The 57,671-nt window shown below is 61.5% G+C and carries 43 protein-coding genes (1 of these 43 running past the window's edge); 8 read left to right on the forward strand and 35 right to left on the reverse strand.

What is annotated here, in order from left to right; genetic code table 11:
* Positions 1-330 precede the first annotated feature (330 nt).
* The 4 genes from ACP7BZ_RS14425 to ACP7BZ_RS14440 are packed head-to-tail and all read right to left on the reverse strand — an operon-like array spanning position 331 to position 17,930.
* Positions 331-606: a DUF6966 domain-containing protein gene (locus tag ACP7BZ_RS14425; RefSeq protein ID WP_426114287.1), complete on the reverse strand. Its 276-nt coding sequence runs from the start codon at positions 604-606 to the stop codon at positions 331-333.
* On the reverse strand, positions 603-9,479 hold the full coding sequence (locus ACP7BZ_RS14430) for a hemagglutinin repeat-containing protein (RefSeq protein WP_426114289.1): 8,877 nt from the start codon (positions 9,477-9,479) through the stop codon (positions 603-605). The genes ACP7BZ_RS14425 and ACP7BZ_RS14430 overlap by 4 nt, the downstream gene beginning before the upstream one ends.
* A 60-nt stretch (positions 9,480-9,539) precedes the next feature.
* Positions 9,540-16,232: a filamentous hemagglutinin N-terminal domain-containing protein gene (locus ACP7BZ_RS14435; protein ID WP_426114291.1), complete on the reverse strand. Its 6,693-nt coding sequence runs from the start codon at positions 16,230-16,232 to the stop codon at positions 9,540-9,542.
* A 6-nt stretch (positions 16,233-16,238) separates the two neighbouring features.
* Positions 16,239-17,930 carry a ShlB/FhaC/HecB family hemolysin secretion/activation protein gene (locus ACP7BZ_RS14440; RefSeq protein WP_426114292.1) on the reverse strand — a complete coding sequence of 564 codons (1,692 nt, stop codon included), beginning with the start codon at positions 17,928-17,930 and terminating at the stop codon, positions 16,239-16,241.
* 187 nt (positions 17,931-18,117) lie between these two features.
* Here ACP7BZ_RS14440 and ACP7BZ_RS14445 point away from each other — a divergent pair, with 187 nt between their 5' ends.
* Positions 18,118-18,501 (forward strand): transposase, encoded by a 384-nt coding sequence (locus ACP7BZ_RS14445; RefSeq protein ID WP_426114293.1) that lies wholly within the window; start codon positions 18,118-18,120, stop codon positions 18,499-18,501.
* A gap of 430 nt (positions 18,502-18,931) precedes the next feature.
* Here the strand turns inward: ACP7BZ_RS14445 and guaA are convergent, their stop codons facing one another.
* Positions 18,932-20,542, reverse strand: coding sequence for a glutamine-hydrolyzing GMP synthase (gene guaA / locus ACP7BZ_RS14450; RefSeq protein ID WP_426114294.1), 1,611 nt, complete (start codon positions 20,540-20,542; stop codon positions 18,932-18,934).
* A gap of 89 nt (positions 20,543-20,631) precedes the next feature.
* Positions 20,632-22,095, reverse strand: a complete 1,464-nt coding sequence (guaB, locus tag ACP7BZ_RS14455) for an IMP dehydrogenase (protein ID WP_426114295.1) — start codon at positions 22,093-22,095, stop codon at positions 20,632-20,634.
* Between the two features lie 201 nt (positions 22,096-22,296).
* On the opposite strand from guaB, the gene ACP7BZ_RS14460 reads away from it, so the two are divergent.
* Entirely contained in the window at positions 22,297-22,857 is a 561-nt protein-coding gene (locus ACP7BZ_RS14460; protein ID WP_426114298.1) for a DUF4124 domain-containing protein, read from the forward strand.
* A gap of 15 nt (positions 22,858-22,872) precedes the next feature.
* On the opposite strand, the gene ACP7BZ_RS14465 is transcribed toward ACP7BZ_RS14460, so the two are convergent.
* Positions 22,873-23,250, reverse strand: a complete 378-nt coding sequence (locus tag ACP7BZ_RS14465) for an RnfH family protein (RefSeq protein WP_426114749.1) — start codon at positions 23,248-23,250, stop codon at positions 22,873-22,875.
* Between the two features lie 7 nt (positions 23,251-23,257).
* Positions 23,258-23,692 carry a type II toxin-antitoxin system RatA family toxin gene (locus tag ACP7BZ_RS14470; protein WP_426114300.1) on the reverse strand — a complete coding sequence of 145 codons (435 nt, stop codon included), beginning with the start codon at positions 23,690-23,692 and terminating at the stop codon, positions 23,258-23,260.
* An 88-nt stretch (positions 23,693-23,780) separates the two neighbouring features.
* Here ACP7BZ_RS14470 and smpB point away from each other — a divergent pair, with 88 nt between their 5' ends.
* Positions 23,781-24,230 carry an SsrA-binding protein SmpB gene (gene smpB, locus ACP7BZ_RS14475; protein WP_426114302.1) on the forward strand — a complete coding sequence of 150 codons (450 nt, stop codon included), beginning with the start codon at positions 23,781-23,783 and terminating at the stop codon, positions 24,228-24,230.
* A gap of 567 nt (positions 24,231-24,797) precedes the next feature.
* Positions 24,798-25,364: a PEP-CTERM sorting domain-containing protein gene (locus ACP7BZ_RS14480; protein WP_426114304.1), complete on the forward strand. Its 567-nt coding sequence runs from the start codon at positions 24,798-24,800 to the stop codon at positions 25,362-25,364.
* Positions 25,365-25,448: 84 nt separating this feature from the next.
* On the opposite strand, the gene ACP7BZ_RS14485 is transcribed toward ACP7BZ_RS14480, so the two are convergent.
* From ACP7BZ_RS14485 to ppsA, 5 genes are all read right to left on the reverse strand, one after another.
* Positions 25,449-26,621 carry a multidrug effflux MFS transporter gene (locus ACP7BZ_RS14485; protein WP_426114306.1) on the reverse strand — a complete coding sequence of 391 codons (1,173 nt, stop codon included), beginning with the start codon at positions 26,619-26,621 and terminating at the stop codon, positions 25,449-25,451.
* 109 nt (positions 26,622-26,730) lie between these two features.
* Complete coding sequence (gene lepB, locus ACP7BZ_RS14490; RefSeq protein WP_426114308.1) at positions 26,731-27,402, reverse strand: signal peptidase I; 672 nt, start codon at positions 27,400-27,402, stop codon at positions 26,731-26,733.
* Positions 27,403-27,469: 67 nt separating this feature from the next.
* On the reverse strand, positions 27,470-28,390 hold the full coding sequence (locus ACP7BZ_RS14495; protein WP_426114310.1) for an SPFH domain-containing protein: 921 nt from the start codon (positions 28,388-28,390) through the stop codon (positions 27,470-27,472).
* A gap of 36 nt (positions 28,391-28,426) precedes the next feature.
* Entirely contained in the window at positions 28,427-28,849 is a 423-nt protein-coding gene (locus ACP7BZ_RS14500) for an NfeD family protein (protein ID WP_426114312.1), read from the reverse strand.
* A gap of 216 nt (positions 28,850-29,065) precedes the next feature.
* Positions 29,066-31,498, reverse strand: a complete 2,433-nt coding sequence (gene ppsA, locus ACP7BZ_RS14505; RefSeq protein WP_426114314.1) for a phosphoenolpyruvate synthase — start codon at positions 31,496-31,498, stop codon at positions 29,066-29,068.
* 197 nt (positions 31,499-31,695) lie between these two features.
* Between ppsA and ppsR the strand changes: the two genes are divergently transcribed.
* Positions 31,696-32,544: a posphoenolpyruvate synthetase regulatory kinase/phosphorylase PpsR gene (gene ppsR, locus ACP7BZ_RS14510; protein WP_426114316.1), complete on the forward strand. Its 849-nt coding sequence runs from the start codon at positions 31,696-31,698 to the stop codon at positions 32,542-32,544.
* A 367-nt stretch (positions 32,545-32,911) separates the two neighbouring features.
* Here ppsR and ACP7BZ_RS14515 read toward each other — a convergent pair whose 3' ends face one another.
* From ACP7BZ_RS14515 to rpsB, 18 genes are all read right to left on the reverse strand, one after another.
* Complete coding sequence (locus ACP7BZ_RS14515; protein ID WP_426114318.1) at positions 32,912-34,114, reverse strand: EAL domain-containing response regulator; 1,203 nt, start codon at positions 34,112-34,114, stop codon at positions 32,912-32,914.
* Positions 34,115-34,159: 45 nt separating this feature from the next.
* Positions 34,160-34,963, reverse strand: coding sequence for a TrmH family RNA methyltransferase (locus ACP7BZ_RS14520; protein WP_426114320.1), 804 nt, complete (start codon positions 34,961-34,963; stop codon positions 34,160-34,162).
* Complete coding sequence (rnhB, locus tag ACP7BZ_RS14525) at positions 34,960-35,622, reverse strand: ribonuclease HII (RefSeq protein WP_426114322.1); 663 nt, start codon at positions 35,620-35,622, stop codon at positions 34,960-34,962. Before rnhB ends, ACP7BZ_RS14520 begins: the two co-directional genes overlap by 4 nt.
* Positions 35,619-36,776: a lipid-A-disaccharide synthase gene (gene lpxB, locus ACP7BZ_RS14530; protein WP_426114324.1), complete on the reverse strand. Its 1,158-nt coding sequence runs from the start codon at positions 36,774-36,776 to the stop codon at positions 35,619-35,621. Before lpxB ends, rnhB begins: the two co-directional genes overlap by 4 nt.
* A complete protein-coding gene (lpxA, locus tag ACP7BZ_RS14535; protein ID WP_426114326.1) occupies positions 36,760-37,545 on the reverse strand; it encodes an acyl-ACP--UDP-N-acetylglucosamine O-acyltransferase in 786 nt (261 codons plus the stop codon). The genes lpxB and lpxA overlap by 17 nt, the downstream gene beginning before the upstream one ends.
* A 23-nt stretch (positions 37,546-37,568) precedes the next feature.
* Positions 37,569-38,051: a 3-hydroxyacyl-ACP dehydratase FabZ gene (fabZ, locus tag ACP7BZ_RS14540; RefSeq protein ID WP_426114328.1), complete on the reverse strand. Its 483-nt coding sequence runs from the start codon at positions 38,049-38,051 to the stop codon at positions 37,569-37,571.
* Positions 38,048-39,097: a UDP-3-O-(3-hydroxymyristoyl)glucosamine N-acyltransferase gene (gene lpxD / locus ACP7BZ_RS14545; RefSeq protein WP_426114330.1), complete on the reverse strand. Its 1,050-nt coding sequence runs from the start codon at positions 39,095-39,097 to the stop codon at positions 38,048-38,050. Before lpxD ends, fabZ begins: the two co-directional genes overlap by 4 nt.
* Before the next feature lie 22 nt (positions 39,098-39,119).
* Complete coding sequence (locus ACP7BZ_RS14550) at positions 39,120-39,674, reverse strand: OmpH family outer membrane protein (protein WP_426114332.1); 555 nt, start codon at positions 39,672-39,674, stop codon at positions 39,120-39,122.
* Positions 39,675-40,205, reverse strand: coding sequence for an OmpH family outer membrane protein (locus ACP7BZ_RS14555; protein WP_426114334.1), 531 nt, complete (start codon positions 40,203-40,205; stop codon positions 39,675-39,677).
* A 65-nt stretch (positions 40,206-40,270) separates the two neighbouring features.
* Complete coding sequence (gene bamA / locus ACP7BZ_RS14560) at positions 40,271-42,619, reverse strand: outer membrane protein assembly factor BamA (RefSeq protein ID WP_426114336.1); 2,349 nt, start codon at positions 42,617-42,619, stop codon at positions 40,271-40,273.
* A gap of 83 nt (positions 42,620-42,702) precedes the next feature.
* A complete protein-coding gene (rseP, locus tag ACP7BZ_RS14565) occupies positions 42,703-44,040 on the reverse strand; it encodes an RIP metalloprotease RseP (RefSeq protein WP_426114338.1) in 1,338 nt (445 codons plus the stop codon).
* Positions 44,037-45,212: a 1-deoxy-D-xylulose-5-phosphate reductoisomerase gene (gene ispC, locus ACP7BZ_RS14570; protein WP_426114340.1), complete on the reverse strand. Its 1,176-nt coding sequence runs from the start codon at positions 45,210-45,212 to the stop codon at positions 44,037-44,039. The genes rseP and ispC overlap by 4 nt, the downstream gene beginning before the upstream one ends.
* A gap of 32 nt (positions 45,213-45,244) precedes the next feature.
* The gene (locus ACP7BZ_RS14575; protein ID WP_426114342.1) at positions 45,245-46,075 is read right to left on the reverse strand and encodes a phosphatidate cytidylyltransferase; all 831 of its coding nucleotides are present in this window, start codon (positions 46,073-46,075) and stop codon (positions 45,245-45,247) included.
* Between the two features lie 3 nt (positions 46,076-46,078).
* Entirely contained in the window at positions 46,079-46,828 is a 750-nt protein-coding gene (uppS, locus tag ACP7BZ_RS14580) for a polyprenyl diphosphate synthase (protein ID WP_426114344.1), read from the reverse strand.
* A 34-nt stretch (positions 46,829-46,862) separates the two neighbouring features.
* On the reverse strand, positions 46,863-47,423 hold the full coding sequence (frr, locus tag ACP7BZ_RS14585) for a ribosome recycling factor (RefSeq protein ID WP_426114346.1): 561 nt from the start codon (positions 47,421-47,423) through the stop codon (positions 46,863-46,865).
* Positions 47,424-47,532: 109 nt separating this feature from the next.
* Positions 47,533-48,249 (reverse strand): UMP kinase, encoded by a 717-nt coding sequence (gene pyrH / locus ACP7BZ_RS14590; RefSeq protein WP_426114348.1) that lies wholly within the window; start codon positions 48,247-48,249, stop codon positions 47,533-47,535.
* Between the two features lie 144 nt (positions 48,250-48,393).
* Positions 48,394-49,302 (reverse strand): translation elongation factor Ts, encoded by a 909-nt coding sequence (gene tsf / locus ACP7BZ_RS14595; protein ID WP_426114350.1) that lies wholly within the window; start codon positions 49,300-49,302, stop codon positions 48,394-48,396.
* A 168-nt stretch (positions 49,303-49,470) separates the two neighbouring features.
* Positions 49,471-50,223, reverse strand: a complete 753-nt coding sequence (gene rpsB / locus ACP7BZ_RS14600; RefSeq protein ID WP_426114352.1) for a 30S ribosomal protein S2 — start codon at positions 50,221-50,223, stop codon at positions 49,471-49,473.
* A 325-nt stretch (positions 50,224-50,548) separates the two neighbouring features.
* Here rpsB and map point away from each other — a divergent pair, with 325 nt between their 5' ends.
* Genes map through ACP7BZ_RS14615 form a run of 3 tightly spaced genes read left to right on the forward strand, consistent with a single transcriptional unit; the run spans position 50,549 to position 54,729 of the window.
* A complete protein-coding gene (gene map, locus ACP7BZ_RS14605; protein ID WP_426114354.1) occupies positions 50,549-51,376 on the forward strand; it encodes a type I methionyl aminopeptidase in 828 nt (275 codons plus the stop codon).
* A 3-nt stretch (positions 51,377-51,379) separates the two neighbouring features.
* Positions 51,380-53,965, forward strand: a complete 2,586-nt coding sequence (locus ACP7BZ_RS14610) for a [protein-PII] uridylyltransferase (RefSeq protein ID WP_426114751.1) — start codon at positions 51,380-51,382, stop codon at positions 53,963-53,965.
* Positions 53,966-53,982: 17 nt separating this feature from the next.
* Positions 53,983-54,729 (forward strand): pseudouridine synthase, encoded by a 747-nt coding sequence (locus ACP7BZ_RS14615; protein WP_426114356.1) that lies wholly within the window; start codon positions 53,983-53,985, stop codon positions 54,727-54,729.
* A 21-nt stretch (positions 54,730-54,750) separates the two neighbouring features.
* On the opposite strand, the gene ACP7BZ_RS14620 is transcribed toward ACP7BZ_RS14615, so the two are convergent.
* The 4 genes in view from ACP7BZ_RS14620 to ligA are tightly spaced (at most 31 nt apart) and all read right to left on the reverse strand, a layout consistent with a single transcriptional unit that may run on beyond the window.
* A complete protein-coding gene (locus tag ACP7BZ_RS14620) occupies positions 54,751-55,248 on the reverse strand; it encodes a hypothetical protein (protein WP_426114358.1) in 498 nt (165 codons plus the stop codon).
* The gene (gene def / locus ACP7BZ_RS14625; RefSeq protein WP_426114360.1) at positions 55,245-55,781 is read right to left on the reverse strand and encodes a peptide deformylase; all 537 of its coding nucleotides are present in this window, start codon (positions 55,779-55,781) and stop codon (positions 55,245-55,247) included. The genes ACP7BZ_RS14620 and def overlap by 4 nt, the downstream gene beginning before the upstream one ends.
* Positions 55,778-56,671: a UTP--glucose-1-phosphate uridylyltransferase GalU gene (galU, locus tag ACP7BZ_RS14630; protein WP_426114362.1), complete on the reverse strand. Its 894-nt coding sequence runs from the start codon at positions 56,669-56,671 to the stop codon at positions 55,778-55,780. The genes def and galU overlap by 4 nt, the downstream gene beginning before the upstream one ends.
* Positions 56,672-56,702: 31 nt before the next feature.
* Positions 56,703-57,671: the end of an NAD-dependent DNA ligase LigA gene (ligA, locus tag ACP7BZ_RS14635; protein ID WP_426114752.1), read on the reverse strand. The gene runs 1,104 nt beyond the window's last position; the window shows 969 of its 2,073 coding nt (coding positions 1,105-2,073); its start codon lies off the right edge, out of view; the stop codon is at positions 56,703-56,705.

Below are 57,671 nucleotides of genomic sequence, written 5' to 3' on the forward strand. Positions count from 1 at the left end.
CAGTGGAATCAAAAATTCACACTGCCGGCCGCGCTTCTAAATTGATGTCAAGTGTTTTTGTGTCTATCTTGAAAATAAACCATCTAACTGCACATTAAACTGCTAACTTGGGTGGATTGAGTCAAACCCGCCCGGCAATCATGATGACGCTTTCGGAAGAGATCTTGGCGGCCACGTCATTGAAGGAAGGCGAAGGCCTACTGCCCGACACTGCCTCTTGCTTTTGCGGTCGTCGTCGCCGACGATGGTCGAGCCGTTTTCATTGAGAGCCGCATACGAAAAACAGGTTATTCCAAGTGAGGCAAAATATTATTTATAGAATTCAAAAAATTACGCTTCGCGGCAAAGAAGATACAATTTCGACCTTAACTCGTCAAGCTCGTTATTCTCATTAATTAGCGGCTGACCGTTAATATATAGAATAATATCATTTAACGATCCAACGCCTCCAAATAAACTTATAATTTGGGACCGTGTTAATTGAGGATTTGTTTTCACTTCTTTTGCGAATTTTATAAAAACCTCATGCCAATTGTTAAGTTGGGCAGTTCGAAATAACTCGGAAATACGCAAAATTACGGTTTGCATTTCTTCACAATGTGTCATGGCAGTTTACCTGAATTAATTACTTTAACCCCCGGAATGGTCCATGGTCTAAGTACCACGATTTGTTGAGCTCCTCCGACATAGAAGCCGCCTTGGGCACCTATTTCGCCCACGTAAACGTGCGTACCTGCGGGGATTGTAACAGCAAACCACGTGTCTAATGGGGATGTGCCTCCTCCAGGCCAAATAGGCAAAACCGCCTGATCTATTCGTGTCTGTAAAATACTAGTTGGTGCAGAGGTACTGAAAAACTGACCGAGCGGTTGGCCGACGGTACCAGCGCGGTACAACGTCGTATCTTGACTGAGCTGAATAATACCGTATCGCCCACCGGCAAAAGTTCCTGCAATGTTATCAGGTAACGGACCGGGATCAACAGCGGTATGTTGACCTAACTGCTTTCCCAAGCTCGCACTGTACGATGCACCTGTACTTTTAACGATGGACTCTTCTGACCGTGTAGCAACATTTGTTGCATTAAGTAAAGATTTTGCTTTAATTTCAATTTTAGCAATAATTTCAGCTGCTGATTTAAGAGTTGTTCCAGCAGAGGAACCAATCAATAGACATTCAGGGCATATGGTTTCCGCTGAACCGTTAACTACTTGCAGCATTGTGAGTCGCTCTTGCTCACGTGCGGTGCGTGCGATTATCTCTTGTCTAGGAACGATTACGTTTGCACTCGAGTTCTCACTTACACGTCGGTCGTAACTACCGGGATTCACAGCATACAGAGCATGGTCTAAACGTTGTGCAAGTGAACCGCTGAAATAGGTCAATTCTTCTCCGTCGGCAATAATGGGTTTGCCATCGGTACCCACGATCTCCGCGCCGCGCAACTCTTCGAGGGTAGAACGAGCAATTTGTGTATTTCGCAAATATTCAGCTGCTTGCCCACTGATTTGGCCTTGCAGTCCATCGACGAGCCCCGTCGCTGCGATTTGTTTGAGGTAAGCCTGCCTTTGTGCAGCAAGCTTGGTATCGACAGTTGCTTCTGCCTCAGCAGTTAGTAAATCTCCCCAGTACCGTTCCACTCGCATATTGCATTGTAGATCCGCCAACTTGCATGTTTGAGCTGTTAACTCCTTGGCTTTTTCATTTATAAATTTCAGTTCTTTTGGATGTAACAGCCTGTTGTTCGCATCCGTATTCAGCCCCGCCGCCGCCCCGGTACCACCTCCGGCGGCGCCACCAAGAACCATGGCCGTGCTTGCAGCAATCAGCTTCGCCGCAGCGCCGGCCGCACCATTGCCAAGACCGGCTTTTGTCAGCTCACCCTGCATGGCGTTTTGGATACTGTCCAGCGTCGGTGCCGCTAACGCCGCGGCAGTCGCACCCACCGCACCACCCACTCCGCCACCAAACGCGCCCAGCGCCGTGTGCGCCGCCACCCGATAAATCCCCCCTTCAGCCCACTTGGCTGCTTCTTCCGGCTTGCCCTGCAGCTTCAATTCCGCCTGCTTGATTTCCGCGTAATCACCGATTTCTTTGGCCAGGCGCGGCATGCCCGCACTGGTGATCTGCATCTGTGCGCCGACGTTGTCCAGCGCCTGCGCGCCCGTCCACGATTTATCCAGCGCAGCAGTCGTATTCTTGCCGGTGACAACGTCCCGGTTAAGGCCTGCCAACGCCTGGGCAGCGTCCGGCTTTTCTACAGTTACGCTGCCGCCGCTCACGGCGCTCACGGTCATACTGCCAGCGCTTTCGCGCACCTGACCCATGCCTGGCGCCAAACTCGGAGAGAAGGTGTCGCCGCTCTGGTTCTTGCCCACGTTGGCGCCAAGACTGATACCGCTGGCCTGACTGGCATCGCGATTCTGCACATCGGCGAACGACAACGTGGCCGTCGTCAAACTGTTGCGGCCAGCATCGATCGCCGCCTGCGTGCTGCTGATGACACCGCCTTTCAGATCCGTATTGCTGCCAACCTTGAGCTGAAAGCCGCCGTCGCCGGCACGGATACCACTTTGCTCCCGCACGCTGGCGTAATCGTTGTGGACCGTGCTGTTACTGGCGTTGGCGCTGATGCCGGCACCCGCGCCCAGCGTGCCAGAGGCACTCGCACTCTGGCGTTTGCCGTCGAGCGTCGCGCTGTCCTGCAGGCTCTCGATGTTCAGGTTGCCGCCAATGTCGGCCAGCACCTCGCGGCCACTGGCCACCGCCCCCTTGATGTTGGTGTCGCCGCCACTGACGATGGTCAAGCCGTCGCCGGCGATGACGTGGCTGTTGACTTGGGTGACGCCGCTACCGTCGACCTTGCCCCGGCTGGCACTGGCGCTGGCGGTCACGCCAAACTGTGCACCTTTTTTGCTCAGTTCAATACCGACGCCAAAGGCCGTACTCGAACTGCTGCTCTTGCTGTGCTGGCTTTCGGTGTCCTGCGCGGCCAGCAGGTTGACCTCGTTGTCGGCCACCAGCTTGATCTTGCCGGCGGCGCGCACGTCGCTGCCGAGGATGTCGATATTGCTGGCCCGGCCGCCACCGGTCGCGCTGATGATGAGGTCTTTGCCGACGGTGATCAAACTGCCGCCATGGGTACTGCTGGCATTGACTTCCTCACTGGCGCTTTCCGAGTGGCCCATTGTCAGGCTCACCTTCGCACTCGGGCCATTGGCCGCGATGTCCTTGACGGTGTCCTTGGCCGTCATCGCTGCTGCCGCCGCTGCCAGGGCGGTCAGTCGGCCACTCGACGCCTGCGCCGCCGCCGCTGCCATGCCCTGTCCTGTTTGAATGGCGTTGACGACGCTGCCGCCCAGTGAGAGTGTCAAGCCGTCCTGCATCGTGCGGGTGGCAAAGCGGGTGTTGAGATCGTCCTGGCCAGGTTCCACAGTTACACTCTTGCCGTGTAGGACCATGTTCTCGCCGGCAGTCAAGTCGCTGCCGCGCACATTGACTGCTTCGCCCGCGTTGATGACGAGCGTGCCGCCGATCGAACCGACCAGGCTGCGCGACTGCCCACTTTGCGTTGTTGCGTCGCGACTCTGGTCGGTCGTCGTGGTGCGCGTGCCGTAACTGATGCCAAAGCCGCCGCCGCTCAGGAATCCACTCTCCTTGACCTCGGTATGATGCTGCTCTGTCAGCGTGCTGGTGGAAGCACCGATCGAAATATTGCCGGCGGCGACCAGGTTGACGTCACCCTCTCCCGCGATGGCGCTGCCCAGCACCGTGATGTCCTTGCCAGCATTCAGATTGACTGTCTTGCCCGACAGCGCACTGCCAATGGCGTCGCTGCGCGCGATGTAATCGGTCTGCGCCTTCGTCTCGCTGTGCAACAGTCCGCCGGAACTGTGGGTCGAGGCGGTATCCGCCAGATGCTGTTCCTGCGCCGAGACGATGTTGATGCTGTCGCTGGCAGTGAGCTTGAGCGCTTCGCCTGCAGCGACCGAACTGGCGTTGACGTTGATGGCGCCGCTCTCCAGTATGCCGGCGCTGACCGTCAGGTTACCGGTAGCAACCACACCCGCCCCTGCCACGCTGGCATTGGCGTGCACCTGCTTGTCGTACTGCTTGTTGGCCGGGCTATTTTGTACCGAAGTATTGATCTCATTGGTGACCGCAGCGACCTGAATATTTCGGCCAGCGAGTAACTGGCCATTGCCGCTGCCACCGGAACCCACCGACACTTGCGTGCCGATCAGATTCAGGTCGCGCGTGGCAGCAATCTTCAGGTCGCCGACAGTACTCACCTGGCCCACCTGGTGCTTGACGGTGCTATCGTTCTCCTGGTAGCCGCTGATCTGCGACTGGTAGGCGCTGCCGGTGCTCAAGGTGGTCGAGTTGACGTCCCGCCCGGCAGTGATGATGGCGCTGTCGGCGGAGATCTTGCCTGCTACGTCGTTCAGGTCGCGTCCCGCCCGGATATCGAGCGCGCCGCTGGTGGCGATGACGCCCTGGTTCGACAGCGTCGTGTAACTGCCGCCGTTCTGCCCGAAATCATACTTCTGCGTCACTGCAAGCGTTTCGTTTCGAATGTCCCGGTCCGCCTGCAGCGCCATCGAGGCGCCCTTGATGGTGCCGCCCTGGTTGACAATGTCGAGGCCTGCCAACAGCACCGTGCGACCGGCGCCGCCATCAATCACGCCACCCCGGTTGACGATGGTGTCCAGCGTGGCGATCGTCACCTCCTTGCCCGTCACCAGCGCGCCGCCCGCCTTCAAAGAGTGCTCGCCAACGTGGGCCAGGTAGACCTTGGGCACCAGCACGATCTCGACGCTGCCGTCGGCCAGCATGACAGGCTCACTTTCCAGCCAGGCGACGTCGCTGGTCAAGCGTGCAACCTGTTCGCTACTCAAGGCGATCCCGGGACGCAGTCCGAATTGCTTGGCGGCGCTGACTGCATTCGTCAGCAGTTCGCTATAGATGCTGTCGTCGCTGGCGCCGCTGTAGGACTGGTGACCGGTCAGCTCGGCCAGCTGTTCACGTACCAGCCGTTGCTCATAAAAACCATCGCCCAGGCGTTTTTGCGTGGTGGCCGGGTCATATTCGAGCTGCTTGAGCAGGAAGTCGCTGCTCGCCCAAAGCTGCTGATTGGCAAACTGCGGCCGGGTTTCGAAAAGATAACGACCGCTGGAATCGGGATTACGAATAAACAAGCCGCTGGGTGTTACTTTCATCATGCCGGCCATTGCTGTTTGCTGCGGGCCGCCCGACTCGCGGACCACAAGCGCGCCGCCCCTGACGTCCATGTCGCCCCGGCCAGTGACGTTCCGGTCCACCTTGAGCGCACTGGCCAGGCGTTCGCTGCTGGCGGCGCTGCCTTGTCGTACGGTGCCGTCTGCGACCAAATCGTTGCCAACGCCGCTACCGCCGAAAGCGACGCCGCCGGCAATGACATCGGCAAAACCAGTACCGACAACGTGGCTGGCGGCCCGGGCGTGATTGGCCAGACCACTTGCGACGGCTGCTTGAGCGCCGATCCCGCTGCCATTGCCGGTGGTCGCTATTGCCCCTGCCGAACCAGCTTGCGCGCCGATGTGGCTACTAGACAGCTGACCGCCGTCGGTCGCCGCAATGCCCGCGCCCACTACAACGGGCGTGTTCGTCATGTCGCCCGCGCCGGGACCGGCGACGACGGGCCCTGCCACTGCACCGCCGGCGTTGCCCGCTACCCCGACATGCGCGCCTGCACCGCCTGCGCCGCCAACGCCGCTGCCGATGACATTGACTGCATCGCGAATATTTCCTACCGTACCAGCCGTGACGTCAACATTGTTGAAGCCGCGTGCGGTGATGCTCACACCCTGGGCGCCATCGATCACCCCGGTGACGTATCCCGCCACCACCGATTGCGAGGGCTCCTGGTACGCCACGGTCTGCCCCCCGTACGTTTGCCAAGTGCCATCGAAGCTGTGCGTGCGGTACAAGGTCGCACCGACGTTGGTTGCAGTAACGCCGTCGACCGTCAGAAAACCCCTGGCTTTGATGTCACTGAAGCGGTTTTCGAATGTATCGGATACCGTCAGGTGCATGTTGCCACCGGAGAGAATCTGGGCGACAGCACCCGCACCGGGCGCCAGTTGATCTTCCATCGCGACGTGATGGGCCTCGCGCGAGACCTCAAGTTGCGCCTTCACGGGCGCCAGCGCGCGCTGGGTATCGCGTAGTATCGTCGTGCGAGGATCGTTGTAGTCGGGCTGGGTCACCAGCCGCACGCAAGCGCTACTGCAGCTGCCGTAGTCGCTGGAGAAGTCGACGGTGGAGCTCCAGTCGGTGACGGTGTCCGCACCAACGATGATATTGCTGGCAGGTGCGCCCTGGTCCGGATTGGCCACCGTCGCGCTTTCCGTGTAATAAATGACCCGGGTGCCGTCCGACAGCATCAAGCGCGACTGCGCCCCGTAAGCAGTCGATAAACCGGAGGCGGCGACCGCGAACGCTGAATCGTTGGCGTGTGTGCGAATCAGCGCGCGGTGGATGGTATTGCCGTCAGGCGTTACATAGGCCTGGTCTTCGAGGATATCCGCGGGATCGACGAAATACACCTCGTGAGGCCGGTAGTTGGCGGCGCCTGTCTCGAAGGCATGATGGTTTTCGCCGAACTGGTACCAGCTGGGCAGCTCCATATGGACCGTCTCGTCAACCGTTTTTACCTGCACAATTTGCACGTTCTCGCGCACGTTGCTCAAGGTCGCCGCTTCAATGAAAAGGTTGCCACCTGCTTCGATGGTTGAAGAACGATTGTTGACGACGGTGGTACCGCCGCCGCCCGGTCTGCCAATGGCCAGGTCGCCACTGCTGTAGAGCGTGGCCCCACCTGTGTTGTTCAGAGAAGCGCTGATTCCCAGACCGAGCGCGCCGCTGGCACCGATCAAGGCGGAGGCGCCCGTGTTGCTCACCTGATCAGCAAGTACGGCGACATCGCCGCCCACAATGGCGCCGCTGTTGCCAATGCTGGTCGCGATCAGCTGCAGCGTATTGACGCCGTTGATTTCGCCCGCATTGTCGAGGTTGCCGTTCGCCGCCATGATCACGTTGGCGCCCCCTATCGTCGCGGACGCGGTGTTGACGATCTGCTGGCCGGACAAAATCAATCTTCCGGCGGTGGCGATGCTGGACGTATTGGTAAGCGTGCCGCCGATAGCCAGCGTCAGATCCCGATTCGCGCGCAGTTGCTGCGCGCCGCTTTGGGTAAAATCGCCATCCATCGCCACAGCCAGGTCGCGCCCGCCGAACAGCTCGCCGGTCGAGCTGAATTCGTGGCTATTGATCAGCAGATCCCTATCGGTCGCGATGCGCCCACCCTGGTTGCTCACTTGTTGGGCGGTCACTGCCAAATCGGCACCGGAACCGCTCGCGGTACCCAGGCGCCCGCCGCTGTTATCGACCACCCTGGCGTTGAGGATGGCGTTGGCGCCGGACAGCACTTCGCCGCTGTTGAAGAAATCGGCACCACGTTGATCGAAGGTCAAGGTGCCGTTGCTATTGATCTTGCCGTGATTTTCCAGCCGGTCTGTTGCGGCCAGCGTCAGGTTGCCACCCGAGGCAATCATGGCACCGGCCTGATTGAGCAAAGTGGTAGCCGACAGCAGTACCCTGCCCATCCCCGCGATGGCGCCACTGTTGACGATCCCCGCGTGGCTTGACAGGCGGGTGTCGCCGCCGCCGGCGTTGCTCACTGTGCCGTTGCCGTTATCAATACTGGCCGCGTCGACGGTCAAACTGCTGCCGGCACCGGACGACTCGATGAAACCGGCGCCATTGCGAAGCGCGCCTGCGGCGCTGAGCACCAGGTCGCCGCCCGAATGCAATACGCCCTGCGCATTGTCGACCATGCCGCCAATGCCCAGCGCGAGGTTGTGTTCGGCCACGATCGCGCCACCCTGGTTATCCAGAGAGGCGGCGGTTATGGCGATGTCCTTGCCGGACGCGACGACCGTCGACATGCGCCCACCCCTGTTGTCGAACGACGCCGCCCTCACGCGCAGGTCGCCAGCGGCGCTAATCAGACCACTGTTGGAAAACGCGGCGCCGGCCTGATCGAAAGCGAGCGCTGCGCCGCTGCTGATGGTACCGGCATTGTTGAGCTGCTGGTGAACGTCAAGCTGCAGTTCACCGGCAGCAGTGAGTTGTCCGCTGGCGCTGTTCTGCAATGATGCCGCGTGCACATCAAGCGCACCGTTGCCCGCAAGCGTGCCGCTGTTGACGATGCTGTTAATGGAGGCAATCGAAGTCTTCTGCGCCCCGGCGTTGCCAATGCGCCCCCCATTTTCAATCGAAGCCGCAGCGAGGTTCATGGCGCCGCCGGATAATTCGATCGCGCCGCGGCTATTGTCCAGCGCGCCGCCAGCCGTGATGGCCATCGCCGTTCCAGCATGCAGCAACCCGGCATCATTGGCGATGCCGTCGTCCGTCTGCACGTTCAGGCTGCCGTCAGCGTAGAGGACGCCATTCGTATTGTCGAAGCGGCCCGTTTGCAGATGGATCGCGGCGCCCGAGTTGTTCACCGTGTAGATCTGGCCGTGGTTGCTGATTCGGGCATTGCCAATGTCGATTTCCGCTCCTGCACCCAGGCGGCCGGTATTGAGCAGGCTGGCGCCCGCCTGTTCAAAACGCAAGGTCCCCTGGCTGGTCAGGACGCCCGCGTTGGACACCTGATCGCGCACGGCAAGGTCGAGCGTGGCACCGGCACCGATCGTGCCACCGCCGGTGTTGTCCAGTGTTTCCGCAGAGAGCGTCAACACACCGTTGGCGACGATGGTACCAGCGTTGGCGATGCCCGTCGTGCTAGTGATCACCATTGGGCCGGCACCCGCGCTGACGAGACGACCGCTGCTGTCGATCTGCATCGCGCGCACTACCATCTGCCCTGCGGCCGACTCGATCGTGCCGCTGCCATTCGCCAGCACTGCGCCCACGTCAAGCGCTGTGCCGGCGCCGCCGTGCAAGGAACCGGCGCCGTTGGCTAGCCTTCCTTCCACAGTGATCTGCAACGCTCCGGCAGCGGCTACCTGGCCACCACTGTTGTCCAGGGAACGCGCGTGCAGTTCGATTGCGGCGGCGGAATCGGCCACCGTCACCAACTGGCCGCCAGCATTGTCGATTGCCGCAGCTTCGATATCAATCGGTCCGCCAGCGCCGATACGTCCGCTGTTGGTCAACAGTGCACCCGTATTCTGGAAATGCAGAGATTGCGCACTGGTGATGTCGCCAGCATTGACCAGGCTGTTGGCTACCTGCAGATCAAGCTCACCTGCGGCCGAAATGGTGGCGCCGCGCGCATTGTTCACACTTAGCGACGAGAGCGTCAGCGCGCCATTGCCGGCGTTGACGATGCTGCCACTGCTATCGAGCGACGCCGCCTTCAGTGCCAGAGTACCGGCCGCCGCTTCAATGGTGCCGCTGCCATTATTAAACGCCGTGCCCGACTCCAGCATGACACCCGTCCCGCCATGCAAGACGCCACCGCTGTTTTGCACGCCACCTTCGATGTACGCCTACAACAGCGCATCGGCGGCGACAATTCCGCCCGCGTTGTCGAGGCGATTGGCGCGGATGGTGATGGCAGCGCCCGAACCGCTTGCCGTGTACAGGCGACCTGCCAGGTTGTCCAACCGGTCGACGTTGATGTCGATGGCGCCACCGGCGCCGATGGTGCCCGTATTGCTCAAGCTTGCGGTGGCATGGTCGAAGTGCACACCACCATGGCTGTTGATGGTGCCGGCGTTGATGAGTTCATGAGCGACTGCGAGCTCGAGTCCACTGCCGGCCTCAATGACACCTGAGCTGGCGTTGCTTAACGTTGCTGCGGAAACCGTCAAGGCGCCGTTGACAGCGATCGTGCCACCATTGAGAAGATCGGCCGAACTGGCAACCGTGGTGTCACCGAGGCCGACATTGACGATCCTGCCTGCCGTGTTATCGACTGTTGCCCCCTGCAGTGCGAGAACGCTGGCGCTGCCCACCGCTTCCATTACGCCACCGGCGTTGTTGAGGTCACCACCAGAGGTCACCTGCAGCCGTCCCGGCGTCTGCACCTGCCCGTGATTGTTGTCGTAATCGCCCCGCGTGCTGACCGTCAGATTACCGGCAGAAACGATCACGCCGCCCCGATTGCTCAGCGATGATTCGCTGCTTAATACGACCGCATTGTCGGCGCCGCCGCTGCTGCCGATATGGCCGCCGTCATTGCTGATAGAGGCCCCATGCAAAGTGATGCCGTCGGAAGCAACCATCTTGCCGCTATTGGCGATGTGCGCCGTGGCCTCATCCATGGTGAGCGCGCCAGCGGCACTGATGATGCCCTTGTTGTTCAGTGCCTGACCGACATGCAGGTCCAGCGCACGAGCACTGGAGATCGAGCCGGATTCTCCATTGTCGATGGTGGCAGCGTGCAGCGCTACACTCCCATTGCCGGCCAAGGTACCGTCATTGACAATGCCCTCAACCGCGCTGATCCTGGTGGTGCCAGTACCGACATTGACCAGGCGTCCCGCAGTATTGTCGATGGCGGCGGCGTTCAAGCGCAGGCCGGCGTCGGCGCCGGTCACCTCGATCACGCCATCACGGTTGAGCACGTCACCCGCAGCATCGACCGACATCGCCGTGTTGGCCCGCAACTGGCCATGCCGGTTATCGAGCATGGCCGCCGAGACAATCTGCAGGGCGCCATCAGCGGACAGGCTTCCATCGCCGTTGACGATCTGCCCGGCGTGCAGCACGACGTCGCCGTGCCCGCCTGCCGCGCTGCCCAACTGGCCGCCACTGTTATCAATCAATGCCGCATCGACCAAGGCGCTGGCACCGCTGATGATATGCCCGCTGTTACGCAGCGCCCCGCCTCTGACATTGACATTGACCAGCATTCCATCACCGCTGCTGATCTCTCCCGCATTGGCAATCGTGCCGCTCGCGAAAAGGCCGAGCGTCGTGCCGGCCGCAAGGCTTGCCCCAGCCTGGTTGTCCAGCTCAGCTGCCGTCAAGCTAACGCCGCCATTTCCAGCAATTACACCACTGCTGCTGGCCTTTTCGGCGACCACTATTGTCGTGTTACCAGCACCGACATTCACGATACGACCATTGCCATTGTCGAGCGCGGATGCGCGCAGCGCCAATGCGGCATTGGGAGCGAGCGTTTCGACCACGCCGCCGCCATTGCTGACGACGCCGGCAACTGCAAGGTCCATCGATGCCGCCGACTGTAAAGTGCCGTGCGTGTTATCGAAGCGACCCGAGCTTCGCACCTGCGCGAGAGCATCGGAGACGATGACGCCAGCGCGATTGCTGATCGCCGCCGCATCGAGCACAAGATTGGCATGCGAGCCTTCGGCCGTCGCCAGTTGGCCATGGTCGTTGTTCAACAGGGCGCTGGTGAGAGTCATCAATCCACCTGATGCAATCAGCCCGGCATTGCGTACATCGGCAGCCTGTGCAGCAATGTCCAGCGCAGCGCCGCTCTGGATCGTGCCCCCATTGTCGAGCCCCTTGAAGACATCCACCGTCATGGCACCAAGCGAGGCCAACGTTCCTCCCGCTTGGTTGTCCAGCTGCGCCGCGTGAAGCGCCAGCGCACCATTTCCCGCGATGATTCCACTACTTTCTATCGTTGTGGCTGCCTGCAAGCGCGTTACGCCGTCGCCGACGTTGACAATCCTGCCCTCGCGACTGCGTATCGCGCCTGCTTGCAGAACCAGGTTGGCGCCCGCGCCGCTTGCCTCGATCGAGCCACCGTCATTGATAACGTCCCCGCCAGAGCGTACCTGCAAGCTGCCCCCCGCCCGCAGTTTCCCGGCGGTGTTGTCCAGCGATTCGAGCACATCCACCGTCAGCGCGCCTTCTGCTGCGATGGCGCCGCTGCGGTTCGACAAGCTCTCGCCCTTCAGATCAACGCCGGCGCCAGATCCGGATGTGGTCGCCAGCGTGCCATTGGCGTTGTCGATGGACACAACACGAACGCTGATGTCGCCGGTAGCAACCATGGTGCCGTGGTTGCTCAGCGTCGCCGCCGCTTCGTCGAACGTCAGCGCCGCGCCGCTGCTAATTGCACCCGCATTGACCATCGCTGCGTGCACACGCAATGCCAGCGCGTCGCCTGCGGCAATCACGCCTGTTGAATCATTCGCCATCGACTGCGCGGCCAACTCCACGGCGCCGTGGCCGGCGATCTGGCCACTGTTCGTCAACCTGGTGGCAGCTTGTACGACGGTGTCGCCACGCCCCGCATTGACAATGCGCCCGCCATCATTGAGAACTGCGCTGGCGTCCAGTCGCAGCGTGCTGCCATCAGACATGGTCTCGATGCTACCCGCACCAGTGTCAACCGATCCTGCCGCAACAATCGCCAAGCCTTGCTTCGCCTGCACCACACCGGCCCGGTTATCGATGTTGTTGCTGATACTGATGCGTGCATCGCGGTCGCTGACGACGGTACCGCCGACGTTGGCAAGGTCCTGTGCGTAAAGGCGCACGTCGGCATTCGAATCATGCCCAGTAGCGATCCGTCCGCCAGCGTTGTCGATCGACTTCACCGTCAGATCCATACCACTGCCGGCGACCATGGTACCGCTGTTGCGCAAGCTTGCGCCGGCCTGATCCATGTGCATGCCTTTGACCGCGCTGATGATGCCGCCGTTTGTCAGAAATTGGCTAACCGCCAGCTCGAGGTCACTGCCAGAGCTGAAGGTTCCTGCATTGCTCAACGTTGCCGCAGCCAGGTTCAGCGCCCCATTGCCGGCAATTAAACCTGTGCTTTCAACATGATCGACTGCCGTCACGCTGGTTACACCATCACCGGCATTGACGACGCGTCCAGCCGTGTTGTCGATTGTGCTCGCGCTGACGGCCAGCCTGCCGTGCGCTGCCGCCGCTTCAATCACGCCTGCCTGGTTGTGCAAGATGCCACCCGCGCTGATATCGAGCGAGCCGGCGGCCTGCGCGCGGCCGCCAGTATTGTCGATGGTTCCTTGCGCACGCACGGCGATATCCGCACCAGCGATCAGCTTGCCGCCGCGATTGCTCAGGGAATTGACGTCCATGACAACCGAGCCATCTTGCAGGGTGCTGACGACGCCGCCGTCGTTGTTGATGTCGTCAACGGACAGGCGCACTCCCGCGCCAGAAATCAGGGTGCCACTATTGACAATCTGCGCCGTCGCGCGGTCAACCGTAATAATGCCTGCCGCGCTGATGGTACCGCCGCCGTTTATCAATTTATTGCTGACATCGAAGCTGAGATCAGCGCCAACGCTGACCGTACCGGCGCCGTTGTCGAACTGGTCGGCCCTCACTGCCAACGCACCGTTGCTACTGACGACGCCACCGTTGTCGATCGCGCGATCGGCGTCGATCAACATCGGCTGCGCACTCGCGCTGACGATTTTTCCGCCGTGATTGGCAATATCGCCGGAATGCAGGCGCAGCTGGCCCGACGTATCGATGGCACCACTGTCATTGCCGATGGTAGTGCCGGCACTGAGAGCAAGATCACGACCAGCGCGAATGTGCCCGCCCTGGTTGTCAACCTGTTCTGCGGACGTGATGCTTGCCCGCCCATCGACATCGATCAGGCCACCCTGGTTGCGCAAGCTGGCAGCCTGCAAATGCAAGTCGGCGCCAAGGCCGGCTGCGGTGGCAATGGTACCGGCGCGGTTGTCGACGGCGTCGACTGCGATGTTGATGTCGCCCGCCGCCACCAGCGTGCCACTGTTTTGCAGAAGCGCCCCAGCTTGCCGCATTTGGATCAGGCCACCGGCGTCGATACGGCCGGCGTTCTCCAGCGCAGTATCTACCGCCAATTCAATACTCTGCTGCGATCGAATGGTCGCATTGGCGCCGTTGGTGAGGGCGTGGGCCGCAATCTCGATCCCACCATTGCCACCAATGAGGCCGTCATTGCGAACCGTGACAGACTCGACTAACAACTTGCCAGCACCGGCGTTGATAATCTGCCCATTACCATTGTCGATGGCTGCCGCGCTCAAGCGCAGCGTGCTGTCATCGGCCAAGGCCTCGATGCGGCCGCCCTGGTTGACGATCTTGCCGCTGGTGTCCAGGGTGAGTTTGCGACTGGCTTGAAGCAGGCCTGCACTGTTGTCGACGACGCCTCCAGCAACAACGTTGATATCTCTTGCCGCAATGGTGCCAGCGCTGTTGTCGAGCGCCGTGGCGCGCACATTGGCATCGCCACCGACGATCCATCGGCCGTGGGCACTGCTGGTGATTCCACTGACGAGGTCAAGGTCGCCAGTCACGTCAAGAGTGCTACCGCTGCCGCTGATTGCCCCTGCACGCAGGCGCATGCTGCCCGCGGCCTCCAGTGCGCCACCTTCCAGCGACAGTTCGCCACCCACGCCTATATCGGCAATCGCGCCGCCAAGCTGACGCAGAATGCCGCCGCTGTTATCCAGCGTGCCGGTGACATCAATTGACATCTGACCTGCCTGCAGCAAGCCCTGGCGATTGCTGAAAGCGCCGGCGGCACCATTGAAGGCAGCGCCTACCAGCAGCTTGCCCTGATCATTGATGAATGTGCCAGCGCGGGCATCGAATCCATGCAGTACTGTCAGCAGTCCCCCCGTGTTGTCCACCTGCGGGCCGTCCACGGACAAATTACTCACGTAAGTGTTGCCGCCACGATTATTCAAGGTCACTGTCTTGAGTGTTACTTCGCCGTTTGATGCAATCACGCCAGCGCTGTTATCGAACAACTTGCTGCTGATTCGACCCGCTTCTGGCACCGGCGGCTGCGCCGTGGCACCTGCGGGAGTTTGCCCCGTGGTTGGTGATGGGGTCCCGGCTTGCGATGGTGTCCCAGACTGAGCTGTTTCAGCGGGCTTGGCGCCGCCAGCATCAGCGCTTGCCGACGCGCTTGAATGGCCCAGGGTGCCTGCCTCGTTGATGGTTTTTTCAGCGCTGATTGCCAGCGGGGCGGGTCCGCTCTGGACTATACTGCCCTGCAAGTTGAGCAACGCGGCACTCTGCAGATCAACACGTGCCGCCTCGATCTGGCCATGAGAGTTATCGATGGTTCCCTGGATATTGAGCAAGGCTTCGACAGATTTCAACTTGCCTGCATTGGCGAGCTTGTCGGCCACAATATCGAGCGCGCCGCGCGCTTGCATGTCGCCACGGTTGTCGACACTGGCCGCGCGCACCTGCACGCGCTCGTTCGCCGTCATCGAGCCACTGTTCTCGAGCCGCCCATCGGCGGTCACAACCAGGCTGCCAACGGCCGCGCCGATGTCGCCGGCGTTGCGCACACCCACACCCGCTTCGGTGCCGACGAGATAAATATGGTTGGCATACATGCCTCCCAATTGCGCGACGTCCACTGCAAACAGCGGCTTGCCGTCGGTGCTCTGGCCGCCCGCGGTCACTTTGGCCTCGGTCGCCGCCTCGATCTCATTGATCCCGGTAATGACATGCAGTTTTTGCGCCCATAAACCAGCGTTGACTTGCACCGAACGGGCAATGACGGCCGTGTAGTCGGTCTTGCTGGCGTCGAACCCTGCCCCACCGAACACAATCTGACCCCGCTGCACCGAATAGCCGCGCAGACCGCCGTCCTCGACGATGGGTGTGCCAGTGGTCAGCGTGGCGCGGCTGACATTAATGAAGCCACCACCTTCGACCACGATACCGGCAGGGTTCGCAATGATGGCCTCGGCGCGGTCGCCCGCCACTTCAATCATGCCTTGCAGGCGGCTTGGACTGCTTGAATTGACTTCATTTAAGATGACCCTGGCCGTTCCCTTTGCCAGCCATGGGTTGCCCTGCACCCAGCCGCCGATTTGCGTCTGCACATTGGTGCGTGAATTGTTTAATACGATGCCGTTCTTCGCCACGTCGAACTGCGAATAGACGTTGCGCGAGACGCCGGCAGCGCTAGCGGTCTGAATGTTGACTTGAGTAACGCCATTTGCCGTCTCCACCACCGTTGCCCGCTGCTGTCCAGGGACCCTGACGTCTGCGATGATTTGCGCCGCTACATTGCAAGCGAACAGCATTCCACCCAAAACGCCAGCCAGCAACACCGCAACGCGATGCAACGCCGGCAAGTGCGACAACGGTTGCCTGCGGCCCGTAGACCTGGTGTGGCCAGGCGCCTTGGCACGGGCGCGCGCAGTTTCCGCCACGGCCATCCACAGGCCGCGGGTCTGATTGAATACGATGCGATAGCAAAGCTTGTTCATGGCGTCTTAGAATTCCAGGTTGAGGTTGAAGCCCGTGGTAACGGACGCGGTGCGAAAGCCTGTCGGCTTGCGTAAAGGCTTGCCGGCGAACAGTTCTCCCTGCAGATGGCCCCACTGCCCGCGCCAACCGAGCGCGATTCCCGTCAGGCGTGTGCCGATCAAGCGCTGCGCACCAGGCCCGGATACCACGCCGTGATCGAGCGCCACGTACAGTTGTTGCGTCGTTGCAGGCACCGTCCAAACGAGGTCGTTGCGCAGCAGCCAGCCACGCTCCGACGACAGGCTCGATTCCCCATCAAATCCGCGCACCGTGTAGCGGCCACCGATGGCAAAGCGGTCTTGGGGAACCAGCGCGGTGCGGTTCCACTGCGCGCGCCAGCCCCCCTGATAGACGATCGAACGTCCAAGCGGGACATTCAGATTGATATCGGCGTTGAACAGCCGCGGGCGCGCCGTGCCCTCGCCGTATTGCTCTTCCGGTGCCGGCATGGTGCCAAAAGCGGCGGTGCCTACTTTCCAGGTGACGCCGGCCTCGACGGTGCTGTTACCAATGAATTCCTTGTGTTGAAAGCCGCCCGCAAAGCCCCCCATCCGGCGACGCTGCACCTCGACCTCGGTGTCATCGATATAGTTGCGGCTGCTGCGCTGATACGCACGCAGCGACACCGTCGTCTTGCGCGCGGCATCCCGATACAGCAGGCGTGCCAGTTTCACTTCAGCTGTCGTGCTCGTGCCACGATAGATGTAATCCTGGTTGGCACCGGCCACCGTCTGGTAGTAGCGGTAGTCGTTGATTTGAATGCTGGCCAGCCAAAACCCATAGGGAATCGAATAATGCAGGGCCGCGTTGTTGGTGCCGTGCGCGCCTCGGGGACTGTCGCCAGGCAGATTGCGGTTCAAGGTGACGTAAGCCAGATCATGCAAGCCAAACAGATTGTCGGCAGAGAGCGTGAGGCCGCCTTGATAGGTACCGGTAGCCCGGCTGCCGCTGTCGTCGGCGGAGAGGTTGATACGAAAGCGACGGCCGGCGGTCCACTGGATCAGCAGGTCGCTCTCGCCGGGCTGTTCGCCGGGGTTGATTTGTATATCGGCCTGCGTGCCGGGCACACGTTTGAAGTTTTCCAGTCCCTGTTCGATCGTGCGCAGGTTGAGAACTTCGCCGGGACGCGCTGGCAGCGCAGTGAGGTAACCGCCGCGCGGCGCTGCATCGACAAATCGAATGGCACGAATGCGGCCAGGAACAAGCAACAGGTGCAGTTCTCCAGAGAGCAGGTCTTGTGGCGCCGCCAGAACCCGCGTGGTCACGAAGCCGCCCTCGATTAGCGCGTTCTGGATATTGGACACGACGGCGTTCAAGCCCTTGCTGCCAAGGCACTGTCCCAGCGCAGAGGAGGCCGCGCCGAGGGCCCACTCAAAGCGCCTCGCCTGCTCACCTTCGAGCTTGACCTGGCGAATGACGAAACACGGCTTCTCGCCGGAGGGATACCCAGTTGAGCCAGGCACGGTCGGCGACGGCAGTCGAACATCCGGCGTCGCCTCGTCCTGGCGCCGTCGGGCCTCGTCCCGTTGTTGCTGGCGCTGCAATTCGACGTCAGCGAGCTCGCCGCTCACTTGGGCTATCGCGGGAAGGAAAAGGATGCTGCCTAAAAATCCGATGCATTGATTTCGAACAAGCGGAAGGCGGGGCAATATGCGCATGGGATGACGCTCCTGATTGTTGTCGCTGGCAACAGATCAGATTATTTGCCCAATTTCTGCGTGGAAATATATTCCAGATCAAGCTTTTACTGAAAGTCTAAAAACTGCCGAATCGATGTGGCAGTCCCCCATCTTGACGGACACTTTCGACAGGTATGAGGTCCTTATCTGCGCTAGCACATGGCACGTGAAGCCGTTGTTTGCTGAAGAATTTAAACGCGAGGCGGTCAAGCTGGTTTTCCAGCCTGGCGCCAGCAAAGCTGGAATTTCCCGTGACCTCGGCGTCGGCATCCGCGTCGGCGCTAGTTTGCTGGGACGATGGTGCCGCGAAGCGAGCGGTGAGAGCCACGTAGGCGGCGCAATCGACAAGGTTTCGAGCCAAGAGTACGAGCGTACGCGGCAAGAGCTGGCGAAGGTCAAGACGCAGCGCGACATATTTAAAAAGGCGCTCGGTTCGCGGCCGACCTCAAGTGAAGTATGGCTTCATCGCCAAATAGTAAAATATCTGGGCTACCCGAACGATGTGTCGGGTAATGGGTGTGTCGCCCAGCGGCTTCTACGATTGGATTGAGGGACCGGTAAGCCCGCTAGAACTTGCAACTTCTGCTGGCCATCAAGCTCAGCCATGTGGCAAGCGATGGGACGTACGGTTTACTACGCGTCTTCCGCGGACTTGCCGATGCCGGTTTGGCGTCCGGTGAGAACCGGAATCGCCACGACTTTTATCGACACGCTTCAGTATCAATCTTTGACGTTCTTTTGCCGTTATCAAGCTAACGGAATAACTCGACAATCCGAACAGCCCGTCCCTATCTCAGCGCGCGCGGGGCCTAACGTCGAGCCCATGCATCGAAACCTCGCGCGGCTTCAATAATTCAACAATGAGTATGCTGCAATCTGCAAGTTTGAGAGACCGCAGTGACTGAGGTGGCGCAAACGGTATGGTCACCTAGGCGATTGTTAAAAGCTGCGTAAAACACAGCTGTTGCCGCTTGGCAAATCTACTCCCACTCAATCGTCGCCGGTGGTTTCCCCGAAATATCATAAACCACCCGGTTGATCCCACGCACCTCATTGATAATGCGGTTCGACACTTTACCAAGCAACTCATGCGGCAAGTGCGCCCACTGTGCCGTCATGAAGTCCAGCGTCTGCACCGCGCGCAGCGCCACCACCCATTCATAGGTGCGGCCATCGCCCATCACGCCCACCGATTTAACGGGCAGGAAGACGGCAAAAGCCTGGCTGGTTGCTTCATACCAGTTGGTCGGCGTTTCGCCAGCGTCGATGGCGGCCAGAGGCGGCAAGTGGCACGGCGTAGCGCGCAATTCTTCAATAAAAATGGCGTCGGCGCGGCGCAGCAACTCGGCATACTCTTGCTTGACTTCACCGAGGATGCGCACCCCCAGGCCCGGGCCCGGGAAAGGATGACGGTACACCATGTCGTGCGGCAGGCCAAGGGCCACGCCCAGTTTGCGCACTTCATCCTTGAACAGTTCGCGCAAGGGTTCGAGCAGCTTCAGATTCAGGGTTTCCGGCAAGCCGCCGACGTTGTGGTGGCTCTTGATGGTCTGGCCTTTTTTGCCTTTACCAGCGCTTTCAATGACGTCCGGATAAATCGTGCCCTGCGCCAGCCACTTCGCTGCTGGCAGCCTGGCCGCTTCCGCCTGGAACACCTCGACGAACTCGCGGCCAATGATCTTGCGCTTGGCTTCCGGATCGGTAACGCCAGCGAGGTGGCCGAGAAACTGCGCTTCGGCATCGACCCTGATGACTTTGACGCCCAAGTTGTTGGCAAACATCGCCATCACCATCTTGCCCTCGTCCAGCCGCAGCAAGCCGTGGTCGACGAACACGCAGGTGAGCTGGTCGCCAATGGCGCGATGGATCAGCGCTGCCGCGACGCTCGAATCGACGCCGCCCGACAGGCCGAGGATAACTTCATCGGTACCCACCTGCTGGCGGATTTTTTCAACCGCTTCCGCAATGTAGTCGGGCATATTCCAGTCCGACTTGCAGCCGCAAATGTCGTGGACGAAGCGGCCCAGCATGGCCTTGCCCTGGACCGTGTGGGTCACTTCAGGGTGGAATTGCAGGCCATAAAAACGACGCTCTTCATCGGCCATGGCGGCTATCGGGCAGCTTGGGGTGTTGCCCATCAGTTTGAAGCCGGGCGGCATGGCGAGCACCTTGTCGCCATGGCTCATCCAGACTTTCAGCATGCCGTGGCCTTCGTCGGTGACAAAATCATTGATGCCATCGAGCAGCGCGGTATGGCCACGCGCGCGCACTTCGGCGTAACCGAATTCGCGCACGCTGCCGTTTTCGACCTTGCCACCGAGTTGTTGCGCCATGGTTTGCATGCCGTAGCAAATGCCCAGCACCGGCACCCCGAGCTCAAACACCGCTTGCGGCGCGCGCGGCGACTCGCCTTCGAGCGTCGAGCTGTGGCTGCCCGACAAAATCACGCCGGCAGCGCCATAGTTGCGAACGAATTCGTCGCTGACGTCGCACGGGAACACTTCGGAGAAAACGCCGGCATCGCGCACACGGCGGGCGATCAGCTGGGTTACTTGCGAACCGAAATCGAGGATGAGGATCTTTGCATGCATGGGGCGGTGTCTCTAAAATAAAACAACAAACAAGGGGGCCGCAGGAGGCCAATACAAAAACGCGGCGAACAAGTCGCCGCGTCGGGGAGTTAGTCGCCGGACCGGTAGTTCGGCGCTTCCTTGGTGATTTGCACGTCGTGGACGTGCGATTCCTTCATGCCGGCCGAGGTGATTTCGACAAATTCCGCCTTCTCGCGCAATTCGTCGATCGAGGCACAGCCGCAATAACCCATCGATTGGCGCACGCCGCCGACCAGCTGATAAATGATCGCCAGCACGCTACCCTTGTACGCAACGCGCCCTTCGATGCCTTCGGGAACGAACTTGTCGGCCTTGATGGACGCATCCTGGAAATAACGGTCGGCCGAGCCGTCCGCCATCGCGCCCAGGCTGCCCATGCCGCGGTACGATTTGTAACTGCGGCCCTGGTACAGGATCACTTCGCCCGGCGCTTCTTCGGTGCCGGCGAACATCGAGCCCATCATGACGGTCGAGGCGCCCGCTGCAAGTGCTTTCGAAATGTCACCCGAAAAACGGATGCCGCCATCGGCAATGCACGGCACCCCGGTGCCCTTCAAGGCGTCAGAGACATTCGAGATAGCAGTGATCTGCGGCACGCCGACACCGGCGACGATGCGGGTGGTGCAGATCGAGCCGGGGCCGATGCCGACCTTGACCGCATCGGCGCCATATTCCACCAGCGCCAGCGCAGCAGCGGCGGTGGCGATATTGCCGCCAATGACGTCGACCTGCGGGTACTTGGCCTTGATCCAGCGCACACGGTCGAGAATGCCCTGCGAGTGGCCGTGGGCGGTGTCGACCACCAGCACGTCGACACCGGCAGCGACCAGCAGGTCGATGCGCTCTTCATCGCGGGCGGAGACGCCAACGGCGGCGCCTACCAGCAGTTTGCCCTGCGCATCCTTGGAGGCGAACGGGTGCTCGTGCGACTTTTGGATATCCTTGACGGTGATCAGGCCACGCAATTCAAAATTGTCATCGACCACCAGCACGCGCTCGAGGCGGTGCTTGTTCATCAGGCGCTTGGCTTCGGCCGGATCGGCGTCTTCCTTGACGTAGACCAGCTTGTCGCGCGGGGTCATCTTGGCGCGTGCCTCAGCGTCGAGCTCTTCTTCAAAACGCAGGTCGCGGTTGGTAATGATGCCGACCACGGTCTTGCCTTCAACGACGGGGAAACCGCTGATGCCGTACTGCTCGGTGAGGGCGATGACGTCGCGGATTTTCATGTCCGGCGGAATGGTGATGGGATCGCGCAGCACCCCTGCTTCGAAACGCTTGACCTTGGCAACTTCACGTGCCTGGTCCTTCGGGCTGAGGTTCTTGTGGATGATGCCGATGCCCCCCTCCTGCGCCATGGCGATGGCCAGGCGGCCTTCGGTGACGGTATCCATGGCGGCCGACAGCAGCGGGATATTCAAAGTGATGTTGCGCGTCAGCTTGGTCTTCAGAGAAGTGTCAGCAGGCAAAACGTTGGAATAGGCGGGGACGAGCAGCACATCATCGAACGTGAGTGCTTTCTGAAGAAGACGCATAGTAATTTTCCTATAGGCGCAAAAGCAGATTATACAGAAAGAACGCGGTCGCCGTCCGACCTTCGCCATTTTGCCCATTTGGCATCGCTTTGGCGCAGCGGCCACAGTTTAGGGCGCAAACTCGGCCCTGAGGGCGCTGCCTGTTGACAGCGGCGATAAAGCATGGCGTAGTGACGCAGGGCAATAATCTGAAAGTTCACCATGACTCACACTTCATCTCTTGTTTTACGGTTTCGACGGCACGCCCTGCATCTGGCCGCTGGCAGCGCCCTGCTCTGCTGCGCCGGCCTGGCGCAGGCCCAGTACATGTGGGTCGACGCCAAGGGCGTCAAGCAGTTTTCCGACCAGCCGCCGCCGCCCTCGGTACCCGTGTCGCACATCCTGAAAGCGCCAAAAGGGCAAGCGAGTGTGCAAAACACGGCCGATGACGCCGCCGCCGCCGCCGCCGCCGCTGCCTCAGCGGCGCTGACGCCGGCAGCTGTCCCCAAAGGGCCGGCGACGGTGGCCGAGCGCGAAGCCGACTATGTCAAACGGCGCAAGGAGAAAGCGGAACAGGAGAAGAAGGAGCAAGAAGAAAAAAGCAATCGCATGGCGCAGGCTGACAATTGCGAACGGACCCGGGCCGCCAGGAGCGTGCTCGACGCCGGCACCCGCATCAGCGTAACCGACAAGAACGGCGAGCGCGCCGTCATGGACGACAACCAGCGGGCGGCCGAAATGCAGCGCCTGGAAAAGATCCTGGCCGGTTGCAAGGCCTCGTAGCAGAGGCAGGGCCGCTCAGGCAGCGCCGCCCTGGCGGCCGCTGGCACGGCGGCGCCGGCTTTCTTTCGGGTCGGCCAGCAGCGGCCGGTACAGTTCGACCCGGTCGCCGTCGCGCAGCACCGTGTCGAGCGATTTTTTCTTGCCGAAGATGCCGACCTGGTGCACGGTGGCGTCGAACGGCGCCGCCCCCGGATCGCGGCTGTCGGCAAATTCACCCAGCGCACCGGCCTGTGCCAGCTGCGCGATCTGCGCCAGGATGCCTGAGGCAGCAATGGCAGCGCCCACGGTGGCGCCGGCCGCCATACTCAGCTCGCACACCACTTCCTGCTTTGCCGTAGCGTAGCACACCAGCACATTGACGGTGCCGGTGTCGCCAGTGGCCACTGTTGGCATGTTCACATCAGCTCCCGTACACCGTTTCGGCACGCTTGCAAAAGGAATCGACCATGCTGTTGGCGATCATGCTGAAGACAGGGCCGATCAATTGTTCCAGGATCACACTGGAAAACTCGTAGCGCAGGTCGAACTCGACCTTGCAGGCATCTTCGCGCAGGGCCTTGAAGGTCCACAGGCCATCCATCACCTTGAACGGCCCGTCGACCAGTTTCATCGCCATTTGCGCAGGCCGGGTGTTGGTGTTGGCCGTGGTAAACGATTGTTTGACACCGTGGAAATTGATGCCCACCGAGGCCACCAGCTTGGTGTCGCTCTGCTCGAGCACCGTGACGGCGCCGCACCAGGGCAGAAATTTGGGATAGTCAGCCACATTGGCCACCAGGTCGAACATCTGTTCCGCGCTGTAACCGAGAAAAACTGTCTTGTGCACTACTGCCATGTGTCTGCCATTTGCTATGATGTGAAAGTTGTTGCCACCCCAAGGGACGACGTCGTAGTTTAACCGACCCGCGCATTTTAGCTAATTCATGAGCATTGTTGATAATAGAAAAGCTTTCCACGACTACTTCATCGAAGACCGCTACGAAGCGGGCATCGTGCTTGAAGGCTGGGAAGTCAAAGCCATCCGCGATTCGCGCGTGCAAATCAAGGAAGCCTACGTGGTCGTGCGTGGCAATGAACTGTTCCTGTTCGGCGCGCACATCAGCGCGCTGGCAACCGCCTCGGCATTCACCCATCCGGACGCCGTGCGCACCCGCAAGCTGCTGCTGCACCGTGCCGAGGTCGACAAGCTGATCGGCAAAGTCGAGCGTTCCGGCTTTACCCTGGTACCCATCAACCTGCACTTCAAGGGCGGCCGCGTGAAATGCGAGATCGGCCTGGCCAAGGGCAAGAAGCAGCATGACAAGCGCGCCACCGAGAAAGAACGCGATGGCAAGCGCGAAGTGGCTGCAGCCATGAAAACGCATAGCCGCTAAGCTGCTGTTGACGCGGGACGCCGCGGCCGGCTGCTGGTAACAACATCGACCAACCACTTGCCCCCAATAAGTTCACGTTAACTTATTGGGGGCTTTTTCTTGTGCAGCGCTGATGCTTGCAGGCCGCAGGAAGCCGACGGCGAGGCGTCGCGAGCGCGGCCAGGCCAGGCCAACGCGCCGCCGCATGGCGGGCCAAGCAAGCACAGGATAAGACATTGATGTTGGCCAGCACGCGCTTACCTGAGCGATCGGCAAACACTGACCCAAGGCGGACGGACGGCGCCTATCCAGGCTCGTCATGTTCAGCACGAGCGCGCCCACGCCCAGGCGCGACTGCTGGAAATTAAAGAAATTGCAATGAGTGAACAAGCAGGTAGCCTCCTTCCGCGCGGCCCAAACATTGTCGAGTTCCTTTACAAACAGCAAGAATAATTCCCACGATAACACCATAAACACCTGATTTATTTGAATTTTAAAAAAGTGGCATGAATCGTGCTTTACAAGTATTACTGTTACTTAATTGCACATTCTCGCACACCGCATCACCATCCATTACGAGGGCTAGACATGAAATTGCCGAAGAAGTTATTTGCCGCCACTGCATTGTTGCTCTCTTGCAGCTTTGCTAATGCAACGCTGCTTGACCTTGGTAACCGCACCACCGACACGATCACCGGTTACACCTGGTACGATCTGACGGCGACGACCAGCATTTCGTACAACCAGATGCTGGGCAATTTCAGCAACGTCAACAGCCAGTTTTATGGCTACCGTTACGCCAAAAAATCCGACATCGAGACATTGTTCGTCGATGCCGGCTCCAGCCAGCGCGTGTTTGATCTGTTCGGGCAGACCGGCGTCAACTGCTGTGCCCGCGGTGATGGTTTGTTCAACGACGAGACCAGCAACCCGTCGGTTGGCCAGGCGTTCGTGATTCCGACAATCTCAAGCACATCGGCGGTTTTCCTGTCCGATTGGCGTTCGGCCAATGATATTGACTGGCCCGGTTTTTCGGAAAACAAGATCGGCAGCTGGATTATCAAAGCGGCCGCTGTGAGCGTACCAGAGCCGTCCGCGCTCTACCTGCTGGCCATCGGTATGGTTGGCCTCGGCTTTTTCCGCCGACGCGCGTAAGCCGGTCAGGGCGCACCGGCCAGCAAGGCGCGATCAGCGCAGTGCTGCGTTGGCCCGCGTTCCCGGCCCCCAGTCCGCCAGCACTTATCCGGGCGCGGCAAACCGCCGCAACGAACTTGCCCGCCAGCACACAAACGCCAGCAGTACGCCGCCCAGCATGCCTGCCGCCAGCTTCAGGGCGCTGCCGAACAACAGCGGTGCGACCAGGCCGGACACAAGCGCAAACGACATCATCTGTATAAACGACAGCATCGACGACGACAACCCGCGGTGGTCGGGAAACAGCTCGAACGCACTCATCTGGATGGCCGGCATGGCGGCGGCCAGGCCAAAGGTGAACACCATCAGCGGCAGCACCGCCCACGGAATGTCAGCCACCCACAGCAGGTTGTAGAACACGCCCCCGCCGGCGCCGATCAACATGATGGCAAAGCCGATCCACTTCATGCGCACGGGCGCGATGGTGGCAGCGACCTTGCCGCCCCAGGCCGAACCGAGCACCATGCCGCTGATCAGGGGAATGAACATCCAGCCGAAGGCCGTTTCCGGCAAGTGCAAGATCTCCATGACGAAATTGGCGGCCGAGCCGATGTACAGCGACAGGCCACCGAACGCCATGCCGACCGTCAGCGCCAGCAGCACGAAGCGGGGATTGCTCAGCACCTTCAGGTAATTGGCAGCGATCAGGCGCGGATGAAAGCGGGCACGCTGGTGACGGGGCAAGGACTCCGGCAGCGCCCGCCAAACTAGCAGCCACATCAGTGATCCAAAGATCGCCAGGAAATAAAAGGTGGCGCGCCAGCCAAAATGGACGTGCAGCCAGCCGCCAAAAATGGGCGCAATGGCGGGCGCCAGGCCAAATACCATCATGATGTGCGACATGATTTTCTGTGCCTGGGCGCCGGAAAAACGGTCTTGTACCATGGCGGCACCGACCACCGAGCCGGCGCCGGCAGCCAGGCCCTGCAGCGCGCGCGCTGCCAGCAGCCAGCCGAAACTCGGTGCCAGCGCCGCGCCCAGCGACGCCACCGTATAAAACCCCAGCGCCACCATGATGACGGGGCGGCGGCCAAAGGAGTCGGACAGGGTGCCGTAGAACAGCATCATGAAGGCGAAGCAAAACAGGAAGATGCTCAGCGTTTGTTGCACCGCCACGGGACCGACGGCAAATTCGCGGCCGATTGCGGGAATCGACGGTAAATAAGTGTCGATGGCCAGTGCCCCCACCATGCCCAGAAACGCCAAAATCACGGTCATCACACGCTGCATCTGTTACCTGTTCTACAAGGCGCGCCACCCATGCGGCGCCGCGGCGGATTTTACCCGATCGCGCCGCCGCCAGCAGCAGGCCTTCACCATTGGCCGCTTACTGCGCCAGAGAAGCACCGAAGCGCGCGATGCGTGGATGCCAGTTGCCCAGCATATCGGCCGACACCAGGATGCGCTCGGCGCGGCCGATCAGCAGTGAACGCGGCACCAGCCCGATGTAGCGCGAGTCGGCAGAATTGTCGCGATTGTCGCCCAACATCATGAACTGGTCCGGGCCGACCGTCACCGGGGCGAAGTCGCGCCGCGCTGCCACCTGCGGCAGCAGCTCGATGCGGTGGCTGCGGCCGTCGATGGTTTCAAGCTGTTGCTGCGCCGTCACGGTAGCGCCGCCCAGCAAGCTGGTGCTGCCCACGCCCAGAGGCCGATACAGCGCCGGACGACCGTTGATGGTCAGCTGATCATCGCGCATTGCCACCACGTCGCCCGGCAGCGCCACCAGCCGCTTGATCAGGTGGGTACCATCGACCGGCGAATAAAAGGTGACGACATCGCCGCGCTGCGGCTCGCCCAGGCGGGCCAGCACCAGCTGCGTCAGGGGCAGCTTGAGGTCGAAAGCGAGGCGGTTGACGAACACCACATCGCCTTCGAGCAAGGTCGGTCGCATCGACCCGGAAGGAATCGGGTTCCAGTCAGCCACCGCGGTGCGGAACACCCCGAACAGCAGCAGGAAAGCGAGCAAACCCTTGTTAGAACGCAGCCAGTTTTTCATCGATCACCCCTTATATAATTGTCGTATTGACGTTATACGGAGCGATCCTGAGGCGGCACTTAAAGCATCATTTTTGCGCTTTGACGATCTGCATGGCGCTGGCGATCATGCCGCTCATTTCGCCCAGGTTCGATGGAATGATGATCGAATTATTGGTCTTGGCCAGGTTGGCAAATGCATCGACATATTTTTCCGCCACCCGCAGGTCGACCGCATCGCGTCCGCCCGGCGCGTGGATGGCCTCGCCAACTTCGCGCAGCGCCGTCGCGCTCGCCTGTGCCAGTGCCACGATGGCGGCGGCCTGCCCTTCGGCGCGGTTGATCGAGGCTTGTTTTTCGCCTTCCGAACGGGCAATATTGGCCGCCCGTTCGCCATCGGCAATATTGATCTGCTCTTGCTTGCGCCCTTCCGAGGCGGCAATCAAGGCGCGCTTTTCGCGCTCGGCGGTGATCTGCGCCTGCATCGCGTGCAGGATTTCCTTCGGCGGCGTCAAGTCCTTGATTTCGTAACGCAGCACCTTGACGCCCCAGTTGGCAGCCGACTCATCGATGGCATTGACGATGGTGGTGTTGATGTGGTCGCGCTCTTCAAACGTCTTGTCGAGCTCCATCTTGCCGATTACCGAGCGCAGCGTGGTCTGCGCCAGCTGGGTAATGGCGGCAATATAATTCGACGAGCCGTACGAGGCGCGCATGGGATCGGTGATTTGAAAATACAGGATGCCATCGACCTGCAGCTGCGTGTTGTCGCGCGTGATGCAGACCTGCGGCGGCACATCGAGGGGGATTTCCTTGAGGATGTGTTTATAGGCGATGCGGTCGATGAAGGGCACCACGATGTTCAGCCCCGGCGCCAGCGTCGCATGGTACTTGCCGAGCCGCTCGACCACCCAGGCATGCTGTTGCGGCACCACGTTGATGGTTTTGAACACGAACACCAGCGCAATGATAAAAATAACGAATGCGACGGTACTGAAAGAAAATTCCATGGTCTGCCTTCCGGATCGGTGTTGTTGGAAAATGGTTCAGGCGGCGCTGACAATGAGCCGGCTGCCCTGCACTTCGACTATCTTGAAAACCCCCGGCTGCGCATGGGCGCCCGGGCCCAGTTCGACGTCCCACAGGGCGCCACGGTATTTCACCCGCGCGTGACCTTCGTGCCAGCGGTCGACTTCGACGCGCTGGCCGATATCGATATTCACGTTCGGATCGCGCGCAGTGTTGCCGCGGCGGCTATGGCCGAAACGACTGCGATGCAGCACGACCGTGCCGACCACCCCCAGCGCGGCGGCGACGATCAGTTGCACCGCGCCGCCAAAGCCGGCCAGCGCCGCCAGCGCGCCGGCGCACAGGCCGCCCGCGATCATCAACAAATAGAAGGTGCCGCTAAACAGTTCCAGCACCACCAGCACACCCGCTGCCACCAGCCAGCCCGTCGCGTCACTCATTGCAGCCCCCCGTCACATAGTTCTCCCAACAAAAAACCCCCGTCACCCGGTCAGGGCGGCGAGGGTTCAACAAGCATAAAGTGAATTTTTTGATGGCGATTCTGACAAACATTCCAATGCGAGTAGTCTAGACCATTTCTGGCTGGAGTCAATCGTTTGTCGGCGGCTCAACGTTGGGGCAGGCAGCGCAGGTGCCAGTCCCCCTGCTGCAAACGTTTACTTCGCTTCAGCTGCCTTGACCGCCGCCAGCTTGGTCCACGTATCGATCACCGAATCGGGATTGAGCGACATCGACTCGATGCCCTCGGCCATCAACCACGCCGCAAAATCGGGGTGATCGGACGGCCCCTGGCCGCAGATACCAACATACTTGCCGGCCTTGCGGCAGGCCTGGATGGCGCGCGAGAGCATCGCCTTGACGGCCGGATCGCGCTCGTCAAAGTCGGCCGCCAGCAGCGCAATACCGGAATCGCGGTCCAGGCCCAGGGTCAGCTGGGTCAGGTCGTTCGAACCGATCGAAAAGCCATCGAAGTACTCGAGGAACTCGTCGGCCAGAATGGCGTTCGACGGCACTTCGCACATCATGACGATGCGCAGGCCATCCTTGCCGCGCTCGAGGCCGTTGGCCTTGAGCAGGTCGATGACTTTTTTGGCCTGGCCCAGGGTGCGCACGAACGGCACCATGATCTCGACGTTGGTCAGACCCATCTCGTTACGCACGCGCTTCATGGCGGCGCATTCCATCTCGAAGGCCCCGGCAAAGTCGGCCGCCAGGTAGCGCGCCGCGCCGCGGAAACCGAGCATCGGGTTTTCTTCGTCCGGCTCGTAACGCGAACCGCCAATGAGTTTTTTGTACTCGTTCGACTTGAAATCGGACAGGCGCACGATGACTGGCTTGGGCCAGAATGCGGCGCCAATGGTGGCGATGCCTTCGGCCAGCTTGTCGACGTAGAAGGCACGTGGCGAAGCGTGGCCGCGGGCCACCGATTCGACCGCCTTCTTCAGATCGGCATCGATGTTCGGATACTCGAGGATCGCCTTCGGATGCACGCCGATATTGTTGTTGATGATGAATTCGAGGCGGGCCAGGCCGACACCCTTGTTGGGAATCGACTGGAAGTCGAAGGCCAGTTGCGGATTGCCGATGTTCATGGTGATCTTCACCGGAATTTCCGGCAGCTCGCCACGCGCCACCTCCGACACTTCCGTCTCGATCAAGCCATCGTAGATGCGGCCTTCGTCGCCTTCGGCGCAGGAGACGGTGACGATGGTGCCGTCTTTCAAAAGTTCGGTGGCGTCGCCGCAACCGACCACGGCCGGCACGCCCAGCTCACGGGCGATGATCGCCGCGTGGCAGGTACGGCCACCGCGGTTGGTGACGATGGCGGAAGCACGCTTCATCACCGGTTCCCAGTTGGGATCGGTCATGTCGGCCACCAGCACGTCGCCCGGCTGCACGCGGTCCATTTCCGACGGATCGGAAATGACGCGCACGGGACCGGCGCCAATTTTCTGGCCAATCGCCCGGCCCGAGGTCAGCACCACGCCGCTGCCCTTGAGCTTGAAACGCAGCTGGGCGTCGGTCGATTTTTGCTGCGACTTGACCGTCTCCGGACGCGCTTGCAGGATGTACAGCTTGCCGTCGCGGCCGTCCTTGCCCCACTCGATGTCCATCGGCCGCTGGTAGTGGTCTTCGATGATGACGGCATACTTTGCCAGCTCGACCACTTCTTCATCGGTCAGCGAATAGCGGTTGCGCATTTCGATGGGGACGTCGACGGTTTTGACGGACTTGCCCGCTTTTGCTTCGGCGGTAAATTCCATCTTGATCAGCTTGGAGCCGATATTGCGGCGGATCACCGGCTTGAAGCCCTGCTTGAGCATCGGCTTGTGGACATAAAATTCGTCCGGATTGACGGCGCCCTGCACCACCGTTTCGCCCAGGCCATAGCTCGAGGTGATGAACACCACATCCTTGAAGCCCGATTCGGTATCGATGGTAAACATCACGCCAGCGGCGCCCAGGTCCGAGCGCACCATGCGCTGCACGCCAGCCGACAGCGCCACTTCAGCGTGGGTAAAGCCCTTGTGGACGCGATACGAAATGGCGCGGTCGTTGTACAGCGAGGCGAACACGTGCTTCATCGCTTCGAGCACATTGTCGATGCCGACCACGTTGAGGAAACTTTCCTGCTGACCGGCGAACGAGGCGTCCGGCAAATCTTCGGCGGTGGCCGACGAGCGCACGGCAAACGACATCTCGGTGCTCGAATCGGCCACCAGGCGGTCATAGAAGGTTTCGATTTCCGCTTGCAGGCGCGGCTGGAATGGTGTCTCGACGATCCACTTGCGGATTTCGGCACCGGCGGCGGCGAGCGAACGCACGTCGTCGATATTCAAGCCTTCAAGGCGGGTGGCGATCCGGTCGCCGAGCGAGGCGCCGCCGTCGATGGCATGGTCGAGAAAGTCACGGAACGCTTGCGCCGTGGTGGCAAAGCCGCCTGGCACGCGCACACCGGCGCCGGCCAGCTGGCTGATCATTTCACCGAGCGACGCATTCTTGCCGCCTACCGATTCGACATCGGTCATGCGCAGATTGTCGAATGCGGCGACATAGACTGCCTGGTCATTCATTGCTGAGTTGGTCATGGTAAAACACCCTTACTTGAGATAGAAATCTTTACGCCTGCGCGATAAGGGGCTGGTTTTGTTGTTATTCTTGCCCGCGTACCGCACAATTGAAACCGTTGCCGAGCATTCTACAGCGTCCGCCAGCAATTTACAGTCCACAATGGCGGAACAATAACAGCAAGCAACCCTTATCTCTTCACTCTGCAGACCCCTCCATGACCAATGAAACGCGCCCCGCCATGCCGCCCTCGCCGAACACGGTGTTTTTTGTGTCGGACGGCACCGGCATCACCGCCGAAACCTTTGGCCACGCGGTGCTGAGCCAGTTCGAGATGCGTTTCCGCCAGGTGCGCATGCCCTTTATCGACACCATCGACAAGGCGCACGATGCCGTGCGCAAGATTAACGAGACCTTCGCTGCCGACCAGCAAAAGCCGATCATCTTCTCGACCCTGGTCAAGCCTGAGCTGTCGAAGGTAATCCGCAATGCACACGGCATGCACATGGACTTGATCAGCACCTTTGTGGCGCCGCTCGAGCAGGAACTGGGGGTGATGTCGACCCACACGATTGGCCGCTCGCACAATGTGGTCGACAGTGAAGCGTACAAAAACCGCATCGAGGCCATCAATTTCTCGCTGGCGCATGACGATGGCCAGTCGCACAAAAATCTGGCCTCGGCCGACGTCATCCTGGTGGGTGTCTCGCGCTCTGGCAAGACGCCCACCAGCCTCTACCTGGCGATGCAATATGGCATCAAGGCGGCCAATTACCCCTTGATTCCCGACGATTTCGAGCGTGGCAAGTTGCCCTCGAACTTGCCGCCATTCCGCCACAAGCTTTTCGGCCTGTCGATCACCCCCGAGCGGCTGTCGGAGATCCGCCACGAGCGCCGCGCCGGCAGTAAATACGCCTCGCTGGAAAACTGCCGCTACGAAGTGAACGAAGCCGAAGCGATGATGAAACGCGAAGGCATCCGCTGGCTCTCGTCCACCACCAAATCGATCGAGGAAATCGCCACCACGATCCTGCAAGAAATCAAGCCGGATCGGCGGGAATATTAGACATTCAAACAAAAGTGAACCCCTACTTTTGTTTGAACTAGTCAGACAAGCCAAGGGAAAACCGGCTAACAGGCCAAGGATGAATGGAAAAAATCCATGGCGGAGCCATGGATTTTTTAAGGGGATGCAAACCCGATTCGGATTTGCTGTCGCCTCGGCGGCATTGGGCTGTTGCTTGAAAACGTTACAAGGCGACGGCGTCTTGCGCCGAGGCGACAGCGATCTGAATCGGGTTTACGTCCCCCTCTAAAAATCATCTGGCTGCGCCAGTGATTTTTTCCATTCATCCCTGGCCTGTAAGCCGGTTTTTCCCTTGGCTTTTCTAACTAGTCCAAACAAAAGTAGGTTTTCACTTTTGTTTGACGGTTTAAAAGTATTCCCGCCAGTCCGACAGCCATTCCGGGAAGGCTGACGCTTCCATGGGACTGGCGATGTAGTAACCCTGGGCACAGGTGCAACCGAGGCTCTGCAAAAATTCCCAGTCCTGGCGCGTCTCCACGCCCACCGCCACCGACTTGCGATCGAGGCTGCGCGCCAGGCCCAGGCAGGATGACAGCACCGTGCCCAGCGCCCGCTTCTTCGAGGCGCCATCGACAAAACTGCGGTCGATCTTCAGTTCACTAAATGGAATCCGCGCCAGCAGTTGCAGGTTCGAGCGGCCGGTGCCGTAGTCGTCGATCGCCAGGCCAAAGCCAGCCATCCGCATGCGCAGCAAGCGCTCGACAAAGGCAGCCTCGATCGACAGCACCGAGGCCTCGGAAATTTCGAACGTGATGTAGTCGGGCAGCAAGCGGTAGCGCTCAAGGCAGGCGCCCGCCTGCGTCAGAAAATCGGCTTGGGCAAGCGTGTCCGGGGCGACATTGATCGACATGCTGATCGGCATGCCCATGTCGTGGAAGGCGCGGCAGCGTTCGATCGACTGTTCGATCATGCTCCAGTCGAGCACATCCATGCGCTGCCGCTGTTCGAGCGCTGCCATGAAGGCTTGCGGTCCCAGCAGGCCATGCTGGGGGTGGCGCCAGCGGGCAAAGGTTTCCAGTCCCGTCACATGGCCCGTTGCCAGCTCGATCTTCGGCTGAAAAAACGGCTCGAACTGGCCCTGATGCACGCCGTCAGCCACCTCGGCAAAGCCAAAACTGGCAACGCCATCGGCGGCCAGCGCGCACACCGCCGGCGCCTGCGTGTAATTGCCCAGCAACTCTTGCAGGCGCTCGCTGGAGACGGGCGCACTCAGGGTACCCAGCAAATCCACACCGTAGGCCTGGGCCATGGTCTCAACGGCAAACAGCAAATTGGCCGCCACCCGCCCCACCACGATCAGACGCACCGGGCACGCCATCGCGGCCAGACGACGAATCAGCTCGAGGCCATCGATGCCCGGCAGCGCCAGATCGATGAGGGCGACCTGCACCGCCGGGCCATCACTGCCCTGACAGTAGCGCAGCGCCGCATGGCCCTCGGCGACCTCGATGACAGCATGCGCCCCCATCTGGACGAGCATGTCGGCCAGCAGGCGTCGCTGGCCGGGCTCCGCCTCGGCCACCAGAAATTGCAAATGTGTGATATCCATGTTAATCCTTTGACTGCAGCCGTAGCTTCTGTCCGCGAGATTAACTTACAGCAACTTGGGCGTCCATGATTGCGTCTGCCGCAGTTGTTCGAAGAAACAAACTGCCGCGCACGCCGCCACATTGAGCGATTCGATCTGGCCCAGATGCGGCACCACCACCTGCTGCCCCGCCAGCGCCAGCAAATCGTCGGCCACGCCCTGCCCTTCGTGACCGAACAGCCAGGCCAGCGGGCGGCGCAAGTCGGCGTCGTACAGGCGCGTGGTGGCATAACCGCTGGTGGCGATCACCTCGACGGCCGAGGCGCTGATCAAGGCGGCCAGATCGACGTTCTCGAAAATTTCCAGCACAAAGTGGGCGCCCATGGCCGCGCGCAACACCTTGGGCGACCAGCAAAAGGCGGTGCCGGCGCTGCAATAGACGGCGGTGATGCCAGCCGCGGCGGCGCTGCGCAGGATCGAGCCGACATTGCCCGGGTCTTGCAGGTTGTCGAGCAGGACGGCGTTGACGGCCAGCGGCGCATCGATGGCGCGCACCGGCGTGTCGATGACGAACATCAGGCCGACGCCATGCTCGACCTGGGTCACGCCCTGGTACAGCGCATCCGGCAGCGCCGTCACGGGCGCCTTGCGCTCTTCGCAGCGCTGCACCAGCTCGGCCACCTCGGGGTTGAGCAGTGCCGCTTCACTGACCACGCACTGCTGCGGCACGCCGCGCAGTTCCAGGTAGGCCTGGCACAGGTGCACGCCGTCGAGCAGGGTGCGGCCGGCCTTGCGGCGCGCCTGCGAACTGGTGGCGAGCGCCTTGAGCTCCTTGTACAGGGGGTTGTCACGCGAAGTGATGGTTTTCATGCGGCGCTCTCTGGCGCGGCACTGGCACGGCCAGAGGCCAGCAGCTGGCGCACCGGGGCGAACGAGCGCCGGTGCACCGGACAGGCGCCGTGCTCACGCAGGCGCTCCAGGTGCAGGCGGGTGCCATAACCCTTGTGCTGGTCGAAGCCATAGGCGGAATACAACGCGTGCAACTCCACCAGGGCGGCGTCGCGCGCCGTCTTGGCCAGGATCGAGGCGGCGGAAATGGCGTGCACCTTGTCGTCACCTTCGACGATGGCGTGACAGCGCACCGACGTCACCGGACTGCGGTTGCCATCGATAAGGGCAATCGTCGGCAGCACCGACAGGGCTTCGATGGCGCGCCGCATTGCCAGCATGGTGGCCTGCAAAATATTGAGGGTATCGATTTCTTCGTGCGAGCATGCGGCGATCGCCCATGCCAGCGCCTGCTGCTTGATCTGCGGCGCCAGCAGATCGCGCCGCGCCGCAGTGAGCTTTTTCGAGTCGCGCAGACCGTCGATGGGACGGCGCGGATCGAGAATGACGGCAGCGGCAAACACCGGGCCGGCCAGCGGTCCGCGCCCCGCTTCGTCGACGCCGCAGACGATATCGACCAGCGTAAAGGGGTAGTCGGCCGCGTTCAAGCCCGGGTAAAAATTGAATCGTTCGCCACTCATGTTCGCCTGCTTTCAATAATACGGTACACCGCCGCCGCGCTCTCTACGGTGCTGTTGCGCAGCAGGCTGTGATGGATGGCGGTAAAGCGCTCGACCAGGCGATCGCGGTTGGCGCCATCGTTCAACTGGCGCCACAGGGCCTCGGCCAGGGCCGCCGGGGTGGCGGCGTGCTGCAGCAGTTCGGGCACCAAGAATTCGCGCGCCAGGATGTTCGGCAAACCGATCCACGGCTGGTAGCCCATGTGACGCATCAACAGCCAGGATGCCTGCATCACCTTGTAGGCGATCACCATCGGCTTTTTATACAGCGCCACTTCGAGCGTCGCCGTTCCGGACGCCACCAGCACGGCATCAGCGGCGCAAATGGCGCTGTGCGAATCGTCGACCACGCTGATCGCCAGTTCGGTAACAGCAGTGCCGGCCAGCTCGGCAAAATAGGCGCGCTGGCGCGCCCCCGCCATCGGCACCACAAAACGCAGCGACGGATCGCGCGCCGCCAGCAGGCGCGCCGCTGCCAGAAACGGCTGTACCAGGAACTTCAGTTCAGCCATGCGGCTGCCCGGCATGATGGTGACCACCCGCGCATCTGCGGCAATCCCCAGCGCCAGCCGCGCTGCCGCCTGGTCCGGCTGCAGGGGAATCATTTCGGCCAGCGGATGGCCTATATACGTGGCCGGCACCTGCGCCTGGCGATAAATCGCTTCTTCGAACGGGAAGATGCACAGCATGTGCGAGACGGCGCGGCGGATCTGCTTGATGCGCCCGCCCCGCCAGGCCCAGATCTGCGGACTGATGAAGTGCACGGTGGGAATGCCACCGGCCTTCAGTTTTTCTTCCAGGCCTAAATTAAAACCGGGGTAGTCGGCGCCGACAAACACCGCTGGCGGCTCGGCGAGCAGCTGCGCCGCCAGGCGTGTCTGGATGCCCTTGATTTCGCGGTAACGGGGAATCACTTCAAAGATGCCGCGCACTGTCAGCACGTCCATCGGCAGCTGTGACGCAAAACCCTGCGCTATCATGTGGGCGCCGCCAATGCCAGTAAAGCGCGCCTGCGGCAGCTGCGGGCGCAGGCCCGCAATCAAGCGCGCCGCCAGCATGTCGCCGGACACTTCGCCGGCGACCATGGCGATGCGCACCTCAGCGGACGATGCCACGGCTGGCCACTCCAAGGAAGTCGCGCATGGCGCGCACTTGGGCGGCGCCCTCCGCATCGGCATCGGCTTCGAGCAGTTCCAGCTTGGCTTCTTCGAGCGTCAGGTTGCTGCGGTAGATGGTTTTGTAAGCGGCGCGGATGGCATCGATCTGCGCGCGACTAAAACCGCGCCGGCGGATGCCTTCGATATTGACCCCGCGCGCCGACGCCGGATTGCCGTTGACCAGCACGAACGGCGGCACATCCTGGGTCAGGCTGGTGTACATGCCGACAAACGCATGGGCGCCGATCTTGCAGAACTGGTGGACCCCGGCAAAGCCGGACAGGATGGCCCAGTCGCCCACCTCGACGTGGCCGGCTAACTGGGCGTTATTCGAAAAAATGGTGTTGCTGCCCACCTGGCAGTCGTGCGCCAGGTGGACGTAGGCGCTCATCCAGTTGTCGTCGCCCAGCCGGGTGACACCCTTGTCCTGCGCCGTGCCGGTATTGAAGGTGCAGAATTCGCGCACGGTGTTGCGGTGGCCGATTTCCAGGCGGGTCGGCTCGCCCGCCCATTTCTTGTCCTGCGGCTGGGCGCCGATCGACGAGAACTGGAAAAAGCGGTTGTCTTCGCCAATCGTGGTGTGGCCATCGATGACCACGTGCGGACCGATCACGGTGCGTGCGCCGATGACGACGTTGGCGCCGATGATCGAATACGGGCCTACTTCGACGCTGGGGTCGAGCCGGGCGGCCGCATCGATGATGGCGGTAGGATGGATCAGGTTCATACGCTCTCTGGCTCCCGCGTGGCTTAGGTCGCCGCCTTGCTGGCGTCGTCGGTGGAACGGATGGTGCACATCAGTTCAGCTTCGAGCGCAACGGCGCCATCGACCGTGCCGACCGCCTTGTACTTCCAGATGCCGCGCGAGACGCGCACGATCTCGACATCCATCTTGAGCTGGTCGCCAGGACCGACCGGGCGCTTGAAGCGGGCATGATCGATGCCGACGAAATACACCACCGAGTTTTCATCGGGCGAGACGCCCATGCTGAGGAAGGACAGCAGCGCGGCCGTCTGCGCCAGCGCTTCGATCATCAACACGCCCGGCATCACTGGCTTGTGCGGGAAGTGACCATTGAAAAATTCTTCATTGATGGTGACGTTCTTGATGGCCGTGATCGATTTGTTCGCTTCCCAGGTCAACACCCGGTCGACCAGCAGCATCGGGTAGCGGTGCGGCAGCAGCGCCTTGATCTGGCAAATGTCGAGAGTCTTGTTTTCAGTAGTGGTCATGTGGGAGCCGTCAGGGTTTTAATGGTTTTTTCAAGAGCGCGAATTTTATCGCGCATGGCGTCCAGATTGCGGACGATGGCCGCGGTTTTTTCCCACTCGGCGTTTTTCGCCAGGGGATAAAAGCCGGTGTACTGGCCTGGTTCGAGGATCGAGCGCGAAACCATGCTGCCCGACGAGATGTGTACGCGGTCAGCGATGGTCAGGTGACCGAGTACCATCGCGGCGCCGCCAAAGGTGCAGTATTTGCCGATGTTGGCGCTGCCGGCGACGCCGACGCAGCCTGCCATGGCAGTGTGGGCGCCGATGCGGCAGTTGTGGCCGATCTGGATCTGGTTATCGAGCTTGACGCCGTCTTCGATGATGGTGTCGGCCAGCGCGCCGCGATCAATCGTGGTGTTGGCGCCGATGTCGACGTCGTCGCCGATCAGCACGCGGCCGGTCTGCGGAATCTTGATGTAGACCCCGCCCTCGTTGGCGAAACCAAAACCGTCGCCGCCGATGACAGCGCCCGAGTGGATGATGCCGCGCTGGCCGATCTGACAGCGCGCATGAAAGGTGACGTTGGCAAACAGGCGGGTGCCAGCGCCAATCACGGCGTCGCGGCCGATCACGCAACCGGGGTCAATGACCACGCCTGCGCCGATGACGGCGCCCGCTTCGACCGTCACGTGGGCGCCGATATGCGCGCTGGCGTCGATGCGGGCGTCAGCCGCCACCACCGCGCTGGCATGCACGCCGGGCGCCGCCACGATGGCGCCGAGGGCCGCAAAGTATTGCGCCGCGCGGGCGAAATACACGTAGGGATTGGGCGTGATGATGCGCGCGCCCTGGTAGCTGGCGGCGACGACGGCGTCGTCGGCTGGCGCCACGATCAGGGCGGCCGCGCCACTGGCCGCGGCCTGCGCGCGAAATTTGCTGTTACTTAAAAAACTGATGTCGCTCGCGCCGGCGTCAGCCAGTGGGGCGATGCCTGTCACTTCCAGATTGGCATCTCCCACCAGTTGGCCACCGAAGCGTTCGACCAGTACGCCAAGTCGCGTGCCCATGGTTGTCCGTTGTGTGTGCAGGCTATTGATCAATCAGCCTGATGAGTTTGTCGGTAATGTCGATGCCGGGGCGCGCCCACAGCACGCCACGAAACAGCACGACGTCGAGCTTGTCCTGACGGGCGATCTGGGCAATCGCCGCGCGCGCGCGCTCGGCGACGCGGTCGCGCTCGACGTTGGTTCGGTGCAGCAGCTCGTCGCGGTAAGCGAGTTCCTTGCGTTCGGCTTCCTGCTCGAAGTCGCGCACTTCGCGCCGCCGCCGGGTGCGTTCAGGCTCGTCGAGGGTGGCTTCGTCTTCGAGGTATTGCTCGGTGAGCTGGCGCGAGCGGGCGAACAGCGCCTGGTTAAAACGCTGCCGCTCGGCAAATTGCGCCTCGATCTGGTCGTGCGCTTCACGCGCCGCCCGCGTTTCGGCAAACAGCCGGTCGATGGCGACATAGCCCACCGTGGGGACCCGCGCCGGCAGCGGCGCCGGCATCACCGCCTGCGCGCGGACGCTGGCAGCGATCGCCATCAGAGCCAGCGGTAACAGCAGCGGCCTGGCGCGGGCCGACAGGCGAAGACGCGGACGGCCCACTTATTTGTCGAGCAGCTTGATGACTTTGTCGGTAATGTCGATGCGCGGGCTCGACCAGGCCGACTCTTGCAGCACGATGTCGAGGTGCTCCTGCTCGGCGATCTGTTCGATCAGCTTGTACGCTTTCTGGGCGATATTCGCGCGCTCTTCACTTTTGCGCTGCATCAAGTCTTCGTTGAATTCGCGCTGGGTGCGCTGGACATCTTTTTCCAGGTCAGCCACTTCGCGATAGCGCCGCGTGCGTTCCGGTTCGACCAGGGTGGCGGCATCGGCGTCGAGCTTCTCGGACACGGTTTTCAGGCGCGCCAGCAGGTCCTTGTTGGACTTCAGGCGGCGCGAAAACTCGGCCTCGATCTTGACGTCGGCCGCCTTGGCCAGCTTCGAGTCCGTCATCAGGCGCTCGGTAAACACAAAACCGATGCGGCTGGCGCCGCCCGCCGCCGGCGTGCTCTGGGCCTGGGCCAGCGACGCGCTGCACAGGGCCGCCACGGCAAGCCATGCTGACAGCGAGGGTGTCATATTTTTCAACATAATTCTCCGCAATAAATTCTGGCGCGCAGTCGCCATCACCGTCCCTGGTCCGGACACACCTGGCATCAGAAACCTGTGCCCATCTGGAACTGGAAGCGCTCCAGGCGGTCACCCGGCTTCGGATTGAGGGGCTTAGCATAACTCAACTTGAGCGGGCCCACCGGGGAAATCCATGACACCCCCAGGCCGGTCGAGAAGCGCAGCTCGCTGGCGCGCATCTTTTGGCCTTCCTGGTAGACCTGGCCACCGTCGAGGAAACCGAACCAGCGCAGGCTGCGATCGGGTCCGCCGCCGGGGAATGGCAGCTGCAGTTCGGCATTGCCGATCAGCCGCTTGGCGCCGCCCAGCGCATCGTTGGTGATGGGGTCGACGATACCCAGCGACGAGCTCAGATAGCCGCGCACCGAACCGATGCCGCCGCCATAAAAGTTCTTGAAGACGGGATAGCTGGTGCCACGGAAACCATGGCCGTAATCGACTTCGCCCTTCAGCGCCAGGGTGACCAGGCGCGACAACGGACGGTACCACTGCTGTTCGTAGACGGCGCGGTAGTATTTCGAGTTACCCACCAGATCGACTTCGAGGTTGGCGCGCTGGTAGCGGCCGATGCTCGGGGTGATCGCGCTGTCGCGCGTATCGCGGCTCCAGGCAGCCGTCAGCGGCACCGAATTGGTGACCGCCTTGCCGATGCCGTCGGCATTGCCGCTGAACTGGCGCACGTAGTCGCGGTAGCGGGTCGGGCTGGTGGCATCGGTTTCAATCCCGGTGCGTTCGAGACCGGCACCAAAGAACACCGTGTCCGATTCCGAGAAGGGCACACCAAAACTCATCCGCGTGCCGTTCTGCCGCACGGTGTACGAACCGATGTTGAGCGCTGGCGGTTTGGTCGTGCGCGAATAGATTTCGAACGAGCGCGAGACGCCGTCATCCGTAAAGTAGGGATTGGTCTGCGAAAAGGCGATGGTCCGGGTGTAGCGGCTGGTGTTCAATTCGATGCCGACGGTATTGCCCGAACCGGCAAAGTTGGCCTGCGAAATCGCCGCCGTCAAGGTCACTTTTTCTGACTGCGAAAAGGCGCCGCCGATCAGGAAGTTACCGGTCGGCTTTTCCACCACGGTCAGGTTGACGTCGACCTGGTCGGAGGTGCCCTGCGCTTCCGGGGTGTCGATGGTGACATCCTTGAAGTAGCCGAGGCGGTCGACGCGGTCGCGCGAGAGCTTGATGCGGTTGCCGTCGTACCACGAGCCTTCGAACTGGCGGAATTCGCGGCGGATCACTTCATCGCGGGTGGTGGTATTGCCCGAGATATTCATGTGGCGCACATAGGCGCGCTTGCCTGGATCGACAAAAAAGGTGAACGACACTTCGCGCTTGGCGCGGTCGATTTCCGGGTTGGCATTGACGTTGGCGAAGGCGTAACCAAAGGTGCCGAGGCGGTCGGAAATGCGCTTGTTCGACTCGGTCAGCAGTTCGCCCGAATACACCGCGCCCGGACGCAACAGCAGCAGCTGGCGCAATTCTTCTTCACGGCCAAACATTTCGCCATCGAGCTTGACGCCGGAGACGGTGTATTTTTCCCCTTCCGAGATATTGATCGTGAGAAAAATATCTTTCTTGTCGGGTGTGATCGATACTTGGGTCGACTCGATATTGACTTCGAGGTAACCGCGGTTCAGATAAAAGGACTTGAGCGCTTCGATGTCGCCGGTCAGCTTGGTCTTCGAATACTGGTCCGCTTTCGAATACCAGGTGAACCAGCCGGACGTCGACAATGCCATCGTTTCGCGCAGTTCCTTGTCGCTGAAATGGCTGTTGCCGACGATGTTGATGCCCTTGATGCGGGCGGCATCGCCTTCATCGACGTTGAACATCACGGTGACGCGGTTACGCTCGATCGGCGTGATGGTGGTGGTGATCTTGACGCCGTACAGGCCGTGCGACAGATACTGGCGCTTGAGCTCCTGCTCGGCGCGGTCGACCGAGGCCTTGTCGAAAATCTTGGTTTCGCCGACGCCGATTTCTTTCAGCGCCTTGACCAGCACATCCTTTTCGAATTCCTTGGTACCGGTGAAATCGACGGTGGAAATGGCGGGACGCTCTTCGACGATCACCACCAGCACACCGTTTTCTTCTTCCAGGCGGACATCCTTGAAGAAGGTGGTGGCATACAGCGCCTTGATGGCGGCGATGCTTTTTTCATCGTCGAACGTTTCGCCGACCCGCACTGGCAGGTAGCTAAAGACGGTACCGGCCTCGGTGCGCTGGATCCCCTCGACGCGGATATCCTTGACGACAAACGGAGCGATGGCATAAGCCTGGCTTGAACACAGGAGCAGAACGGCGGCGCCGATCAGGGTAGGACGCAGGAGAGGAAAACTCGACGACGGGGCAAATCGGTTTGAATGTAATTTCATTGGCTAAATCATGGTCCTAATATGTCGCACTGATCGACACGCGCGGGTAGAAAACCTGGTGCGCGCACAAACGCCATGCACCGTTACAGACGGCGGGCGATGTCGTTGAAAAGGGCCAGCGCCATCAGCATGGCCAGCAGGACCACGCCGGCACGCTGTGCATACGCCCCGATCCGCTCGGACAAAGGGCGTCCGGTCAAAACTTCCAGCGAATAATACAGCAAAAGCCCCCCATCCAGAACCGGAATTGGTAACAGATTCATCACCCCAAGACTGATGCTGACGAAGGCGATAAAGCCGATAAATACGGCCGGTCCCAGTCGCATGGTCTGCTGGGCATAGTCGGCGATGGTCAGCGGGCCGGTGATATTTTTCAGTGACACTTCACCCTGCACCATCCGCTTGATCATTTTGAGCGTGATGGTGACGGTGTCCCAGGTGCGGCGCGCACCAATGGCCAGCGCGTCGAGCGGGCCGGCGGTCACCGTCACCAGTTCGGGCGCCACCGCCGGCGCCATGCCGATTGCCCACACCTTGTCGGTCGCCCGCAGTTGCGGCGTGACCGATACAGTGAGCGTTTGCGGGCCGCGCTGCAGCGTGATCGCCAGCGCTTTGCCGTTCGACGCCCGCACCGCCTTGACCAGGTCGACGCCATCGACGATGGTCTTGCCATCGACGGCGCTGACGATGTCGCCTGCGCGCACGCCGGCCAGCGCAGCGGGGCTTGCCGCCACCACCGTCTCGACGGCCGCCGCCGGCCGCCACAAATCCAGGCCCAGCGCGCGCGTAAAATCGCTGTCGATATCGAGGGTGGCCAGCGCAGCGGCGGGCACGATGGCGGCCAGCTGGCCACCTTGCGGCTGGCGCGCATCGAGACGCGCAGCGCGTTTTTCGACGATGGCGTCGACCAGCGCCCAGCGCATTTCCGCCCAGCTGGCCACCAGCTTGCCATCGACGGCGGTGATCAGGTCACTGCCGCGCAAACCTGCCTGCCAGGCGGCGCTGCCTGGGTCGGGGGCGCGCAGGCGCGCCGACGGTTCGGTGGTGCCGGCCATCGCCAGCCCCGCCAGCAGCACGATGGCCAGCAAAAAATTGGCCAGCGGGCCGGCAACGACAATCGCCATGCGGCGCCACACGGACTGGCTGGTAAATTCGCGGTGGGCGTCGGCACTGTCGATGACGCCGTCCTGCTCGCGCGCATCGAGCATCTTGACGTAGCCGCCCAGTGGCAGGGCCGATACTGCCCATTCGGTCTGATCGGCGCCGAACTTGCGCGACCACACCACCTTGCCCATGCCAACCGAAAAACGCAACACCTTGACGCCACACAGGCGCGCCACCAGGTAGTGCCCCAGTTCGTGAAAAATCACCAGCGGCCCCAGTGCCAGCAAAAATGCCGGGATCATCAACAGATTGTTCATCGGCAGATGCCGTCGATGATGGTGTGGGCGGCGCGGCGGGCGACGGCGTCCTGGGTCAGCACGGCATCGAGGCTGCTGGCGGGACCGTGGCCATTGTCGTCCATCACGCGGGCAATCACGCGGTCGATGTCGCGAAAGCCGATGCGCTGCTGCAAAAAGGCGTCGACCGCCACTTCATTGGCGGCGTTGAGCAGGGCTGGCGCCGTGCCGCCCGCGCGCAGCGCGGCAAAGGCCAGCGCCAGGCAGGGAAAGCGCTTAACATCCGGCTTGTCGAACTGCAGCGCGGCCATCGTCGTCAGGTCGAGCTGGGCCACGCCCGATTCGATCCGCTCGGGGAACGCCAGCGCGTGGGCGATCGGCGTACGCATGTCCGGGTTGCCCAGCTGCGCCAGCACCGAGCCGTCCACGTACGACACCATCGAATGGATCACGCTTTGCGGGTGGATCACCACTTCGATCTGCTCGGCGGCGGCGCCGAACAGCCAGTGCGCCTCGATCACTTCCAGGCCCTTGTTCATCATGGTGGCCGAGTCGACCGAAATCTTGCGGCCCATCGCCCAGTTCGGGTGCTTGCAGGCTTCGTCAGGGGTGACCTGTTCGAGCGTGTCGACGGCGCGCTTCAAAAACGGTCCACCGGAGGCGGTCAGCACAATTTTGGCGACGCCCGCGCGCGCCGGCGAACGGCCGTAAGAGAGCGGCAGCGACTGGAAAATGGCGTTGTGTTCGGAATCGATGGGCAACAGGGTGGCGCCGTGGCGCTCGACCAGGTCGATGAACAGCTGGCCGGACAGCACCAGTGCTTCCTTGTTCGCCAATAAAATCTTGCGCCCTGCCCTGGCTGCAGCCAGGGTCGGTGCAAGACCGGCGGCGCCGACGATGGCGGCCATCACGGTATCGGCTTCGGCAGCGACTTCGCACAGCGCCGCTTCGCCATACGAGATGGCGCACGGCACCTGGTGCGCACGCAGGATTTCCTCCAGGCGGGCAGCAGCGGCGGCGCTGCCGACGACGGCGCGGCGCGGACGAAATTGCACGCATTGGGCGGCCAGTGCATCGACCTTGCTGTGGGCGGTCAGCGCGTGCAGCGCATACTTGTCGGGATGGCGGGCCAGCACGTCGAGGGTGGAAACGCCGATCGAGCCGGTGGCCCCGAGAATGGTGATGTGTTGCATGTTGCTCCTTGCGAGACCAGCTTCAATGCGCTTTATAGCCAGGTGGCAATCAGCGCCGCCAGCGGCAATACGGGCACCAGGGCGTCGATGCGATCGAGCACGCCGCCGTGGCCCGGCAGCAGTGCGCTGCTGTCCTTGACGCCGGCGCGCCGTTTGAGTTGAGATTCGAACAGGTCGCCACAGACCGACAGCGCAACAATGGCGATCAGCACCAGCGCCAGGCCGCCCCAGCCGAAGCGCGCCTGCACGTGCACGGGGAAGGTATCGGCAAACAGCGCCGCACCCGACAACACCGCGGCGCCCGCTAACAGCAGCACGGCGCAGGCACCGCCGATGGCGCCTTCCCATGATTTGCCAGGAGAAATTGATGGCGCCAGCTTGCGCTTGCCGAAGGCCTTGCCGGAAAAATAGGCGCCGATATCGGCTATCCACACCAGCACCAGCACCGACAGCAGGTAGAGGGCCGAATGCCGATACAGGGTGACGATGGCGGCAAAGCAGGCGACGATGGCCACTGCATAGGTGACGCTGAGCAGCGTGTTGCCGAAACTGGCCAGCGACGGCAAGCCGATTTTCAGCGACGGCGCCAGCCGCAGCAGCCACACCGCCACGCCAAGGCCAAACCAGACCTGCGGCCGCGCCTGCGGCACGATAAAAAAGGCGTACACAAAGACCAGCGTCCAGACGGCGGCGATCAGCAACACCTGTTTCGAGCCGGGGGTGAACAGGCGAAAGGCTTCCCACACGGCGGCGCCGAAAAACACGACGACCACGGCGGCAAAGGCCAGCGGGTTGCCGAAGTAAAGCACCGGCAATAAAATGGCCAGCAACACCAGCGCCGTGATGATCCGCAGCTTCAGCATAAGTTATTTCTTTTCGGCCAGTTGGTCGCCCGTGCGGCCGAAGCGGCGCTCGCGGCTTTGATAGGAGACGATCGCTTCGTCGAGCGCGGCGGGCGAGAAATCGGGCCAGAAGGTATCGGTGAAATACAGTTCCGAATACGCCAGCTGCCACAGCAAAAAATTCGAAATGCGCTGTTCGCCACCGGTGCGGATGAACAGGTCCGGTTCCGGCGCATAGGCCATCGCCAGGTGTTCGGCGAGCATCTCTTCGCTGAACTCGGTGACGCCCGGATGGGCTGCCAGCATTTTCGAGGTCGCCTGCATGATGTCCCAGCGGCCGCCGTAATTGGCGCAGATGGTCAGCGTCAGGCGCGTGTTATTGGCAGTGCGCCGCTCGGCGTTGGCGATCATATCGCGCAGCTTGCCATCGAAGCGGCTGAGGTCGCCGACCACCTTCAGGCAAATATCGTTGGCGTGCATCTTCGCCACTTCGCGCTCGAGCGCGGTGACGAACAGGCGCATCAACAGCGACACTTCTTCTTCGGGGCGGCGCCAGTTCTCGGACGAAAAGGCGAACAGGGTCAGGTAGCCGATACCGCGGTCGACGCACGCTTCGACGATGTCGCGCACGGCGTCGACGCCCTTGACGTGGCCGGCCACGCGCGGCAGCATGCGCCGGGTGGCCCAACGGCCGTTGCCATCCATGATGATGGCAACATGCGACGGCACCTTGGGTACATCGGGCACCGTCTTGGTGGAGCTTTTAAAAATCATACATCCAGACTTTGGTTGTCTACCGAATCGCCGCTCAAACCGTCAGCACTTCTTTTTCTTTGTCGACCACCATCTTGTCGACATCGACGACGAACTTGTCGGTCAGCTTCTGGATGTCATCGGTCGAACGGCGCTCATCGTCTTCCGAGGCCAGCTTGTCCTTGACGAGCTTTTTGACTTGCTCGTTGGCGTCGCGGCGGATATTGCGGATGGCGATCTTGGCATCCTCCGCTTCGCTCTTGACCAGCTTGACCATTTCCTTGCGGCGCTCTTCCGACAGCATCGGCGTGGGCACGCGGATCTGCTCGCCCTGCGAGGAGGGGTTCAGTCCGAGGTCGGCATCGCGGATGGCTTTTTCGATGGCCGCGGCCATTTTCTTTTCGTACGGCTGCACGCCGATGGTGCGGGCGTCGATCAGGTTGATGTTGGCGACGCCGCTCAGGGGCGTTGGCGAACCGTAATAATCGACCATGACATGGTCGAGGATGCCCACGTGGGCGCGGCCGGTGCGCACCTTGGCCAGATCGGCCCGCAGGGTCTCGATCGACTTGATCATGCGCTCTTGCGCGCTTTTCTTGATGTCAGCGATGGTCATGCTGCTCTCCTGTAGCTTTTGTTAGTGGTAGTGCGTAGGACGGGCCAGCGCGGCGCGCGGCCGGCTTGCCCAGTCATTAAAACAGACTATACGATAACGCCTGCAGATTTTACACGTGAACGAGGGTGCCTTCATCTTCGCCCATGATCACCGCCATCAGCGCGCCCGGCTTGACGATCGAAAACACCTTGATCGGCAGCTTCTGGTCGCGACACAGGGCGAACGCGGTGGCGTCCATCACCTGCAGCTGGTTGGAGATGGCTTCGTCAAAACTGATCGAATTGTAGCGGGTGGCGGTAGGGTCTTTCTTTGGATCGGCGGTGTAGACACCATCGACCTTGGTGGCCTTGAGCACGATTTCAGCGCTGATCTCGGCGCCACGCAGGGCGGCGGCGGTATCGGTGGTAAAAAAAGGATTGCCGGTGCCGGCGGCGAACACGACCACCTTGCCCTCTTCCAGGTACTGCAGCGCTTTCGGACGCACGTAGGGCTCGACGACCTGCTCAATGGCAATCGCCGACATCACGCGCGCGGTGATGCCCACGTGGCGCATGGCGTCGGCCAGGGCCAGTGCATTCATGACGGTGGCCAGCATGCCCATGTAATCGGCGGTGGCGCGGTCCATGCCTTGCGCACCGGGCGCCACGCCGCGGAAAATATTGCCGCCGCCAATCACCACCGCCAGCTCGACGCCCAGTGCGGCCACTTCGGCGATGTCGGTGACCATGCGATCGATGGTGGCGCGGTTGATGCCATAGTTGTCGTCGCCCATCAGTGCTTCGCCAGAGAGTTTGAGAAGAACGCGTTTGTAAGCGGGTTTGGTCATGGGGGCTCCTGGGTGACGTTTATTGAGTGTTGCCTGATGGAGAAGCCGCGCCTCGTGGGCGTGCGGCACCATCTATTTCTTTAGTACAGTTGCTTTTAATGCAGTTAAAAAAACGGGCCTTCCGGCCCGCTTTGCAACTCGCTGTTACTGCTTGGACGCTGCGATCTGCGCTGCGACTTCCGCCGCAAAATCATCCTGCTTCTTCTCGATACCTTCGCCGACGACAAACATGGCGAACGACTTGACGGTGGCACCGGCGGCCTTGAGCATCTGTTCGATCGACTGCTTGTCGTTCTTGACGAACGGCTGGTTCAGCAGCGAGACTTCTTTCAGGTACTTCTGGACCGAACCTTCGAGGCGCTTGGCGAGGATTTCCGGCGACTGTGCAGGCTTGCCAGCGGCGGCGGCCTGGTCGGCATCTTCCTGGGCTTTGAGGGCGGCGACGGAGCGTTCTTTTTCGATCAGCTCGGCAGGCACCTGGTCAGCCGACAGCGACACCGGCTTCATGGCGGCGATGTGCATGGCAACATCTTTACCAACCTGCTCGTCAGCGCCGTCGAATTCGACGATCACGCCGATGCGGTTGCTGTGGATGTAGGAAGCGAGCTTGCCGGTGGTTTCAAAGCGCTGGAAGCGACGGATCGACATGTTTTCGCCGATTTTGCCGATCAGGGCAGCACGCACTTCGTCGAGCGTCTTGCCGTCGAGTGGCAGGGCCAGCAGGGCAGCGACGTCGGCCGGGTTGTGTTCGGTCACCAGTTGGGCGGCGTCATTGGCCAACTTCATGAAGTCATCGTTCTTGGCGACGAAGTCGGTTTCGCTGTTAATTTCCAGCACAGCACCGGCGTTGCCGGCGATGTAGGCCACCACCACGCCTTCGGCGGTGATGCGCGACGAGGCTTTCGAGGCTTTGCCGCCCAGCTTGACGCGCAGAATTTCTTCAGCACGGGCCATGTCGCCTTCGGCTTCGGTCAGTGCTTTTTTGCATTCCATCATTGGTGCGTCGGTCTTGCCGCGCAGTTCGCCTACCATCGCTGCGGTAATAGCTGCCATGTGATTCTCCTAAATAGTGTCGTTGATCCGGGCCGGCGGTGCGCCGCTGGTGCTCATTGCGTTGCGTGCGCGCATCTCGCTGCGATCCCGGTTTAAAAAAAAGGGTGAGCATACTGCCACCCTTTTTATGGTGCCGCCAGGCTTGCGCCGGCGGCGGAACTGCAAAACTTACGCTTGCTCGGACACTTCGACAAATTCGTCGGCGCCGGCGGCCTTGACCATGTCGGCCACTTCGTTGGTCGCGCTGGCGCGGCCTTCGAGGATCGCATCTGCAACGCCGCGGGCGTACAGCATGATCGCTTTCGACGAGTCGTCGTTACCCGGGATGATGTGGGTGACGCCTTCTGGCGAGTGGTTGGTGTCGACAATGCCGATGACCGGGATGCCCAGCTTGCCGGCTTCGGTGATGGCGCCTTTATGGTAGCCGACGTCGACCACGAAGATGGCGTCAGGAACGCCGCCCATGTCCTTGATACCGCCGATGGCTTTTTGCAGCTTGACCATTTCACGTTCAAACATCAGGCCTTCTTTTTTCGACAGCTTCTCAACCGAACCGTCTTCAACCTGGGCTTCCATGTCTTTCAGGCGCTTGATCGAGGTCTTGATGGTCTTGAAGTTGGTCAGCATGCCGCCCAGCCAGCGCTGGTCGACGTAAGGCACGCCGGCGCGTTGCGCTTCGGCGGCGATGATGTCACGGGCCTGGCGCTTGGTGCCGACCATCAGGATGGTGCCGCGCTGAGCCGACACTTGCTTGATGGTTTTCATGGCTTCCTGATACATACCCATCGTCTTTTCCAAGTTGATGATATGGATCTTGTTGCGGTGACCGAAGATGAACGGTGCCATCTTTGGGTTCCAGAAACGGGTTTGGTGGCCGAAGTGGACACCGGCTTCGAGCATTTCGCGCATTGTTACGGACATGGTATTTCTCCAGGGTTGGGTCTGGAATTCGGTCAGCACCAATCAGGCACCCTTTGCGACCGAACTCGCGATTTTACGATTGTATTTAGATTGTATTTAAAATACGATTTTTAACACTTGTTTTTGTTTCTTTTGCTTCAGTTCGCATAAAGCGATCCGGGCAACCCGAGATTATAGGCGCTTTTGTGGGAAAACTCAACACGCCCCTGCGCGGCGCCCCATCGTGCCCTGCGGAATACGCGCTGCCATCTTCCTTTATAATGACGGTATCGCCGCTGCCCCGACCCGTCAGGCCGGCCGCCTCCTCTTTTAGTAAAGAATGACTATGTCCAATATTTCCATCAAATCGCCCGCCGACATCGAAGGCATGCGCGTTGCCGGCCGCCTCGGCGCCGAAGTGCTCGACTACATCACGCCCTTCGTCAAGATGGGCGTCACCACCGGTGAGCTCGATCGCCTGTGCCATGAATACATGGTCAATGTGCAAGGCACCACCCCGGCCCCCCTGAACTATTGCCCGCCCGGCTATACGCCTTATCCGAAAGCCATCTGCACCTCGGTCAACGACGTCATCTGCCACGGCATCCCGGGCGACAAAGTGCTAAAGAGCGGCGACTCGGTCAACCTCGACATCACCGTCATCAAGGATGGTTACCACGGCGACAACAGCCGCATGTTCCTGGTGGGCGAACCGACCATCATGGCCAAGCGCCTGTCGGAAGTGACCTATGAATGCATGTGGATCGGCATCTCGAAAGTCAAGCCGGGCGCCCACCTGGGCGATATCGGCCACGCCATCCAGGTCCATGCCGAGAAAAACGGCTACAGCGTGGTGCGCGAATTTTGCGGCCATGGCATCGGCAAGGTGTTCCACGAAGAGCCGCAGGTACTCCATTACGGCCGTCCCGGCACCCTCGAAAAACTCGAGGCCGGGATGATTTTCACGATCGAACCGATGATCAATTCGGGTCGCCGCGACATCAAGGAAATGAACGATGGCTGGACCATCAAAACCAAGGACCGCAGCCTGTCGGCGCAGTGGGAACACACCGTGCTGGTGACCGCAACCGGCTACGAAATCCTGACCCAGTCGGCCGGCACGCCACCACCGCCGGCGTTCATTAGCGCCCAGGCCGCCACCGCTGCGGCCTGAGTGATGCAGGTCGACGCCGCCAGCCGCCAATCGCACCGGCTGCTCTTGAAAGAACAGCTCAAGGCCGACCGCCAGCAGCTGACGGCCGCCTTTCGCGACGACAGCAAACCGGAAAAGCTGCTGCGCGGGCTGCGCCAGAGCGTCGACCGGGTGCTCACCGAGGCCTTCCACGACGCCGGCCTGCCCGCCAATGCGGCGCTGGTGGGGGTCGGTGGCTACGGGCGCGGCGAACTGTTTCCGTATTCCGATGTCGACCTGTTGATCCTGCTGGGCGAACCGGCCAGCGCCGCTACTGCCGACAAGCTCGAGCAGCTGGTGCAGCTGCTGTGGGACCTGGGCCTGGAAATCGGCAGCAGCATCCGCACCGTCGAGGAATGCCTGAGCGAAGCGCGCGCCGACATCACCGTGCAGACGAGCTTGCTGGAAGCGCGGCTGGTGGCGGGCGACCCGCTATTGTTCGCCGACCTGCAGCGGCGGTACTGGGACGCGCTCGACCCGCAGGCGTTTTACCAGGCCAAGGCCGCCGAAATGCGCCTGCGCCATGCCAAGTACGAAGACACCGCCTTTGCACTGGAACCGAATTGCAAGGAAAGCCCGGGCGGCTTGCGCGACCTGCAAGTGATCTTGTGGGTGGCCAAAGCGGCGGGGCTGGCCAACTCGTGGCGCGAACTGGCTGCGCGCGGCCTGATCAACCAGACCGAGGCGCGCGCGCTGATGGAAAAGGAATCGGCCTTCAAGGACATCCGCATCCGCCTGCACCTGCACGCCGGACGGCGCGAAGACCGGCTGGTGTTCGACGTCCAGACGCCGATCGCCGAAACCTTCGGCCTGCGCTCGACGGGCGAAGGCAGCAATGCGCGCCGTGCCAGCGAACTGCTGATGCAGCGCTACTACTGGGCCGCCAAGACGGTCACCCAGCTCAATACCATCCTGCTGCAAAACATCGAGGCGCAACTGTTTCCGCACCCCGAGAGCGTCACCACCATCAATGCGCGCTTCAATGAAGTCAATGACTTGATCGACATTAGCGAAGACGGCGTATTCGAGCAGCAGCCCGCCGCCATGCTCGAGCTGTTCGTGTTGATGACCGAGCGCCCCAACCTGAAGGGATTGACGGCGCGCACCACCCGCGCGCTGTGGCACGCGCGCGCGCTGATCGACGACGCCTTCCGCGCCGATGCCGGCAACCGCGCCGCCTTTCTGCGCATCCTGCAGGCGCCCGTCGGCCTGGTGCACGCGCTGCGCCGCATGAATGAAATGAGCATTTTAGGGCGCTACCTGCCGGCGTTTCGCCATATCGTCGGCCAGATGCAGCACGACCTGTTCCACGTCTACACGGTCGACCAGCACATCATGATGGTGGTGCGCAACATGCGGCGCTTCACCATGAGCGAGCACGCCCACGAATACCCGTTTTGCAGCGGCTTGATCGCCAATTTCCGCGACCCCTGGCTGCTCTACGTGGCAGCGCTGTTCCACGATATCGCCAAGGGCCGCGGCGGCGACCATTCGAAGCTGGGCACGGCCGATGCGCGCGCCTTTTGCGACGAGCACGGCTTGCAGGCGGCCGATACCGAGCTGGTGGTGTTCCTCGTCGAGCACCATCTCAGCATGTCGCAGGTGGCGCAAAAGCAGGATCTGTCGGACCCCGACGTCATTGCCGCCTTTGCCGCCACCGTCGGCGACGAGCGCCATCTGACCGCGCTGTACCTGCTGACGGTGGCCGACATCCGCGGCACCAGCCCGAAAGTATGGAATGCCTGGAAGGCCAAGCTGCTCGAAGATTTGTACCGCATCACCCTGCGCGTGCTGGGGGGCGAGCCGCACTCGGCCGACCGCGAACTGCGCAACCGCCAGGACGAAGCGCGCGCCATGCTGCGCCTGGCCGGCCTGCCCGAGCAAGCCCACGCCGCCCTGTGGGACCAGCTCGACATGGCCTGGTTCCTGCGCCACGACGCCGCCACCATCGCCTGGCAAACGCGCAGCCTGTACGACAAACTCGACAGCAGCAAACCGGTGGTCAACTGCCGCCTCTCGCCGGTCGGCGAAGGTCTACAGGTGGCGGTCTACATCCGTGACCAGCCCGACCTGTTCGCCCGCCTGTGCAGTTATTTCGACCGCAAGAATTTCAGTATTTTCGATGCCAAGATCCACACCACGCGGGGCGGCTATGCGCTCGATACCTTCCTGGTAACGGAGCAAAACTTTGCCAAGAATTACCGCGACATCATCAGCATGATCGAGCACGAGATTTGCGAACTGCTGAGCCGCCAGGCACCGCTGCCGGCGCCCAGCCACGGCCGCCTGTCGCGCCTGTCGCGCAGCTTTCCCGTCACGCCGACGGTCGATTTGCGCCCTGACGAAAAAGGCCAGTACTACCTGCTGTCGGTATCGGCGGCCGACCGCACCGGCCTGCTCTATTCGATTGCCAGCGTGCTGGCGCGCCACCGCATCAATTTGCACACCGCAAAAGTGATGACCTTGGGCGAGCGTGTCGAAGACGTGTTTTTGGTCGATGGCGCCGCGCTGTCGACCCCGAGAAATCAGATCCAGCTTGAAACCGAGCTGCTCGATGCTTTACAAGTATAGGAAAGTACCAGGAATCAATGAGTGAGCTTTTAAGACTGTCGAAACGGATGTCCGAACTGGGCCTGTGCTCGCGCCGCGAGGCCGACGAGTGGATTGCACGGGGCTGGGTACGGGTCGACGGCCAGGTGGTGTCCGAACTGGGCAGCAAGGTCTATCCCGAGCAAAAAGTGTCGGTCGAGCGGCAAGCCGCCGCCGAGCAATCAAAGCGCGTCACCGTGCTGATCAATAAACCAATGGGCTACGTCAGCGGCCAGGCCGAAGATGGCTATACCCCGGCCGTGGCGCTGATCAAGGCGGAAAACCGCTGGGCCGACGATCCGTCGCCCGAGCAGTTCCATCCGACCCAGCTGCGCTCGCTGGTGCCGGCTGGCCGGCTCGACATCGATTCGGTGGGTCTGCTGATCCTGACCCAGGACGGGCGCGTGGCCAAGACGCTGATCGGCGAAGACACGGTGATCGAAAAGGAATACCTGGTGCGCGTACAGTACAGCAAGCCCGGCACCCTGCCCGAGGCCGACCTGAAAAAGCTGTGTTTTGGTTTGTGGATGGATGGCAAGGCGCTGCTGCCGGCCAAGGTGCGCTGGCAAAACGAAGACCAGCTCAGCTTTACTCTGAAAGAAGGCAAGAAGCGGCAGATCCGCCGCATGTGCGACATGGTGGGCTTGAAAGTGCTGGGCCTCAAGCGGGTGCGCATCGGCAAGGTCAAGCTCGGTGACTTGCCGGTCGGCCAGTGGCGCTATCTGCGGCCGGAAGAACAGTTCTGAGGCAGCGGCGCTGTAATCGCTCTACTCGAACAGCTTGAGCTTGAGCTGCACCGAGATGCCGCCGTACAGCCGGTCTTTATAGCTCGGCACCACGCCGATGTTGACGCCAACGCGCTGGTATTCCAGCGTCGCTACCGGGATCAGGGCCGGAAACCAGCCACCCGCGCGCATGTGCGGGTAGCCATTGAAGGCCGCGATGACGGCGCCGAGGCGCACGGGACCGATGGCATATGGCTGCCAGATCGCGCCCGCATAATTCGAATAGGCGCGGTCGCTGTTATAAAAACGGCCCATCGTGGCGGCAAGGTCGCCGCGCAGCTGGTACTCGAGGCCCAGCCCGCGGTTGGCGCCGTTCAAATCCTTGTCGCGATTAAAGTGCCAGGTCGCAAAGCCAGTATCGACCCACAGTGCGCGGCGCGGCGCCCCATCGATGGCGGTGAACAGTTCGTCGGCATGGGCCGCCGGCACCAGCAGCGCAACTAGCGCAGTTAACGCCAGCAAGACAGGGGTGGTTTTCAATCGTCTTCATCCGGTTGCATGTCGGGGAACATCACGCTGGTGTAACCAAAGCGCGAAAAGTCGGTGATCCGCATGGGGTACAGCACGCCATGCAGATGGTCCACTTCGTGCTGCACCACGCGCGCATGAAAACCTTCGGCGTCGCGCACGATGGGCGCGCCGAACTGGTCGACGCCTTCATAGCGCAGGCGGGTAAAGCGCTCGACCACGCCGCGCAGGCCCGGCACCGACAGGCAGCCTTCGAAGGCTTCATCCATCTCGTCGGACAAGGGGGTCAACAGGGGATTGATCAGCACCGTCTGCGGCACCGGCGGTGCGTCCGGATAGCGCTGGTTGTCCTTGAAGCCAAAAATCACCAGTTGCAGGTTGACGCCGATCTGCGGCGCCGCCAGGCCCGCGCCGTTGGCAGCGTGCATGGTGTCGAACATGTCGGCAATCAGCGCGCGCATTGCCGGCGTGTCGAACTCGGTGACCGGTTCGGCCATCCGCAACAGGCGCGGATCGCCCATCTTCAAGATGTCGCGTACTGTCATGGCGTCTCCATGCGGTTGTTCATTTGATCGAGAAATTCGCGGTAACCGGCTGCCGTCTCGGGATGTTTCAGGCCCATCGCCGTCATCGCCTTCAGGTAACCGAGCTTGGAACCGCAATCATAGCGCGTGCCGGCGTAGCGGTGTGCCAGTACCCGTTCGTCGGCCATCAGGGCGGCGATGCCGTCGGTGAGCTGGATTTCGCCGCCGGCGCCGGTGCCGAGGTGCTCGAGGTGATCAAAAATTTTCGCCGTCAGCACGTAGCGGCCGACCACGGCCAGCGTCGATGGCGCCACTTCCGGCTGCGGTTTTTCGACGATGCCGGAGACCAGCTCGAGGCCGGGGCGGTAAGCGCTGGCACTGACGATGCCGTACTGCCGGGTATTCGCGCGCGGCACATCCTGGACTGCCAGCAGCGAGCATTTTTCGTAGTTGTAGATCTCCGTCATTTGCGCCAGCACGGGGGCGTGGCCGTCAGCGCTGTCCATGAAGTCGTCGGCCAGCAGCACGGCGAACGGCGCATTGCCCACCACCGGGCGCGCGCACAGCACCGCGTGGCCCAGGCCCAGCGGCGCCGACTGGCGAATGTAAATGCAGGTGATGTGCTTGGGAATGACGTTACGGACGAAGTCGAGCAGCGCCTGCTTGCCCGCCGCTTCCAGCTCGGCTTCGAGTTCATAGGCTTTGTCGAAATGGTCTTCGATGGCCCGCTTGTTGCGGCCGGTAATAAAAATCATCTCGGTGATGCCGGCGGCGACCGCTTCTTCCACCGCATACTGGATCAAGGGCTTGTCGACGATGGGCAGCATTTCCTTCGGCTGCGCCTTGGTGGCGGGCAGAAAGCGGCTGCCGAGACCGGCGACGGGGAACACTGCTTTGGTGATTTTTCTCATGGGCCTACTATTTTTGGTTTTCGATGAAAGTTTATAGTGGCGCTGGCGCCAGCAGGGCCAGCAAGCCCGCTTCGTCGACGATGGTCAGATTGAGTTCCTGTGCCTTGGCCAGCTTGCTGCCAGCATCGGCGCCGGCAACGACGATCGCGGTCTTTTTCGACACCGAGCCGGACACCTTGCCGCCGGCCGCTTCGATCAGCGCCGCCGCCGCTTCGCGGCTCATGGTGGGCAAGGTGCCGGTGATGACCAGCGTCTTGCCGGCAAATACGCCGGCGGGACGCGTCATCACGTGTTCGCCCTCGGTCCAGCGCAACACTGCGCGCAGGCGCGCCACCAGATCAAGATTGACGGCGTCGGTCAAAAACTCGGAGATCGAGCGCGCCACGATGGGGCCGACGTCGTCCACCTCGAGCAGCTGCAGGCCACCCTCGAAGGCGGCGGCGTGCAGCAAGGCGTCGAGATTGCCGAAATGGCGGGCCAGCGCCTTGGCGGTCGATTCGCCCACATTGCGAATACCCAGCGCATAGATGAAGCGCGCCAGCGTGGTGTCCTTCGATTTGTCGAGGGCGGCGATCACGTTTTGCGCCGATTTGGCGGCCATCCGCTCGAGGACCTGCAGGCGAGCGGCGTCAAGCGCGTACAGGTCGGCAGCGGTATCGACCAGGCCGCGGTCGACCAGCTGCTCGATCAGCTGGTCACCGAGGCCTTCGACGTCGATGGCGCGGCGCGACACGAAGTGCATCAAGCCGCCCTTCTTTTGCGCGCTGCAATGGGTCCAGCCGCCGGAGCAGCGCGCCACCGCTTCGTCTTCCAGACGGACGATGGCCGAGCCGCACACCGGGCAGCTGGTCGGCATGACGAACTCGCGCGCATCGTCCGGCCGCCGCTCGGCGACGTATGCCACCACTTCGGGGATGACGTCGCCGGCACGCCGCACGATGACGGTGTCGCCGATGCGGATGTCCTTGCGGCGCACTTCGCCTTCATTGTGCAAGGTGGC

It is taken from the genome of Massilia sp. PWRC2 (assembly GCF_049896725.1).
Lineage (GTDB): Bacteria > Pseudomonadota > Gammaproteobacteria > Burkholderiales > Burkholderiaceae_D > JAFCUW01.

Excerpts from the sequence above, each read along its gene's own strand:
- ACP7BZ_RS14425 (WP_426114287.1), bottom strand. The coding sequence starts at position 606 with ATGACACATTGTGAAGAAATGCAAACCGTAATTTTGCGTATTTCCGAG.
- ispC (WP_426114340.1), bottom strand. The coding sequence starts at position 45,212 with ATGCAACACATCACCATTCTCGGGGCCACCGGCTCGATCGGCGTTTCC.
- rnhB (WP_426114322.1), bottom strand. The coding sequence starts at position 35,622 with ATGAGTGGCGAACGATTCAATTTTTACCCGGGCTTGAACGCGGCCGAC.
- lpxD (WP_426114330.1), bottom strand. The coding sequence starts at position 39,097 with ATGGGCACGCGACTTGGCGTACTGGTCGAACGCTTCGGTGGCCAACTG.
- ACP7BZ_RS14615 (WP_426114356.1), top strand. The coding sequence starts at position 53,983 with ATGAGTGAGCTTTTAAGACTGTCGAAACGGATGTCCGAACTGGGCCTG.
- uppS (WP_426114344.1), bottom strand. The coding sequence starts at position 46,828 with ATGATTTTTAAAAGCTCCACCAAGACGGTGCCCGATGTACCCAAGGTG.
- ppsR (WP_426114316.1), top strand. The coding sequence starts at position 31,696 with ATGACCAATGAAACGCGCCCCGCCATGCCGCCCTCGCCGAACACGGTG.
- rpsB (WP_426114352.1), bottom strand. The coding sequence starts at position 50,223 with ATGTCCGTAACAATGCGCGAAATGCTCGAAGCCGGTGTCCACTTCGGC.
- ACP7BZ_RS14520 (WP_426114320.1), bottom strand. The coding sequence starts at position 34,963 with ATGAAAACCATCACTTCGCGTGACAACCCCCTGTACAAGGAGCTCAAG.
- galU (WP_426114362.1), bottom strand. The coding sequence starts at position 56,671 with ATGAGAAAAATCACCAAAGCAGTGTTCCCCGTCGCCGGTCTCGGCAGC.
- ACP7BZ_RS14430 (WP_426114289.1), bottom strand. The coding sequence starts at position 9,479 with ATGCTGGAGTCGGGCACGGCGTTTAATAATGGCAGCGGCACCATTGAA.
- lpxA (WP_426114326.1), bottom strand. The coding sequence starts at position 37,545 with ATGAACCTGATCCATCCTACCGCCATCATCGATGCGGCCGCCCGGCTC.
- lepB (WP_426114308.1), bottom strand. The coding sequence starts at position 27,402 with ATGAAAAACTGGCTGCGTTCTAACAAGGGTTTGCTCGCTTTCCTGCTG.
- tsf (WP_426114350.1), bottom strand. The coding sequence starts at position 49,302 with ATGGCAGCTATTACCGCAGCGATGGTAGGCGAACTGCGCGGCAAGACC.
- fabZ (WP_426114328.1), bottom strand. The coding sequence starts at position 38,051 with ATGACCACTACTGAAAACAAGACTCTCGACATTTGCCAGATCAAGGCG.
- frr (WP_426114346.1), bottom strand. The coding sequence starts at position 47,423 with ATGACCATCGCTGACATCAAGAAAAGCGCGCAAGAGCGCATGATCAAG.
- smpB (WP_426114302.1), top strand. The coding sequence starts at position 23,781 with ATGAGCATTGTTGATAATAGAAAAGCTTTCCACGACTACTTCATCGAA.
- ACP7BZ_RS14435 (WP_426114291.1), bottom strand. The coding sequence starts at position 16,232 with ATGAACAAGCTTTGCTATCGCATCGTATTCAATCAGACCCGCGGCCTG.
- ACP7BZ_RS14440 (WP_426114292.1), bottom strand. The coding sequence starts at position 17,930 with ATGCGCATATTGCCCCGCCTTCCGCTTGTTCGAAATCAATGCATCGGA.
- bamA (WP_426114336.1), bottom strand. The coding sequence starts at position 42,619 with ATGAAATTACATTCAAACCGATTTGCCCCGTCGTCGAGTTTTCCTCTC.
- ACP7BZ_RS14555 (WP_426114334.1), bottom strand. The coding sequence starts at position 40,205 with ATGTTGAAAAATATGACACCCTCGCTGTCAGCATGGCTTGCCGTGGCG.
- ACP7BZ_RS14610 (WP_426114751.1), top strand. The coding sequence starts at position 51,380 with ATGCAGGTCGACGCCGCCAGCCGCCAATCGCACCGGCTGCTCTTGAAA.
- map (WP_426114354.1), top strand. The coding sequence starts at position 50,549 with ATGTCCAATATTTCCATCAAATCGCCCGCCGACATCGAAGGCATGCGC.
- ACP7BZ_RS14575 (WP_426114342.1), bottom strand. The coding sequence starts at position 46,075 with ATGCTGAAGCTGCGGATCATCACGGCGCTGGTGTTGCTGGCCATTTTA.
- guaB (WP_426114295.1), bottom strand. The coding sequence starts at position 22,095 with ATGCGTCTTCTTCAGAAAGCACTCACGTTCGATGATGTGCTGCTCGTC.
- ACP7BZ_RS14460 (WP_426114298.1), top strand. The coding sequence starts at position 22,297 with ATGACTCACACTTCATCTCTTGTTTTACGGTTTCGACGGCACGCCCTG.
- ACP7BZ_RS14480 (WP_426114304.1), top strand. The coding sequence starts at position 24,798 with ATGAAATTGCCGAAGAAGTTATTTGCCGCCACTGCATTGTTGCTCTCT.
- def (WP_426114360.1), bottom strand. The coding sequence starts at position 55,781 with ATGACAGTACGCGACATCTTGAAGATGGGCGATCCGCGCCTGTTGCGG.
- ACP7BZ_RS14500 (WP_426114312.1), bottom strand. The coding sequence starts at position 28,849 with ATGAGTGACGCGACGGGCTGGCTGGTGGCAGCGGGTGTGCTGGTGGTG.
- rseP (WP_426114338.1), bottom strand. The coding sequence starts at position 44,040 with ATGAACAATCTGTTGATGATCCCGGCATTTTTGCTGGCACTGGGGCCG.
- guaA (WP_426114294.1), bottom strand. The coding sequence starts at position 20,542 with ATGCATGCAAAGATCCTCATCCTCGATTTCGGTTCGCAAGTAACCCAG.
- ACP7BZ_RS14465 (WP_426114749.1), bottom strand. The coding sequence starts at position 23,250 with ATGCCAACAGTGGCCACTGGCGACACCGGCACCGTCAATGTGCTGGTG.
- ppsA (WP_426114314.1), bottom strand. The coding sequence starts at position 31,498 with ATGACCAACTCAGCAATGAATGACCAGGCAGTCTATGTCGCCGCATTC.
- ACP7BZ_RS14470 (WP_426114300.1), bottom strand. The coding sequence starts at position 23,692 with ATGGCAGTAGTGCACAAGACAGTTTTTCTCGGTTACAGCGCGGAACAG.
- pyrH (WP_426114348.1), bottom strand. The coding sequence starts at position 48,249 with ATGACCAAACCCGCTTACAAACGCGTTCTTCTCAAACTCTCTGGCGAA.
- ACP7BZ_RS14495 (WP_426114310.1), bottom strand. The coding sequence starts at position 28,390 with ATGGAATTTTCTTTCAGTACCGTCGCATTCGTTATTTTTATCATTGCG.
- ACP7BZ_RS14515 (WP_426114318.1), bottom strand. The coding sequence starts at position 34,114 with ATGGATATCACACATTTGCAATTTCTGGTGGCCGAGGCGGAGCCCGGC.
- ACP7BZ_RS14485 (WP_426114306.1), bottom strand. The coding sequence starts at position 26,621 with ATGACCGTGATTTTGGCGTTTCTGGGCATGGTGGGGGCACTGGCCATC.